The sequence below is a fragment of the Anabaenopsis sp. FSS-46 genome, assembly GCF_029891665.1.
Lineage (GTDB): Bacteria > Cyanobacteriota > Cyanobacteriia > Cyanobacteriales > Nostocaceae > Anabaenopsis > Anabaenopsis arnoldii.
In genome coordinates this window covers 1-57,671 of record NZ_JANQDG010000090.1, presented here as the reverse complement: position 1 = coordinate 57,671, position 57,671 = coordinate 1, and the positions used below count along the sequence as shown (strand labels likewise).

Sequence of the window (57,671 nt, the reverse complement as noted above, 5' to 3'; positions counted from 1 at the left end):
CACGTGTTGTTTATTTAAGCCTAGCGAGAAATTTCGGTCATCAAATTGCTGTTACAGCAGGGTTGAATTTTGTGCGCGGAGAGGTAACAGTGATTCTCGATGCTGATTTACAAGATCCGCCAGAATTGATTACGGAAATGGTAGAATTATGGAAACAAGGATATCATATAGTTTATGCTCAGAGGATAAAACGTTCTCAAGAAAGCTGGTTAAAACGTTTGACAGCCTATGCTTTTTATAGAATTCTCCAGCGGCTTGCAGATGTGACTATTCCTACAGATGCAGGAGATTTTTGCTTGTTAGATCGCCAAGTTGTCAATGTTCTCAATAAGATACCGGAACGCAATCGTTACATTCGAGGTTTGCGCTCTTGGGTGGGATTTAATCAAACAGCAATCAGATTTGAACGTGATCCGCGTTTTGCAGGTGATCCTAAATATACATTCGGCAAGTCCTTTGCACTGGCAATTAATGGTATAGTTTCTTTCTCTAAAGTACCATTGAGAATATCAACCTATTTAGGATTATTAGCTGCTTTCGTTTCATTGCTCATGTGTTTACTAGTTTTGTACTGGCGAATTTTTATCCCTAATTCTCCTTTAACTGGGGTAACTATTATTCTCATGGCCGTATTCTTCCTGGGAGCGGTTCAACTAATTAGTATTGGGATTCTGGGTGAGTATATCGGACGTATTTATGAAGAGGTTAAACAAAGACCGCTTTATGTTTTGTCGGAAGTTGCTGGTTTTGAAGAGGAATCTGAGCTAGATAACTATTAATTATTTTTTGCTATACCCACAGGTGATAAATTGGCCATCGCCCGTAAATTTTGACAACGAATTAATTCATTAAAATCTAAACTACCATTTTTCTGCATACCAGCGATCGCCTCAATGGCAGATAATAAATGCTCCGCTGCTTCAGTTTCTGAGTAACCCCAATGTTGGTCGATCGCTATAGCTGCTAAATCGGCGTTTAACTCTAATTCCGAAGATTTGTTACCCCGCCAAATCCGCAGCAGCGCCATGGCGCTTAATCCCGTAGCAACTCCCACACCCAGTGCGATCATCGATCTGGTAGGGTGCTTTATTGAACACACTTTTTTGATTTCAAGCCTAACCACTGCTAGGTCAACTATAATAGCCAGTAGACAATTCTTAAACCAAAGCCAAAATTATGACAGTTCGACAACCCCGTTACAGCAAAGAAGAATTTGCTCGACGTGGCGATGAGATTTATGAGTCTCAGGTGCGCCAACAGGTTGAGGAAGGTAATCATGGGAAAATTGTAGCGATCGACCTCGAAACCGGAGGCTTTGAGGTTGATGTGAGCGAAATTGCTGCTTGTGATCGCCTTGAAGCCCGTTACCCAGATGCTCAAATCTGGATTGTCCGCATTGGTTCTCGCTATGTTCGTAGATTCGGGGGGCGCACGAAGAAACAGCATGATTACCGGAATTGTTAATACGGAATTTGAGCCGATTATTCCACTTTCAGTTTGTGGCTCCGATGGCAGAATTTACACACAAGATGCGATCATCGATACAGGTTTTAATGGTTGGCTTTCACTACCGCCAGACCTGATCAATCAGCTAAATCTGAAATGGAAAAGACGAGGACGTGCTATTCTTGGTGATGGTAGCGAATGCGTTTTTAATGTTTACGAAGCAGAGGTAGTCTGGGATGGAGTTCTTCTAACAATTCCGATTGATGAGGCTGATTCAGAACCACTTGTCGGGATGTCACTGATGGAAGGCTATCAGCTAACGGTGCAAGTATTTGAGAACGGTCGTGTCGAACTCAGCAAAGTAAACACGGTTGGGTAGCCCTGCTGTTGATAGGAATCTATAAAATCTAAACTACCATTTTTTTGGATACCAGAGATCGCCTCAATGGCAGATAATAAATAGTTACTAAAAATATTTGACTATATTTTTAGCTTGGTAAGGTCTAAACCTGACTCGGCTAAGTACAAGCCTTTGTACTGAGTTTCCATCAAAGATAGATTCCCCAGCTACCTTTCTTAATATATTTAGGTAACCATTTAAGTCTGCTCAATATATTTTCCCAGATTTAGACCTCAATAAACCTCTCTTCATTCTTTTACCTAAATACTCCTAATTATTTTTTGGTACACCCACAGGTGATAAATTGCCGATCGCCCGTAAATTTTGACAACGAATTAATTCATTAAAATCTAAACTACCATTTTGCATACCAGCGATCGCCTCAATGGCAGATAATAAATGCTCCGCTGCTTCAGTTTCTGAGTAACCCCGACGTTGGGCGATCGCTATAGCTGCTAAATCGGCGTTTAACTCTAATTCCGAAGATTTGTTACCCCGCCAAATCCGTAGCAGCGCCATGGCGCTTAATCCCGTAGCAACTCCCACACCCAGAACATCCCCTTGTGCTGACTCCATCACTCCCGCTACCAAACCAGCGATCGCCACACCTTGATAAATCTGGGGTTGAAACCACTTCACCTGTGTTAACCAGCTTACCTTCTGCAATATTAATAAATCCCGTTGGGGTTCCGGTAAGGAAGACCAGAAATTAAAATTGATAGATATGACTCGCTCCCGTTTCCAAGGTAGAGGAAAAGTAGCATCAATTACCTTGGGCTGCTTGGGCTTGCTGACAATTTTTACCGTCATCCGACTAGAAGCAGGTATGACATTTAGTAACCGGCGAATCTCAGCCTTTGACTCCATAACAATAATTGTTGATGACATAATTACAGTTGTTCACAGTCTCTGCTCTGGTTACCAAAATACTCTATTAGGTGACTGAGATAATATTAGTGTATTCTATGATTATGACTGTTGTACTTAAAAAATACTTAACCAGCTTAACCTTCTGAATTACCAACTACCAATTAAATGGATGCTTTTGCTCCCATCGCCCCTGAATGGACAAATCAAGCGGTTCATGCTCACCAGTTCTGCTGTCCTAGTTGTCACGCTAGTAGCCTCGAAGCGGTAAAAGTTTGGATTAATAGGCGATCGCCTGTCATCACACCAGACAATCGTCGCAAATGGCAAGAATTTTACCATTGTCAGTGTAGTTGTGTGTGGTGGGGTTGGAGTAGCGATCGACCTCCTGCGGATATACAGCACTCCTCAAGTCAATAAAGTACACAGCTTAATATGATAAATCTTGTGGGGTGGGCATCGGTGCCCTTGTCTACCTCACCCAGATAAAATGCGCCCTATAAGCGAAAACCAAAAAACCCGCACCAAGGCGGGCTTTTTAATTAACTGCTCACAACAGCTTTAGAATCTGAAGGTGGTACGCAGTGTACCTACATAGATAGTTTCGTTATTATCGTTGTTTTCAGGGTTGAGAATAACCAATACGCCGGGAGTGACGGTAATGTTGTCGCTGAAGCGCATTTTGTAGAGACCTTCTACGTGATAGGAGGTGTCGGACTCCTCTAGAGAAGTACCTGTTGCTGAAGAACCACCTGTCACTTTGGGAGGTTGACCAAAGATCAGACCCAATACGTTACCTTCTCTACCAAAGTCTTTAACAGCTAAACTGGTAGCCCAGTAGAAAATATCTGCGTCAGCATTGCTAACTTCAGATTTAGCGTTGGAGAAACCAGCCCAACCGCCTAGGGTCAGTGAGGAGCTAGGTTTGAAACTAGCTTGGAAACCATAGTGGTCAGCAGAGGTTGCAACTCGACGTCGAATTGGATCTCCGTTTGTATCCGTACCGACCTGTATGGCACCAAATGGTGTGTTAGCGATTGAACTTCCTGTACTACCAAAAAGGTTCACACCTGTATTTTGTGATAACGGATCATTTTGATAAGCACGTGCGTAGCTGAAACCAACATTTAATGCTTTGCTAGGTTTGAAAGCTACTTGACCGAATATCGTGCTACTACCATCGAAAATACCATTCTTCTCGTTAGGGTTGTTAGCATTGGATGCTACATAAGCGGCGCTTAAAGTTAGGGGACCACTGGGATTCAAGTTGACAGTTATAGCACTACCACCACCGGTGCGGTAAATGGGGCTGAAACGACCGTAACGAGAAATAGCACCGCCACCAGAACTAGCAAAGTCAGGATGGAAGTTAGGGACGTTATCATCTAAGTCAGCACCCACCGCATCGATTTTGATTCTTACGGAGTCACTCAGGTTGAAGGTGTAGTTAAGTTTATCGATGTTAAGATCATCACTAGCCTCAAAACCAAGACGGGTCATGTTAGTCCCTGTGGTGGGTCTTACAAAGTTCCCGTAATTCAACCGAGTTTGCAGCCTATCCTTACCAGTGAAGCTAGTATTGAGAGTTAAGCGTACTCTGTTAGCAAAAGCGGTATTGCTTTGTAGATCGCGATTGTTATCAGGGTTTGTGTCCCTATCCGCTTGCTTCTCACCAAAAGCCTGATACAAGCCAAAAATAGCTTCCCCAGATAACTTTGTGGTGGTAGAAAACTGATTAGCTTCTAACTCAGCAGTGCGAGCTTCCAGAGCATCTACCCGACCGCGGAGGGTTGCCAATTCAGCAGAAAATTCTTCTTGTAACCGCTGTAATGAAGCTAAATCTTGTCTTGTAATGACATCAGCGGTTGCAGTGGCGATTAGTTCGTTAACTCTGTCTAAACAAGCGTTTAAAGCCGCTGCAAATTCAAACCGAGTTAAGGTGCGGTTACCGCGGAAAGTATTGTCGGGAAAACCGGAGATACAACCGTAGCGCTCTACTAAAGATTGTAACGCGCGGTATGCCCAGTCTGTGGGGCGGACATCGGAAAATTGAGAAACAGATGTTACCTGACCGATGCTGTTAGCCTCTTGGGACAATTGCGCAACGGTTGTTTTTTGATTTAGTTCACCAGCCAGGGCTGTATTAGCAAAGAATAGAGCCGCAATTGCAGGGCTAACTTTGAGGGCGTTCCAAAGTAGTTTTGTCATGTTCTTAAGTTTCACTCACACCAAATAAACTGAGATCACAGCAAAGCTTTAGGCTTTTTCTGGTGATATTTTCATAGCTTCAGTTTTGAATATACCAAAATTTTTATAATTAACACAAGCCCATGATCATTTTTTTTGATACTCTATTTTTTATCTGATTATTTTGTGATAGAAGGATAATTCGCCGCTTGTAGCGTAGGAGTAGTTCTTGTTCCTCAAATTCCTGTAGAGTCCGGGTTATAGTCACCCGAGTAGTATTTAAGACTTCTGATATTTCCTGGTGGGTAATATTTAGGTCAATTAATCTCCCCTGTTCCACATCGCGCCCAAATTTTTGACTTAACCACAGTAGGAACCTTCCCAACCGTAAGGACATCGGTTTGAGATGTACAATACTCAATATCTCCTCTGAATCTTGAATGTGTGATAGGAAAGCACCAGTATACTGGTGCCAAAGCTCCGGGGGTACAATACTAACTTCTACGCTTGTCAAACATTCAATTTGGTAGGGTTGGATTTTAGTTAAACAATGTCCCACCAGATCACCAGTTCCCCAATAACCCAGAGCAATAAATATGCCATCTTCGTTCCAGGTTAAGGTACGAACTGCGCCGCGATCAATACGCCACAGAACATCCTTGTCAGAGGGAATTAATTCGCGGCGAGTAAATAATCTTTGTGGTAATTTTCCACTGGGGATAGAGTCATGAGATACATCAGATAACTTTGGGGTCAGACTGGTGGGATACATGATGTAAGTACTTAATATTGGGGCAACTAGAGTTAGCCTAATTAAGTAAGTTTAAGAAAAGGTAATATTTTGGTAAATTGTATGTTACTTAACAAAAGTTAAGGGTATTGTGGGGAGCGTGGTTTCGACTTCGCTCAACCACCCAAATCAGTATGTTCCCGTAAGCGCAGTCGAAGGGAACAACATCAGGGGGTATTGTGGGGAGCGTGGTTTCGACTTCGCTCAACCACCCAAATCAATATGTTTCCGTAAGCGCAGTCGAAGGGAACAATCACCCCCTAACAACTTTGTCCCGTAACAATGTATGCTACCCGGCGACCAATGTTAGTAGCATGGTCTGCCATCCGTTCTAAACAACGAATTGCCAGCGCCAGGAGTACAATCGGCTCCACTACCCCCGGCACATCTCTTTGCTGGGCTAAAGTTTGATAAACTCGATCATAAGCATGATCTACAGTATCATCTAAGCGCTTTAAATCTCGTCCCCCAACTTCATCCAAATCAGCTAAGGCTTTTAAGCTACTTGCTAGCATGGCTTGTGCATGGTGGGACATCTCCTCAATCTCTGGTAAAGAGCTATGTGGTGGGTAAGGAAAAATTTTTACGGCAATGTTAGCTAAATCCTCAGCATAATCCCCAATACGTTCTAAGTCTCGCACTAACTGCATAAAGGCACTTAAACAGCGTAAGTTTTGATCTGTAGGTGCTTGGAGTGTGATAATTGTCGTACAATCTGATTCTATTTGTCTATAAAAGCGATCAATTTTTTTATCTAATCGGGGGAGTTCCCGAGATGCTGTTAAATCTCGGGAAAATAGGGCTTGGTGGCTGAGGCGGAAGGATTGTTCTACCAAAGCTCCCATGCGTAATATATCCCGTTCCAAGCGCCTGATGGCACGTGCTAATTGGGGATTTTGCGGTTGAGAGTTGCGATCATACAAGGCAGCTTGCACACTGATTAATCTCAAAAGTGAAGATATTCTTAACTATAGTCTTGGCTTGGGTAGTTTGCCATAACTTCAGGAAGTTGAAGTTTTAACCAAGCTCCACCGGTTTCTGGATGATTCATCGCTTTAATAGAACCGCCATGGGCGACAATAATTTGTCGCACAATAGCTAAACCTAAACCATTACCCACAATTGCACCCAGAGAATTATTTTCTGGTAGTGAGGAATGAGTCCGAGCTTTATCTCCCCGGTAAAATCGCTCAAATATATGTGGTAAATCTGCTTCGGAAAAACCTAGTCCCGAATCAATGAGATTTATTTCCAAAATAGGAACTAGGCGACTGTCAGTGTCTGGTATTGATAGGATTTGGGCTTGAATTTGAATAGTGCTACCAGGAAGACTATATTTAATGCTGTTGTCCAGCAAGTTGAGAAAAACCTGATAAATACGCCCAGGGTCGGCTTTGATCCACAGATTTTCTGGGCCGCAGTAGGATATAGACAGGTGTTGCTTTTGGGTTAATGGTTCTAAGCTTTCCCACACAGATATGATCAGCGATCGCAATTCCACAACTTCCAAATGCAATTGCATAGCGGGGTTGACTTCCATTTGAGTCAGTTCTAACCAGCTTTGCACTAAGTTAATCAGCCGATCTACCTCTTGCATTAGCCGATCAACCCAACGATTCAAGGGAGGGTCTAAGCGGTTTTGTAAAGTTTCCACCACCAAACGAATGGAAGTCAAGGGGGTTCTGAGTTCGTGAGCTAGGTCAGAAAAAGAGCGATCGCGTTCCTGATTCATGTCTAGTACAGGTTGGCGATTTTCCAGAAACACCCCCACCTGTCCATTGGGTAGTGGTAAACTAGAGGCGCGCAACGCCAAGGGTTTCATCCTCGATATCCCTGATACCCCATTACTTTTAGTAGCGCTAGTACCGCGAAAAGCGGAATCAGAAGAGGGGTGAAATATCCACTCTTTTACCTGTAATGTTTGGCGATCGCGAGTTTTTTCCACTAAATGGTCAAGTTCATAAGACCGCACCAACTCCAGTAACAGCCGCACCTGTCCAGGTTGCCATGTTTGTAGATATAATATTTGTCGCGCTTGCTGATTGCACCACAGCAATTGATTTTCTTCATCTACCTGCAAATATCCTATTGGAGCAAAATCCAGCAAGTCTTGGTAGGTTTTTAGGGACTGCTGCAAATTTTGCTGCTGCTGCTTGATGGTGGTTATTTTGCGATGCAAAGGAGGTATTAGCCCCAGCACCACCTGAGAATGAGCAGAGCTTGAGGGTTCTATTAGTCCCCTTAAGTAGCGTTTCAGTTGAACCTGTTGCCAAATCCACAACCCAGCACCTACCGCTAAACCCAGAAAAAATCCCAATAAGAGCATGAGACTATAAGTTGTTAGTTACTTGATCATTAATAAAAACTAACAACTATCTCCACAGATATCAGAAAAATGCTCAAAACCCTAAATTAACAAGCACGTGTATCTGAGGTAGGAGTTTTCAACCAAAACGGTAGCCAAAGCCTCTGACAGTCACAATGTATTCTGGATGACTAGGGTCATCTTCTAGTTTTTCCCGCAACCAGCGGATATGAACATCCACAGTTTTACTGTCACCCACAAATTCAGGACCCCAAATCTGATCTAGCAATTGCTCGCGAGACCAAACACGGCGAGGATAATTCATAAACAGTTCCAGCAAGCGAAACTCTTTAGGAGATAAATTTACCTCTTCACCACGGACAAGCACACGACATTCTTGGGGATTTAAACTCACAGTCTTGTGTGTTAATACTTGTATTTGTGGCGAGGTAATTAAGCGTTGGCGACGGAGTAAAGCCCGACAGCGAGCCACTAATTCCCTCATACTAAAGGGTTTAGTCAGGTAATCATCTGCTCCTACTTCTAAGCCCAAAACCCGGTCAGTTTCGCTACCTTTAGCACTGAGAATCAAGATTGGTACTGGGTTTCCTTGATGACGCAGCAACCGACATATATCTAGACCATTAACATAAGGAAGCATGACATCAAGAATTATTAAGTCAAAAGCGGGTTCCCCTGACTTGGCTTCACAACTTTGGAAATACTCTACAGCTGATTGCCCATCCGCAGCACTTATGACGCTAAAACCTTCTTCTTCCAAGGCTAAAGCTAGCATCTCTTGGATTAACTCCTCATCTTCTACTACTAAAATACGGCTGGTTGAGCCAATTTTGCCTCTGGTAGAAGACTGGACGGATTCACTGGTATACATTGATAGCAGGAAAGTCTATTTTTTTGTATGAATTAACATTTTGCAATTAACCACCGTGGTTTGATTTCTCTACAGCAGTAATTTTTTTTGCAAAAAGTAATACAAATCACAATACATCATCAATAACTGTAATTGCAAGCTACCATCAGTATTTTTAGCAATTGACTTGATGAAATTATTTTCTTAATTATGATGATTTATTGACAATCCCACCAAGCAAAACAATAAACCTTGAAAATATAATCATGCCTCTCTCGCTGCCTCTAAGGTAGATACTTTTGTACTACAATCCAACCGGTCAAGGACACCCAAATAAAACCACCAAAGAGAATCATATTCACACCAATATGTAAAGGTCTAGCCCAAGAACGCCTAGTGTTAATTTGTGTGGCGCTCCAAGCAGACAGCAAAACTAATATTACTACTATTAACCCAGCCATCAAGTGTGATGAGTGTCCCAATGAGCCAAAGTGTCCTATAGTGCCAATAATGCCAATGGCTAGCAGTAGTAACACTAGACTAACCATAGTGATACCAATTGTATAATGCAGCGATCGCACCTCTCTACGTCCCCCCAGGAACCAGCGGAACCTGGGGAAATGCGCCAAAGTTCTTTCCCGAAACATCCAAATACCCGTAACTGCTAGGAGCAGATACCCTACCAGCGATAACCCCATCGACCAAGCGGCTATTTTCCACAACCAAATAAAAGAAGGTAAATTCATGACATTGATTGTAAATGGAAATGGAGCCAGATGGGGACCGGGAGAGTCAATCAAAAAGGTTGCTGAATTTGGCAACCCCGAAATTGGATAAAATTGTTTTTTTAATCCAGACTCAGCCAGCAATTGTTAAAGGTTTTGTTGTATTTTCAAGTTGGTTATTAATTGACTGCACCGTTGGTTGTGTCTTCATGGTGTCCATATCTATTGAGTCTGTATGAAACTCATTACTAGTAGGCTCACTCATAGCCAAGCGATCGCACGCAATTGTATCAGATAAAATTGCACTGGCCATCATTCCCGTATGAATTTCCATTTGAGCTTCTAATGGAGCTTCAAACACAAGGCGCTGTCCCGGAAAAACAACTCTTTCAAAGTACCAATTAGAAATATTGCAGATGCGAGCCACCTGGATTTTGTTTGTAGCATTAACGTAGCAACAAAGGATATGCTCAGATTGCTCAGGTGGTAGAGGATCTAATATTTGAGGCATAACTGCGGAGGAGCTTTACGCTACAATTTTACATTACACCATTTAAACTAACATTGCCTGATCCCAAGATGCTGTAACTCCGACTACCAACCGAAATTTTCTACGCTATTTCTATCTAAATATATGTTCAAGTTATGAAACCTTAATCAACTATCATAACTTTAGTAAAAAAAATATACTCCCCCAGAGTGATTTTAAATTTTCCTGGACTCGGATCACTGATTCTGACTCCCACAGGGCGGTTTGCTCCCTGAATAGCCAAACTCAATGTTATGGTAAAGATATATAACAATCTTGCTCATCAAATATATTCATGTATTTATGTCCTTTGACTCGGAGCAAATCCAACTATTCCCACAATTGTCCGCACTGTTCATCGCAGTAGCAATTGGCAACTACAAAGCCAACTAAAATAAACAAACAGTTTTCAACTGCATATCTGTCTATCGTTTTCATAAACAACTGCAAGGTGAAAGCCCAAAAACCCATGATGGAAAATCGCATTCTCTACGTTCGCCTTCCCTGTAACCCCATATTTCCCATTGGGGTAGTATATCTTTCAGATCACATTCACAAACTATTCCCCAACATTGAACAACGGATCTTTGATTTGGGAACAGTACCACCTTTAGATTACGCATCCAGCCTAGATACCTGTATCGATGAATTTAAACCCACACTCCTAGTATTTTCTTGGCGTGATATTCAAATTTATGCTCCAGTGGGTGGACGTGGGGGTAACCCACTACAAAACGCCTTTGAGTTTTATTATGCCCAGAATCCCCTGATCAAATTACGTGGAGCTTTAGGCGGTTTGCGAATCTTTATCGCTTACTATGTCGAGTTGTGGCGCAACCAAGGATTAATCAAACGTGGTTTAACACGCGCCCAAAAATATCACCCTGATGCTCGTGCCATTGTCGGCGGTGGTGCAGTCAGTGTATTTTACGAACAATTGGGTAAAACCTTACCCCCAGGGACAATTATTTCCGTAGGTGAAGGTGAAACACTCATCGCAAAACTTTTAAGCGGTAGAGAAATTCAAGATGAACGTTGCTATGTAGTGGGAGAAACTCAACCACGACCACGCCTAATTCATGAACAACCCACCCCCTTGGAAAAAACCGCCTGTAACTACGACTATATAGAAAGTATCTGGCCAGAATTTAACTATTACCTGCAAGAACAAGACTTTTATATTGGCGTACAAACCAAGCGCGGTTGTCCCCACAATTGTTGTTACTGCGTTTACACCGTCGTAGAAGGTAAACAAGTCCGCATCAACCCAGCAGCAGAAGTAGTTACCGAGATTCGCCAATTATATAATCGCGGTATTCGCAACTTCTGGTTTACTGATGCTCAATTTATCCCAGCACGTAAATTTATTGATGATGCTGTAGAACTATTACAGAAAATTGTCGATTCTGGTATGACAGATATCCACTGGGCAGCATACATCAGAGCCGACAACTTAACACCCCAGTTGTGTGACTTAATGGTCAAAACCGGGATGAACTACTTTGAAATTGGGATTACCAGTGGTTCTCAGGAACTAGTTCGCAAAATGCGTATGGGTTACAATTTACGCACCGTCTTACAAAACTGTCGCGACTTAAAAGCAGCTGGCTTTAACGAATTAGTTTCCGTCAACTATTCCTTTAACGTCATTGACGAACGTCCCGAAACCATCCGCCAAACCATCGCCTACCACCGGGAACTAGAACGAATTTTTGGCGCTGATAAAGTTGAACCAGCTATCTTTTTTATTGGACTCCAACCCCATACCCATTTAGAAGAATATGCCTTAAAAGAAGGTATCCTTAAACCAGGATATAACCCCATGAGCTTGATGCCATGGACAGCTAAAAAACTCCTCTGGAATCCTGAACCCCTTGGTTCTTTCTTTGGGGAAGTCTGCTTACAAGCTTGGAAACAAAACCCTAATGACTTCGGGCGCGAAGTTATGAACATTCTAGAGGAAAAATTGGGTTGTGCCAATTTGGAAGAAGCACTTTCTGCACCTATGGAAAAGAAAGAAAAACAGGTTCTCAGTGTATCATAGACATTTGACATCCTCTCGCCGCAGTAGTCAGAATATCACAACGTCCCTGGGGGGGTTATATAGAACCACTCTAATATGGTAACTTGTATTTAGATGATTTCCTCAGCGGGCGGGATGTCTACCCTACAAGAGTTTTAAGATTTATTATATATTACCCATCAAGCTGCAATCTGCTGTAAATTCATAGTTTAATTCAGCAACGCCCAATTCAAAATTCCGATCAAAATTCAGAATTACTTACCAATTATGACAGCCTATGTTAGAAGGTTCAATACTACAAAAGCTGGAAAAAGCACACCGCAATACTACTAGACCCCTTGCACTTGGGGTCTACTACAAAAATACTTTAGTTTCTCTGTGCCATGCTTTAGAAGACCACATCTTAAGTGAAGATAGTTCACCTTTAGTTATTACAGCCTTTCAACAAGGTAAATGGTATCTCCAAGAAGCCGAAAGATACGCAGATATGGCTCAGTGTAGCCAGCAAATTGTGATTATGGCGGCACCGGATACAGGCTTTTTAGAACATCCCACTAGCCAACTTAGTAATGTGGATCTAGTGCCATTAAATCCGCTTGATCCAGTAGCCCAGGAGTGGCACTTAATTATCCTGTCCGCAGAATACACAGCTATGGTACTTTGTCAAGAGCTATCAGAGTCTGATTATGGGGCAGATGGTAGACCAGCCTCTGATATAGAGCGGAAATTCTACGGCTTATGGACATTTGAACCAGAGTTAGTGCAAGAAACAGCCAACTTGGCGATCGCCCACATTCAAGAATACAATCCAGAACTAGCAGAAAAACTAATCAACCATCAAAAAAATATACATTGTAGTCCAGTTACGCCAAAACATTTAAGTGCAGTTGTCTCCCGCGTAGTAGATTATCTCGAGACAGGACAGAACCCACAACCACTGAGCACTGCTCCCAGTCAACAGGCCTTAGACCGTAACCTAGTTTCTAATGAAATCCAGGCATTTTTACGGATGGCGCAATTAATCGACATGGCAGATGTCCAAAATCCCATGGCCTGCGCCGAAGTGGTAGCACTTGCTGAGATCATGGGGCAGCTTTTAGAACTACCCGCATGGCAGATTAAACGATTGCGACTAGCAGGTTTTTTACACCGTATAGACCCACTACAAAAAGCGGAAAGCCTTCTCACTCCCGGTACATCTACCCGCTACCAAGAACAAGCGCCCCATTGTCCCTTAACTTGTCCCCTAGTACCAGGAGCCCAGGTATTGCGAACCATGCCCAGACTCCAGGCCATTGCCCAAATTATCACCCACCAAAGCGAATGGTGGAACGGTACAGGGGAACCAGCAAATTTAGCCGGAGATGAAATTCCCTTAGAATCGAGAATTTTAGCCCTAGTCTCCGATTTCCAGTGCCGCGTCAACAACATCAAATCATCCCCAAACACTCCCCAAGAAATATTTACCCAAGCCTTAGAGGCATGCAGACAACAACAATCAACCCGCTTTGACCCTAAACTTGTAGATGCTCTAGCTTTATTAGTTATGGGTTTACAGCAGGGTCTAGACTTACCCGTGATATCACTCAAAGTCAGCACCGGCCTATGGCTCCTTGACTCCCAATGGGATAAGTATCAACAAACCAGTACAGTACAACCTCACTGATCAAACCTCTGAGCTTCCTAATTACCAGTCATCCCCATGAATATTGAAGCCATTAAATCAGGAAAACTCAAACAAGTTCCAGGAGCTAACTTAGAAGATGAGGAACTCTCCCAACTTGACCTGAGCCGGATCAATCTCGCAGGCGCTAACTTAGTCGGTACTAATTTCATCGGTTCCAAACTTGAAGGCGGACATTTCCAGGGAGCCAACTTGATGGGCGCAAACCTGCAAAAAACTGACCTGCGGGCGAACCTCATGGGAGCGAACTTAATGCAAGCCGACTTAACCAGTGCCGACTTGCGTGGTACTAATTTACGCGGAGCCAACTTAATGGGGGCCACACTGGCTGATGTCTCCCTGGCTGGTGCTTTCTTGAGTGGTGCTAATTTAATGAATGTCAACCTACAGGGTGTTGACTTACGCAGTGCTGACTTACGGGGTACAAACCTCACCGGCGCTAATCTCAAAGGTGCTGACTTAAGTCGTGCTGATTTGCAAGGAAGTTTATTAAGTGGAGCTAACTTAGAAGAAGCTGACCTACGGGGCGCAAATTTAGCCGGGGCGAACCTCACGGGCGCCAATCTCCTCTGTGCTGAGTTGGAAGGGGCAAATTTGACCGGGGTCAAGTTAGATCAGGCTTGCTTACTGGGGACAGTCATCGCCACAGGTTGTTAAAAAAGTATTAAGCTAGGACTCGCCAACGCATCCACACCGCCAGTATCCCCATAAACACCACCCCCATCACTCCTTGTAGAGGATTATTATTTACACCCGTCACCCAATCAGGAACTTGACCAGTATATTCAATTAAATTGCCCACATTAATTATGTAATAGCCCCAAACTAAACCACCATGTAAACCAATCGCTAAACCCAATCTTCCCCCACGCCAGCGTTTAGCCCATACCTGCGTTAACCCCAGCAATACCAAAGCTGGAAATTGGGGTAATGTTTGAATAATTGCCTCCCACGGTTTAATAAAGTGCAATGCAGCAAAGGTGACAGCATTGACCCAAAGTGCCACACCTAAGCTATAGTCCCGTTCTAGTTCATCCAGTAACCAACCTCGAAATAATAACTCTTCCGCAAACCCCACACCTAAAGAGACAATTAAACCCTCTAGAATTATTCTCGGCCAGAAAACCTGCGGTTGTTGCCATACCAGCCAACCTAAAAAACCTTGTAGCCCAAACACTACCAGAATGCCAACTATACCAGTAGCTAAACCATTCAGCAAATCCACTGCATTAGTCTGGGTGATTTCCCCGCCATATTGTCTGAATATGTGGGGTTGGTGATAGACATTTTTACCCCATAGCCGCAACAGCAAAATAAATTGAGCATATAACAGCACCATTGTCAATATACTTACTAAGTTAGGATCCCTAACTAAGAAGTAAATTGGGATGGCAAAGGGTAGCCATAGGAGTAATAAGGCTGCCACAAAATAACCCAGCCTGATGGTAACAGGACTGTGGGCTAAACGAATTAGGTTGATTTTCATGGAATTTTGAGGAATAAGTCCAATATATTGTCTTATTCGTCCGGTTCAATAGTGCTACTTAAACCACGACTTTTTAATGTTTCGCAATAAAATTCCGCGTGTTCCTGAGCGCAAGTAATGACTAAAGCCAAACCGTTAGTATGGGCTTCCATCATAATGCTTACTGCTTGGGGTTGGGTCAGGCTCGGTACTGTAGTTACTAGTGTCTGTACTACATACTCCATGGAGTTGTAGTCGTCATTATGGAGCAAAACCCGGTACCGAGGGGCAAGCTTGCGGGATGTGGAACGCTTCTCAATGGTTTCTACAGACACGGCTGTTTGCTTTTAATTTCGATGATTGACAACAAAGTAGATGTTAAGTCAGTCGATAGCATTGACTTAATACTTATTTACTTATGCTATAACATCCCGATACAAACCTCAAAGATTAACCTGAACGCTTTCCACTCTGCCCAGAAATTTCTGATAATCTGAAATTAAGGTATGTTGAATATCTTGGTTTGAGATAGCCTATTCTCGCTTTTACAATCAAATAAGCCGCCACTTCGTCAATTTAACGAATATGAGCCTAGAGTTTCAACCAGGACAAATTGTATCTTTAGACCATAGTGACAAGAATTTACTTGCAGAAGTTATCCAAGTCGTGGTTGCTCGTCAGCTGTGCTGGTTACGTCCCCTGCTGTTAGCTAACTGTACACCAGAACCACCAATTATTACTGATCTGCGAGATGGTTCACATTTGCTTTGTCCTCTTAATTTGGTGCGACCAGCCCTAGATACGGAGGTCATTACCTTTTTGAGCCAGATTTTAGCTAAAGAACCCAAAAGCAACCTAGACTCAGCCGCTCAACAGCAATATTATCAATTTATTCAGCAGATATACCGAGGAATTGAGGACTAGGGGAAGGAATTTACCGTCCTCATGCCTATTCGCTGCCCGAAATTAAGCGTAACGAATACCAGCATCTCTGTATGTGGATTTAACCCTGTCACCCCAAACCTCCGTTCCATCCAATTAACCGCAGCCTCCCTGAATTCTTGTGTTCCCTGATAGGGTGGGTAGTTATGGGTGGAGGGGTCATCAATTGCTTGATGCATGGTCTGAAGAATCTGAGTAGGAGTTGGTTTATCTGGGTCGCCCAGTGCCAGATTAATGATATCAACTCCCTGAAGCCCAAGTTGTTCCCGTTTGCTGTTAAGTTCAGCAAACAAATAAGGAGGAATTTTTTCTAAACGTTTAGCGGGCTGCATGGTGGTTTGTTACTACTAATGCAAGTTATGGATGCTCATTAGCACAGTTTACGCCACACCGGTGAAATAAATACTAAATTTCCGGGAAAAACACTAGCCATGACCCGGGATTTCCCTTGTCAGCAAGCAGTAGTCAACCCCAACTAGGTACTAACTTTACCCTACCCGCATCCATTTCTGCCATTAATAACTCTAGAGCTTCATAATCTACATCAGAAATGTAACCCATTTGAGTTAGTTCTGAATTGATTTCATTTTCGATTTCGGGAGTTAATTTTTGAATATCAAGGGCTTTTTCAACCAGTTGACGGATAATGTATTTAGTTCTCATCAGTAATATACCAAGACTATATGTGATAATTCCTGTCCAAGATACTGTTGGGTATACAATGTGATTTAATTTTTCATGCTGGTGTGAACTATATCATTAGAGCATGGAATAAATAATCTGTCTTTAACCTTGGTATGCAACCCTGTCCAGCATGACAATAAATCAAGTCTTTGCATCTAAACCTGAGAGTGAGTTAATTAGTTTGAGTTACTAACCCCGTAAGCTTTGTCAGAAAAGTTACGCTTAATTTATCTTCTCTATGGCGGTCTATGTAAATTGTTTTGCAGATGGACGGCAAAAAAAGTATACAGATACACATTTTATCCTGTATTTACGACAATTTTATCAAACATCTGATGTTTGATAAAAATTCCGCAAAGTTACCGGAACATCTGGGAATACATCAGAAGCAAAAGTTGGCGCTGTACAGTTAAAGTATCAATTAGTCCCCCTACGCCTGCCCGACTCTCACCCACACCGCGATAGATAAGTTAGTAAACGCTGTTGAATATGTAAAAGTATAAATGTACCAAATAAATCTACCAATAACTGCAATTTATAATTGTAGATTGTGATTCAGCAACGGACAAAGCTGCATTTTTACAAAAATATGGCCATGAAGATTGAATAACTGCACCACACAGGCTACATTAATGCTAAATTATAGTAGATTAGCTGTAATTAAGGTAGCTAAGAAGATAGCATAGTGGTTGTTGCAGTTGAGAAATTAATCACAGCGGATATATTAAAGCCAGCGCGTTACCTTGGTAACGAGCGCTTGGCAGTACATAAACCCTGGCATAAGGCCACAATACGCTGGGCTTTAACCTACCCAGAGGTGTATGAAGTCGGCTCGTCTAACTTAGGGCATATTATTCTATATAATATACTGAATGCCCAGCCCCAGCAATTATGCGATCGCTCTTATTTACCAGGATCTGACCTGGCTGCAAAACTGAGGGCAACCAATACACCCTTGTTTGCCGTAGAATCAAAGCGACGCTTAGAAGAATTTGACATTTTAGGTTTTAGTCTCAGTTATGAACTGGGAGCAACTAATATCCTGGAAATGTTAGACCTAGCGGGAATCCCCCTCACATGGCAAGAAAGAGCCGAGGGTAACTACCCGTTAATTTTTGCCGGGGGACAGACGGCCACATCAAACCCCGAACCATACGCCGACTTCTTCGAGTTTTTCGCCCTCGGCGATGGGGAAGAATTACTACCAGAAATTGGGTTAGTGTTGGCAGAAGGGAAACAAAGCAAACTAAGTCGGGAAAATCTACTCCTAGACTTGGCTCAGATACCAGGGGTCTATGTCCCTCAATTTTACGATATGGCAACGGATGGCTCAGTACATCCTCGCCGAAAGGATGTGCCAAAACGGATTATCCGCAGGGTAGCAACCCCAATTCCAGCATATTCCATTGGTTTAGTTCCTTACATGGAAACCGTCCATGACCGTCTCACACTGGAAATTCGCCGAGGATGTACACGTGGTTGTCGCTTTTGTCAACCAGGAATGCTGACTCGTCCAGCCAGGGATGTGGAACCAGAACAGGTAGTAGCAACCATTGAAAAAGGAATGCGGGCTACTGGATACAATGAGTTTTCCTTGCTATCCCTGAGTTGTTCCGATTATTTGTCCTTACCAGCAGTAGGGATGGAAATCAAAAACCGGTTAAAAACGGAGAATATTTCCCTGACACTGCCTAGTCAACGGGTAGATAGATTTGATGAAAATATTGCCAAGATTCTGGGTGGAACCAGGCAAGGTGGACTAACTTTTGCGCCAGAAGCCGGCACACAAAGAATGCGGGATATTGTAAATAAGGGTTTAACTAATGAAGAATTATTAAGAGGCGTAAAGACAGCTTGGGAACAAGGCTGGGATAAAATTAAGTTATATTTCATGATTGGCTTGCCGGGGGAAACAGATGCCGATGTGGTAGGCATTGCGGAAACAGTCAGTTGGCTACAACGAGAATGTCGCGGTAGAGGCAGAAAACCACTAAACTTTAACCTGACAATTTCTAACTTTACACCCAAGCCCCATACGCCTTTTCAATGGCACTCAGTTTCTACTACAGAGTTCAAACGGAAACAAAACTTACTCAGACAAGAATTCCGTCGCATTAGGGGTGTTAAGGTGAATTTCACCGATGTCCGAATTTCGGCAATGGAAGACTTTGTGGGCAGAGGCGATCGCACACTAGGGAAAGTAGTCCGTCGCGCCTGGGAATTAGGAGCCGGTATGGATTCCTGGTATGAAAATTTAGATGCAGCCTTTGGTGCTTGGGAAACAGCCATCGCCGAAGCTGGTTTAGATTGGAAATATAGGCGGGTAGAAAAGGGCGAGTGGAATCTGTTTGATAGCCAGGAAGACAAAGTTGAGGGGACAAGGGGAAGGGGCGTAAATTCGGCTTTCACTCCCCCACTACCTTCGCCAGACTCCCTAAATATGCCCTTACCTTGGGATCATATAGACACAGGCATCGATAAAAAATGGCTGCAGGAAGACTTAAAACGGGCTTTAGCAGCGGCAGTAGTCCCGGATTGTTCTTTTGCAGCTTGCTCACACTGCGGTGTCTGCGGCACAGACTTCGGACATAACATTGTGATTTCACCGCCACCAATACCAGAATTTCCCGGCAATTTTGTTCCCAATACAAATAAAACCCAAAGACTGCGGGTCTGGTTTGGTAAGCAAGGGTCCATGGCTTTAGTGAGCCACCTGGATTTAATGCGCCTGTTTGATCGGGTCATCCGCAGAGCAGGTATACCCATTGCCTTTACCGGTGGATTTCATCCTAGCCCCCGGATTGCGATCGCCAGTGCTTTAGCTCTTGGGTCCACCAGCAGTGGAGAAATTGTAGATTTTGAGTTAACCCAGCCAGTGGAAGTTGAGAATTTCCGACAGCAACTAGTTCAGGAACTGCCTGGGGACATCCCCATATATAAAGTTGCTAGTATAGACTTGAAAGCCACCGCAGCTAACCAAGTCATGGAGGCTGCGGCTTATGTAATTAAGGTAGCAACCTCCAGATCAGTAACAGTAACACAATGGCAAGAATGGATTGATGCCATCAAAGCCAAAAATGAGCTATGGTGGGAGAAAACTAGCAAATCAGGGAAGAAGGAATTAGTAAATCTGCGCTCCCGGTTGTTTGAACTGGAATTAGTAGAAACTGAAACCAGTACAGCAGAGTCCACAGCTGTTCTGCATTATCTAGGAAGTTGTCGCCATGATGGTGTGGTCTTGCGTCCCGAACAAATACTGTCTATGCTAGAGATAGTATCGCTCGAAGAATTTCAATTGCTGCACATCCACCGCAACCAGCTAGTTTTAGGTGTATAATCCCTAATAAGCAATGCTTTATTTAGAGCCTCCCTCACCAGAAAATCGCCGAAAGGCACGGAAGCCACTTGGCTTTAGACAGTGGAGGAAGTGCCAACGGCTTGATTCGCAGTGACAGTTAACCATGATGGTGAAAAACCCGCAGGGTGGACAGCAGGCGAAAAATGAGTTAGTCGTGGGGTATATAAAACTTCTGATGGATTCAAAATTAATGCGGACTGCTGGGCTACCGCTAATATTTTGAGAAAAGTAGGGGTGATGCTAGGAATTGATCTTAGCGGAATCAGTAGAGGCTGTTTAAGTCAGCCTAAGAAAGTTCGTTTATGGACTCTTCAGAAATCCCCGGTTTTCTAAACAGGGGAAGCTTAATCCCCTACTAAGCAGGGAGGAAAAGCTATCTATAGCTATGGGAGCGTGTACTTAGCTAAGACTTGCGTTGAGGCTTCTGTGTAAGCATATAAAATTGTGACTTCTAGAATTGTATCCAAAGACTGGGTAATGAAGACAGCTTGCCGCTCTTCCTAGGACATAAGCGAATGGCTACGCCACACAAGCTATCAGCCGAATGCTGCTGGAGCTGCTGTAGAAGTAGTTGTGAGACTTGTCTTGTAGAAGCCACTATCCCTATAGCTAAGTGAACTAGTAACTTAAAAAATGGGCTGCCGTGGCCAACTCTTCCTCTATACTTTCTAAACAAGTGCTAAATGCCTAATCTCTAGCTACCAATGGTATAGCATCAAAAATCACCCATAGAGGGTTGCCCTGATTTTAAAATGTTAACTTTGGTTGAATAATATGCAGCCGTTGGGAAATAATCACCGCGTGTAAACGCAACTCTTTAGTCCGATGCTCCCTTTAATTTTGAGCAAAGAAGTCACAATTTTGATGATCAGCAGCGCCTTTTGGGGCTGGCAGGGGCGAAAGGCACGCGTGTTCCTCTAAGCTTCTCGTTGGCGCTGCCAATTTTTGAGGAAATTGAATGCCAAAGCAAATTATCATAGCAGAACAGCATCAAATTGCTGCTGTCTTTTCTGAAGATCAAATACAAGAACTCGTAGTCGCCACTGGTCATCACCAAATTGGTGATATCTACTTAGGTGTAGTAGAAAATGTATTACCAGGAATAGATGCGGCTTTTGTCAATATCGGAGATCCAGAGCGTAACGGATTTATTCATGTGACCGACTTGGGTCCATTGAAGCTAAAGCGTACGGCAGCAGCAATTACAGAACTATTAGCACCACAACAAAAAGTTTTGGTACAAGTGATGAAGGAGCCAACAGGGACGAAAGGTCCTAGGCTCACAGGTAACATCACATCACCAGGACGCTATGTAGTTCTCATGCCCTACGGTCGGGGGGTAAACTTATCTCGACGCATTAAAAGTGAGAGTGAGCGCAACCGCTTGCGTGCGCTAGCAATTTTGATTAAACCGGCGGGAATGGGTTTACTGGTGCGTACAGAAGCAGAAGGCAAACCAGAAGAGGCTATTATTGAAGATTTGGAACTGTTGCAAAAGCAATGGGAAGCCATTCAGCAAGAAGCACATTCTACCCGCGCCCCGGCGCTACTGAATCGGGACGATGACTTTATCCAGCGGGTACTCAGAGATATGTACGGTGCCGATGTGAATCGGATTGTGGTGGATTCCAGCACCGGCTTGAAAAGAGTAAAACAGTATTTGCAGAATTGGAGTGGAGGTCAAACACCCCAGGGCGTATTGTTCGACCATCACCGCGATCGCTCGCCAATTTTAGAATATTTCCGCATTAGTGCCGCAATTAGAGAAGCCCTCAAACCGAGAGTAGACTTACCCTCTGGCGGCTATATTATCATTGAACCAACAGAAGCATTAACAGTAGTAGATGTTAACTCTGGTTCCTTCACGAGATCCGCAACGGCGAGGGAAACAGTGTTGTGGACAAACTGTGAAGCTGCTACGGAAATCGCTCGTCAGCTACGGCTGCGAAATATTGCCGGGGTAATTGTGGTTGACTTCATTGATATGGAATCGCGGCGCGACCAATTACAAGTTTTAGAACACTTTAATAAAGCACTCAAGGCAGACAAAGCTCGTCCTCAGATTGCCCAACTCACGGAGTTAGGACTAGTAGAACTGACCCGTAAACGCCAAGGTCAAAATATTTATGAATTATTTGGTCATACTTGCCCCACTTGTGGCGGGTTGGGGCATACTGTGCGTTTGCCAGGAGATACAGAAACCCGACTGCCAACCACTGCTGAAATACCAGAGCGTTCGGATTTCGGCTCTACTCAGTCTAAGGTTTCTTTTCCTAATAACGATAGCGTGGGGAGAGTTCAAACACCAAGGATACAGGCAGTAAAGGCGCGAGGTTATGAGTCTTTTGACGAGGGGTTTGATGGATTGCGTGGCCCATCTGGGGATATTGATACTCCCATTAATCATCCTAGCTATCAAGAACCACGTGACGTAAAGCGTCGTGTTCGTAAGAACAACCATGGTAGATCTGGTCTTAATGGAGTTAATACTAACGATGATATACGTAGCCTAGACTCTCTATCGAGTCGAGGTGGAGACATCGGTGGGGTGATTCCTGGTGAAGTAGGTTTTGACAATGATTTAGATATAGACTTAGACGTTGATACCCAAAGGTCTACTCCAGAAATTCCCTCTCCCTCCTTAACTAAATCCGGTTGGCAAGAGAGAACTGGGCGGGCTACCAGGGAGAAGCTCGACCCAATTAAACCAGTGGTAGAACCACCGGAATTTAAAACTGTGGAAATGAGTCCCCAAGAACAAGATGTGTTCGCTTTGATGGGGGTTTCTCCTTTATTGAAGTTGGATGAGGAATCTCAGGGGAAAAGTCCCAAGTCAGTAATTATTAATATTATTGCACCAGGAGAGTTAGACACTAATGTTACAAAGAATCAAAATTTGATTTTTGAGTCACAGGATGAACCCAATAATCAGTTGTCGCTACCAGAAGATAAAACCCCCAATGTGCTGGATAGGCAGTATGGCTTTGAACCCCAAGAAGAAACCATAATCATAGAGAGCGTAGTTGAAACTCCAGAAGCTACTACTCATAGCTTGCCTATGGATTTGGAAGTGACACCTGCCGTTACGCCGATCGACAAAATCTCTACTGGTAACCGTCGCCGCCGCCGTCGTTCTTCTGCCCTAGAGTCTAACTCTTCTACAGGTGAGGACAATTAATTCTGTTATGCAGACAGAAGAAACAATTTCACATCCCGGATTCTTGAATTCGGGTGAGGCGGGTCTCCCTTTTTCACCTTTCTCTTGTGACTTGGTGGCGGGTATAGATGAGGTGGGGCGCGGTGCTTTGTTTGGTCCTGTGGTGGCAGCAGCTGTGATTTTGCCTGGTTGTGCCTTGCCAAAACTCATAGCTGCTGGTATTAAGGATAGTAAAAAACTTTCCAGTTCTCGGAGAATTACACTAGCAGGGCAAATTTGTGAATTGGCGACGGACTGGACTATTGGGGTTGCTTCCAGTACTGAGATTGATGAACTAAATATTTTGCAGGCAACTCTGTTAGCTATGAAGCGGGCTGTGCTGAAACTGAATGTACAGCCTCAACTATGTTTAGTTGATGGTAACCAGCTGATTAAGGATTTGTTGGTGTCTCAACAAACTATCGTTAAGGGTGACGAAACTCATGTGAGTATTGCAGCTGCTAGTATTGTCGCTAAGGTTTGGCGTGACTCGCTGCTCATCCGTTTGGCATCAAAGTATCCTTTATATAATTTGGAGAAGAATAAGGGCTATGGTAGCCAAAAGCATTTGCTGGCTCTGCAACAGTATGGTCCATCACGACTGCATCGCAAATCTTTTCGTGGTTGTCAAGTGAACGATCACTTAACTGAAGCTCAAGGCGTTGGACTTTAACCATAGAAGCTACGGCTAGTTTGCTAGTTCTTAAATAATCCCCTTGGTCTAGGTTGAGATATGTTTTATACAAGGGAGTGAGTTAATCTGGGTTGAGAATAGGGATTTCCCCCGGACTGCAATTGCCTTTGGCACTGCGCTGATTGCAATCAGCGCTAGTGTTGTCAATTAGGAGAGGTTCCATACCCTGTGATGTTGCCCAGTGGTGGTAATCGGCTAGGAGTTGATGCTGTAGGCGTTGTTTTATGGTCATCAGTATACTTTTGAGTAAACCATTACCTGTGGCTTCTAGGATGGGCTGAGGTGTGAAGCAAAATGGGGCTGGGATATCTACTTCTACTTTTAGGTCGGCTTTTCCTTGGAGGATGGTGATGTTGTTGTTTTCTTGGGGTGATAAATACCCTTGTAAATTTAATGACCAGCGCTGGTTGATGTACTCGAAGCCCAGAATTTGACTATTTACCGATCGCACCTGAATGGTTCCATGTGATTCTGCCCAAACTTTCAGGTCTACAGTGGGTTGAATACTCAGTGACATGAAGGTTAATGGACGCATTTTTAAGCGAAATACTTCTTCTGAAACTTGCTGTATGCGACTATTATCTGTGAGTGCGTTGACTAGACGTTGGGGCTGACGCAGGTAATGTCGGATAGGGATGGGTTGTGGTGGTACATTAATTCTTACTGTTTGGCAGGCGGTAAACTGGGTAGCCATGAATTAAAAGCAATAATTGTTGAATATTTCTGTTTTTAATTAAATTATAATTTTATTTTTTTCTATTCGTTGAAACATTATAGGAGCGGACTCCAATTGACTGGGAGAAAACTTGAGAAAATTGGATTGAACTCTATTTAAAAGCTGTTCACAAAAGACTATTTTTACCTATCATACAGTCATAACCTCGGCTCAACCATGCTCCATGATGGAGTCCTATTACAATAGGCCTCTAGTTTAGATAAATAATTTAGGACTAAAGTCTGTGACTATATCTATTGCTCATTTAGGACCTCCTGGCACTTATGCAGAACAAGTAACTGCTTTTTATGCTAACTGGCTGGCAAAAAAAACAGGTAATCAAGCTATGTTGTGTCCATATTCGAGCATTTCCCAATCACTCAACGCTGTTGCGTCTGGAGAAACTCTGTTAGCTGTTGTACCGGTAGAAAATTCTATTGAAGGCAGTGTAACTATGACAATGGATACACTATGGCAGTTGGATAGTTTACGAGTTCAGTTGGCTTTGGTGATGCCGATTGCTCATGCTTTAATTTCTTGTGCCGGTAGTTTAGATACTATTCAAACTGTTTATTCTCACCCACAAGCTTTAGCACAATGTCAAGGATGGTTAGGGCAGTTTCTCCCAACTGTGCAGTTAATAGCGAGTAATTCGACTACCGAATCCCTACAGCGACTGGATGGAGATTTAACCGCGGCTGCGATCGCATCCAGTAGAGCCGCCGAACTCTATAAATTGCCTATATTGGCTAGTAATATTAATGACTACCCCGACAACTGCACTCGCTTTTGGGTGGTGAGTCAATGGGTGGAAGATTTAGTGGCTATATCAGGAAGTGCTCATTACACTTCCTTGGCTTTCACTGTCCCAGCGAATTTGCCGGGAACGCTACTTAAACCACTACAGGTATTTGCTGGGTTAGGGATTAATCTTAGTCGTATTGAATCGCGACCAACGAAGCGATCGCTAGGAGAATATTTGTTTTTTATTGATTTAGAAGCAGATGTGCACGAAGAGCAAATGCGATGCGCTTTAGCGCAGTTAACTGAGCATACAGAAATCTTGAAGATTTTTGGCAGCTATAATATTCTACCTATAAAAACTGGGTTGTAATTCGTAATTCAAAAAATACGAATTACGAATTACCTATGGCTACGCCACGCCAGTTATCACATAGCCTTCCCCTGGGAAAAAGGAAATATAGCCTTTTTCAGGCTCATGAAGTACACACCAATTCCCTATTCCCTATTCCCTATTCCCTATTCCCTGTTCCCTATTCCCTGTTCCCTCAAACTAAAAAAATTTGTACCTCACGAGCATGGGAAATGCTATATTACGAATTATTGAAAGTATCTTTGAGGACGGCGCGGGCTGCTAAATGATTCCGAGTAGAAGTCAAAATTTCTGCTTCTCTTTCCAAGCGAAGTAAGGTATCTTGTGTTTCTAACAATGCTTGTTGCTCTGATGGCACACCATAGAGATTACTTGCTACCCAGTAAGAAAGTTCTGTAGGTAGGTCGGGTAATTCCTCTGGTAGTTCCATATTTTGCTCAGTTAATTTGGCTGAGAGACGAACTACATCTCGTAAGAGTTGTTCGACATCTGCGGCTAAGGGGCGTAAATCTTGAGTTGGCGGCTGATCTTCTAACCATTCTACTAACCCAACACGGTAAGGCTTTTCGCGGACGTATTCTAAAACACGGAACCTTTGCTGTCCCAAAGTTAACATTTTCATGCGGTCATCTGGCAGCCGTTGGTAATGAATGATTTCTGCACAGCAACCAATATTAGCGATTGTACCGTCAACTGGATCGACCATTAACACACCGAATCGGCGATCGCTCTCCAAAATCGTATTCATCATGATTCGGTAGCGGAATTCAAAGATGTGTAGGGGTAATGGTCTACTAGGGAATAGAACTACTTCGGGTAACGGGAACAGAGGTAGTTCGCGAACTGCAATTTTAGAAGAGGATGTCATTGTTACCTTTGTATAAAATTAATTGTGAAATTTATTCTTCTCTGCTTTCCCCGTACTTTTCTGATATTCTATCATTTGTTTCCCAGCCGATAAAAAGCCCTGAGATAAATTTCTTCAGGGCTGGGTAAATATTACAGCATTAACCTTATAGTTTTACTTCAATGTCCACACCAGAAGGTAAATCTAGCTTCATCAGGGCATCAATAGTTTTGGAAGAAGGTTGATAAATGTCAATAATCCGGCGATGGGTGCGGGTTTCAAAGTGTTCCCGGGCATCTTTATCTACGTGAGGCGATCGCAGCACACAGTAGATTTTACGTTTTGTTGGTAAAGGAATTGGGCCTATAGCTGTAGCGTTAGTTCTGTTAGCCGTGTCTACAATCTTCTCGCAAGATGTGTCCAATAAGCGACGGTCAAAAGCCTGTAAACGAATTCTAATTTTCTGCTGCTGTAGAGTTGCCATCTTTAATTTTCTAGGTTCTGATGAATGATGATGATTTTTCTGAGAATTATCGGGGATAGTGACTTTTTATGCCCACCGTGGCCAAGGCTTTGGGGTGAGACTGTCACAATTCCTTTTCTGCTGAGATTAGCCGCAGCATAGGTGATTACTTGAACAAGCAATCAAAGAAGGAAGATAAAGGAGCACCGATAGATTATCTACCAGCGCTCCTTGCTTATAGAACAAAAAGGTGTTACTTCAGAATTTTGGAGACGACACCGGCACCAATAGTGCGTCCACCTTCACGAATTGCGAAGCGCATTCCTTGCTCAATAGCAATGGGGTTGATCAATTCCACTGTCATTTTAATGCGATCGCCCGGCATCACCATTTCTGCCTCGCTACCATCATCAGAAGTGAAGGATTTGATGGTGCCGGTTACATCAGTTGTCCGTACGTAAAACTGAGGACGATAGCCGGAGAAAAATGGGGTTTTCCGTCCGCCTTCTTTCTCTGTCAAGACGTATACTTCACCTTCAAATTGAGTGTGAGGAGTAATAGAACCTGGTTTGGCAATTACCATACCGCGCTCGATGTCAGTTTTTTGGATACCGCGCAGGAGCACACCGGCGTTATCACCAGCCATACCTTCTTCGAGACTCTTCTTAAACATCTCGATCCCAGTCACCGTGGTGTTGCGAGTGTCTTTAATGCCCACTAGTTCAACCACATCACCGACCTTAACCTTACCACGCTCAATCCGACCAGTGGCCACAGTACCACGACCTGTGATCGAGAATACGTCTTCCACTGCCATCAGGAAGGGTTTATCTACAGCACGGTCGGGAGTAGGAATGTAGGAATCTACTGCTTCCATGAGGGCGTAAATTTTGTCTACCCACTCATCTTCACCCCGTTGAGTTTTGGGGTTGGCAGTCATTTTTTCCAATGCTTTGAGACCGGATCCCGATATAATGGGGATGTCGTCACCGGGGAAATCGTAGCTAGATAATAGCTCACGGACTTCTAATTCTACCAACTCTAATAGTTCTGGGTCATCTACCATGTCTTCCTTGTTCAGGAACACAACCAGACTGGGCACACCTACCTGCTTTGCGAGTAGGATGTGTTCACGGGTTTGGGGCATGGGGCCATCTGCGGCGGAAACTACGAGAATACCACCATCCATTTGAGCCGCACCAGTGATCATGTTTTTCACATAATCAGCGTGTCCTGGGCAATCTACGTGAGCATAGTGCCGATCGCCGGTTTCATACTCAACGTGAGCCGTATTGATGGTAATCCCCCGTGCCTTTTCTTCTGGGGCATTATCAATTTGATCGTAGCCTTTACCTGTAGCTTGACCCAGCGCTGCCAGAGTCATAGTAATGGCTGCTGTTAAAGTAGTTTTACCATGATCAACGTGACCAACTGTACCGATATTAACGTGGGGTTTAGTCCTTTCAAACTTTGCGCGTGCCATGAATGCTCGTTTCCTTTTTTAATTAAGCGTTCCCTTTGCTTTTCGCTATGATTGCTTCAGCCACGTTGCGAGGTACTTCTTCGTAGTGGCTAAATTCCATCGAGAAGATACCCCGACCTTGGGTCTTCGAGCGGATATCAGTAGCGTAGCCAAACATTTCTGCCAATGGGACTTTAGCAGTTACCTTGGCTAAACCATCATCAGATCCCATACCTTCAATTTGTCCACGACGAGAGTTAAGGTCGCCCATCACATCCCCAAGGAAGTTTTCGGGTACTTCAACCTCAACTTTCATCATAGGTTCTAATAGTACAGGAGAAGCCTTCAATACTGCCTCTTTCATTGCCATTGAGCCAGCAATTTTGAAAGCCATTTCTGAAGAGTCTACATCGTGGTATGACCCATCCACCAGAGTTGCTTTGACATCAATTAGTGGATATCCTGCTAATACACCGGATTCGCAGCTTTCTTTCATTCCTTGTTCTGCGGGTCCGACGTATTCTTTTGGTACGACACCACCCACAATTTTAGAAACAAATTCAAAGCCCGTACCCGGTTCGCCTGGTTCCAAATCGATCACAACGTGACCATATTGACCTTTACCACCACTTTGGCGAATGAATTTCCCTTCAATTTTGGAGACTGATTTCCGAATCGTTTCGCGGTAAGCTACCTGCGGCGCGCCGACATTCGCTTCTACTTTGAATTCACGTAACATCCTGTCTACCAGAATTTCCAGGTGTAGTTCTCCCATTCCCGCGATTACGGTTTGGTTGGTTTCTGGATCTACACTGACACGGAAAGTGGGGTCTTCTTCAGACAGAGATTGCAGAGCTTTAGAGAGCTTGTCCATGTCGTTCTTGGTTTTGGGTTCAACCGCCACCGAGATTACCGGCTCAGGAATGAATAGAGATTCCAGAATTACTGGTGATCCCTCGTCAGTTATGGTATCACCCGTCAAGGTCTCTTTTAATCCTAATGCTGCTCCCAAATCCCCAGCCCGCATTTCATCCACATCTAGGCGTTCATCTGCTTTGAGAACCACCAGACGGGAAATCCGCTCTTTCTTGTTCTTGGTAGCGTTGAGAACATAACTACCTTTCTTCAGAACACCAGAATAAACCCGAACAAAGGTGAGACGACCGTAGGGATCAGCCATAATCTTAAAGGCTAGAGCTGATAGAGGTTCTTGGTCATCAGCTCTACGCTCAACCACCTCACCTGTAGGTAATGTACCTTGGATAGCTGGTACTTCCGTTGGTGCTGGTAGATAATCTACCACTGCATCCAGCATCAACTGCACACCTTTGTTTTTAAATGCCGAGCCGCACAGTACTGGCACAATCGTACCCGCAATTGTCCCTTGACGCAGTGCACCACGAATTTCATCTTCTGTAAGTTCTTCTCCCTCGAAGTACTTACTCATCAGACTGTCATTGGTTTCTGCTACAGCTTCTACCAGCTTGGTGCGGTACTCTTCTACCTGCTCTTGCATTTCGGCGGGGATATCTGTTTCTTCGATATCTGTTCCCTCGTCGTTGTTGTAAATATAGGCACGCTGACGTACCAGATCAACGATTCCTCTCAAGTCATTTTCACTACCAATTGGTAGTTGAATGGCAATGGCATTAGTCCGCAGACGATCGCGCATTTGTTCGTGAACTCTGTAAAAGTTCGCCCCTGTGCGATCCATTTTGTTTATGAAAGCTATGCGGGGGACTTTGTAGCGGTCTGCTTGTCGCCAAACTGTTTCCGACTGCGGTTGCACGCCGCCCACAGAACAAAACACCGCGATTACACCATCCAACACCCGCATAGAACGTTCTACTTCAATTGTGAAGTCAACGTGTCCGGGAGTATCGATAATGTTAATTTGATGATCTTTCCAACTGGTACTGATAGCAGCAGCAGTGATGGTAATTCCCCGTTCACGCTCCTGCGCCATCCAGTCTGTCACGGCTGTTCCTTCATGAACCTCGCCAATTTTATGAATTATGCCAGAGTAAAACAATATTCTTTCGGTTGTCGTTGTCTTGCCCGCATCTATATGCGCCGCAATACCGATATTGCGTACTCTCTCTAGCGGGATCGTACGTGCCACAGTAGCCTCCTATTATAGTTTTTGTCTCATGATATCTTGTATATTACTCTTTGTTAAGGTTCTATACTTCTACGGAAAACCGTATTTTTTTTGTGCGTAGGCGATATACCGCTGTTATATCCACGATATACCCCTACTTTTCTTAGTAACGATAGTGTGCAAAAGCCTTGTTAGCTTCTGCCATCCGGTGTGTTTCTTCCCGTTTGCGAATTGCATTCCCGGTCTCGTTGGCAGCATCCATTAACTCATTAGCTAATTTACTTGCCATTGTGCGTCCGGGTCTAGACCTGGAAAATTTAACTAGCCAGCGCAAAGCTAGGGTTGTACCCCTGTCTGAACGTACTTCCATCGGTACTTGATAGGTGGCTCCGCCTACTCGACGCGCTTTTACTTCTACCAAAGGCGTGGCGTTGCGGACTGCTCTTTCAAAAGTTTCCAGTGGCGGAGCGCCGGTGCGATCTTCAATAGTTTTCATGGCATCATAAACCAGCCTAGCAGCCAGTGATTTCTTTCCATGACGCATCACCCGCCGGATTATCATGCTGACCAGGCGACTGTTATATACGGAATCAGGCGGAACTGGGCGCCTTTGAATAACACCACGACGAGACATACTTCACCTTTACTTCGGATTTGGCAACGAAATTATATGCTATCAGACACTAGGTATATGGGCGGGTAAAGCCGCCGTTTTAACTTTGTCTTTTTTTTCTCCACGCCAGATTAGGCGACGACATCATAAACTTTAATATTTTAGATGCAACCGCTGCAATTGCCTACGGCACTGGCGATAGGGTAGCGCGGCTTAGGGTATAGCCAATCGCTTGGCAGGATAATGGTTTAAATTACCTAATTTTCACTGCTTAATACAGGGTTTAGCAAGGCTTTGTGGCAACATAAATCACCACTATTTAGCTATCGCACCCTTTCAACCTATAGGATGATGATTCATCCTCGACGATTAATTGCGTATTTCCTATTTCTTGGTTCCTTTCGGGAGCTTGGTTCCGTACTTGGAACGCCCTTGCTTACGGTCTTTAACTCCAGCTGTATCTAATGTTCCACGGATAATGTGATATCTCACACCTGGTAAGTCTTTCACACGACCGCCACGAATCATTACTACTGAATGTTCTTGCAAGTTATGACCGATACCTGGAATATAGGCTGTGACCTCAAATCCTGATGTCAATCTTACCCTTGCTACTTTACGTAAAGCAGAGTTGGGCTTTTTCGGTGTAGTTGTATATACCCTTGTACAAACACCCCGACGTTGTGGGCATTGCTTTAGAGCTGGAGACTTAGTTTTCTGACGCGCTTTTTCGCGTTCGGTACGTATGAGTTGCTGTATTGTTGGCATGAGTTACAGCGCGTAAAGCTGCTTAGAGGTCTAACTTTTAACAAATCCTGATTATATCTTTTTTTGGGGTTCTATGTCAAACTGATATTTTTTTATTTAAACAGATATGGGCGTAATCATGGAGAAGGACATACCACAGCCACAGGTGGCTATGGACTGAGGATTGTGGAAGCGAAAACCACCACCCATTAAATCTTCTGAATAATCTAATACCAACCCATTTAAATAATTCAGGCTTTCATGATCTATGAGAACCTGAATACCGCTCACGTCAAAAACGCGATCGTTCATCGTGACATTTTGGTCAAAAGACATATCATAAAACCAACCTGAACAGCCCCCTACCTTAATTGCCAATCTGAATAAAGAATTTGGCTGCTGTTTTAACTGTAATCGCCCAATTTCACTGATTGCGGCTGGACTCAGATGAATCATGGAATTAGTTATGGCTTCCGCCAGGCTAAGTTATCGACAATAAAAAACCCCATTTTAAAATATTACAGACAGTTGAAGTCTAAAAATCACGATTATAAAAAATTTGGTTTTGATTTTTTACTGGGCTAAAATCAGCATATAGGTGACTGGGCAGTGCTACTGGTGTATGTTTTCTTAATTCGTGAATTAATATTAACATCCTGTGTATATCACTGAAAAGATTAGTCCCCGCCAAACGGGGACTAATCTCAGTCTAATCGAGACTGGGGTATGAGCAAAATACTGGGTATACTATACTTACAGCTTTTGCAGTTGTGGCAGTTTTAACCATCATTACGAGCATAGTCGTCTTGATAGCGAATAATATCATCCTCGCCTAAATATTCACCATTTTGGACTTCAATTAACACCAAAGGAATCACTCCCGGATTTTCCAGACGGTGGGATGTACATTGGGGTACATAGGTTGACTCATTGTTCCTCAGTAGCACCTCCTTATCTCCACAAAGAACCCTCGCAGTACCAGAAACAACAATCCAGTGCTCACTGCGGTGATGGTGCATTTGCAGACTGAGACGGTGTCCCGGTTTGACCTCTATGCGTTTAATTTTATATCCCCGCCCTTCCTCCAACACTGTAAAAGAACCCCAAGGGCGCAGCTCGGTTGCAGCAATCCCTTTATTAGAGATGGACACGGGTAGAGATAGATTATTAGTTTGTGTGGTTTCTGGAAATTGCGCCATAGTTACCTCAGTTGGTCTACAAACAAACCGTTATTAATCGTTGGGTGAAGCCTAAAACTGATCCTTGAGATTTGCACCTTGCTAAACATAACAAAATTAAAACAGGAGGGTGCAAAAATAAGTCCTTCAACCAAAACTTCTATACCAACTCTTCACACCACAAGAGTGGCGATGACCTGAGCTTAAAAAACATGAGTCCGACTGCATTAATCATTGCAAACCTAGAATCCCCTTAGCTTCCTACTCCCTACCTTGTTCTAAGAAAACCCCAATACCGTTGTGGACACGTGCAGCAGTATTACTCGAACGGTCGAGCAGTTGTCCTCCCAGATAAAGACCAGTAGAACTTCCACCGTCTAAATTCAGAGCGTTCACACAACCAATATTTTTCATTAATTGGGCGTGTTCGGCTAGGGTGGGGCCCAGTCCACCAGCACGATTGTGTACAGCAGCAATTATTAGTGATCCGCTTGCTGTGGTGCAAATACCACTACGAGCAGCTTTTTGTCTAATAAAGGCTGGACTGAACTTTTCCCTAGCAGCATCCAGGACAATTTGATTATTTTGTACTAATAGGGGACCGGCTCCCATAATGTGGGGATAGCGGTTAAAGTTGGGGGAATTTGTTGTGCTGGTAATGGTAACTGGTGTACCAATAGTTAATTGTGACGCCCCTAAAGAGGATGATTTACCACTAGTAGCATTGGCACGTAAGGTTAGTAGGTAGCCGTCTTGGGGAATGGTAAATTTTGTTTCACCAGCCTTACCACCTGGTAGCTGATTTGTGACTCGGTTTTGTTGGACAATAACAATGATTTCGTTATCCGTTAGGGGGGTGTAGCTAGTTCCCCATGTGTTGGTGTAACGAGCAATACCACTCTGCACATAACCACTATTTAAAAATAGAATCGGCAAGTTTTGATTATTGTCAATGATTAACGTTTCTTCTAAAGTGAGACGACCGAAGTAAAACTCCCCGGAGTCATTCCAGGCGATCGCCCCCCGATTAAGAATTGGGCCTGATAGCCACTGACCACCCCGACGAATTGCCCCCAAAGGTAATCGATTATTGCGGTTAAAATAACCAGCATTAATTGCGGCCACAGCTGAAGACTGCTCTGCCATTTGGATGAGTGGTGCTGTACCGGTTTGACTGGTGGTGTCAGTCCCAATGGGTTGTAAACGTAAGCCAGTTTGACGGGGATTAATATCTAACCAAACCACGGGAAAGCGTTCTGTACCTAAACTGACAAATTGCTGTCGCCAGCGCAATCCTGTAGCCCAGTTAATATCTCGTTGTACCAAGGCATCGGGACGAAGATCAATGACCAGGCGGTTGGGGTTTGCTAAGGTCATGATCTGGGGAGCCATGCCAAAGGGTACACTCAGACTAATAATTGTGCGATTGTTAACTACCTCTAATTTTCTCACTATTGATCTGTCCACGTTACCCCCATGAGGATTTTCTGGGGTTGGTGATGTTGATGGAGCATAGCGTTGGCTTAAAGCAGCATCAGCGATCGCATCTAGGGCCACTACCCACTCTCTATTGGGTGGTGCTGCAGATTCTGCTTCTGTTTCAGTGCTTATAGTTCCCCCTGGCGAGACTTGCCAAGGTGATGGACGATCTAAATCTAAGACAATGCGAGCTGAATGAAAGGGAGGAAGACTAACCCCTGAGAGCTTGCGTGGCGTAGCGATAGATTGTTGACTTTGACGAATATTTTTTATTTGAGCTTTTGGCGTGGCGATCGCCATAACATTACCATTAGCTTGTAACACCCAACCTACTGTTTGAGTAAAATCAGTAATATCCATATAGCGATAGCCTTGCAGCAGCCTGGTAGCTAAAACCGATGGTTCCTGGTTTGATGAGAACCATTCTATTGGTTGACTAGCAACACTGTTGCTGCTCAAAAAATCAACTCCAACGATCTGCCTTAGAGCACCGTCACTCAAAAAAGTTTTCACTCGCCCATCTGTTCCTCTCTCCTGTAACCAAGCCCCTGGTAAGGTACGACCATTGAGGATAATTTGGTTACCAGACGCTAACACCCCACCGGTGGATGTGCAGCAAGGTGTGTTTTGCGTCACCAGGCTGGTATCAATCCAGGATTCCTCAGCTCTACTAGACCATTTAGTACATAAGCAGAATATAATAATTACTACTGCTGTTGGTGCTATAGACCGCAACATCCTCGAAGGCAACCGATAGCTGGCGTGGACTAGCCATAGCCACCTTTGATTACTGCTCTTGGTGAGAGCACAATAATGTTTTTTACTATGATGTGACATTTTTACCTCAATATTATTGATAGCTTAGGTGGCTTAGGCATAGACTACTTGCAGCACAGTAAGTTTCACAGGAATCTTAAGAAATAGTGATTGAATTTTTGCATAAATGTGATAATATATAAATTGGCTATCTATCTCTTGTCAACTGAAAAAGTCATCACACCATTAAAAACACTATTACTGAGTGTTTTAACCATCACTGTATTCAGTCAAGCTGTATAAAAAACTAGTTTGGCTGCTGCAAAGCCAGTGAAAATATCTAATATTCACGGATGGTTGCTATTTGAGTGAGGTCTGTCTTCTAGCAAGATGGATCAAATCATCATCAAACAATGAAATATATACAACAACAGATATTTGGAGTAATTGTCAAATGTGTATGTTGTATAATACGCTGATTTTGGGGATGAATCAGGATTATTCCGCACTTGAAAACTAAGTTGTGTTACGGGTAAGCCAAAAAAGTTTTACTTGAACTCTAAATTTGTTTTCATCTGGGAATAGAAAGTTGAACCAAAAAATAGCTTGAGAATATCAACCAAAAGTATAAAAAAAACCGCAGGTATTTGCAAAAGGTTAAACAAGAAAAAACCGAAGTGAAAAATTTTCTCTAAATTTCGGTGATTTATATATTTTCCAGGTAAAACGATTTTTCCCACAGTCTAAGCTGGATTCTGCTAGGTCGGGACTACGTCAAAGACTAGGGTAATTGCTTACGGTACACTAGCGTAGCGTAAGGCATATTCTTCTCACAAATATTGGCAACATTTGTGACTAACCATCTCAAGAGCAGTCTATGAAAGATAAAGCGATGCATCAATCACAAACACAGAAAATTTCAGATATTCAAATCAAACCATTAGATGGACCAAGGTGGTTAGTAGAAGAACGAGATGCTTGTGGTGTAGGTTTTATTGCTCATCGCCGCAATTATGCCAGTCACGAAATTGTGACAAAAGCTTTAGATGCTTTAACCTGTTTAGAACACCGCGGTGGTTGTAGCGCTGACCAAGATTCTGGTGATGGTGCAGGAATATTGACAGCAATCCCCTGGGAGTTATTTGAAAAAGACTATTCCCGGGAAAATGTGGGGGTAGGAATGTTATTTCTACCACAAAGTAGCGAAATAGCGGCAAAAATTAGAGGTATAGTCGAGGAAATAGCGACAGCAGAAAAATTAACCGTACTGGGTTGGCGAGTAGTACCAGTGCAACCTAATTTACTGGGGATACAAGCAAGAGAAAATCAACCCCAGATAGAACAGGTTTTTCTAGGATCAGCAGATAAAAGTGGGGATGAACTAGAAAGAGAACTATATATCACCCGCCGGCGAATTTTCAAAGCTACTCAGCATATTTCCGCAGAATTCTATATTTGCTCTTTGTCCAATCGGACAATAGTCTATAAAGGCATGGTGCGCTCTGCTATCTTGGGAGAATTTTATCTCGATTTAAAGAATCCAGCCTACAAAAGCGCCTTTGCCGTTTACCATCGCCGATTTAGCACTAATACCATGCCGAAGTGGCCCCTGGCTCAACCCATGCGTTTATTGGGTCACAACGGGGAAATTAACACTTTGTTGGGTAATATTAACTGGATGATGGCCCGGGAATCTAGCCTGAATCATCCAGTATGGGGCGATCGCTCCGACGAATTTAAGCCCCTAGTTCATATCGACAACAGCGACTCAGCCACCCTAGATAACGTTCTGGAATTAATGGTACGTTCAGGACGTAGCCCCTTGGAAGCCTTAATGATTATGGTGCCAGAGGCATACCAAAATCAACCTTCTTTGCGTCAATATCCCGAAATTATCGATTTTTACGAATATTACAGCGGACTGCAAGAAGCATGGGACGGACCAGCACTGTTAGTATTTAGTGATGGTGAAAAAGTTGGCGCAACACTAGACCGTAACGGATTAAGACCCGCTCGTTATCTAATTACCAAAGATGATTACATCCTTGTCGCTTCCGAAGCTGGAGTAGTAGAAATTCCCGAAGCGAATATTCTGGAAAAAGGTAGACTCGGACCAGGACAAATGATTGCTGTGGATCTGGTCAACCATGAAATCCTCAAAAATTGGGAAATTAAACAATACATCGCCCAGCAGCATCCCTATGGAGAATGGTTAAAACAATATCGCCAAGAACTCAAACACCTAGTACATCAAACTCCCAGCAATGGGAATAGTCATTCCAGCACGCCCCAAAATATCAGTGGGGTAGCCATAGGAAGCGATGAACAAACCCTACTGCGTCATCAATTGGCCTTTGGCTATACCACAGAAGATGTAGAAATGGTAATTCAACCCATGGCCGCTGAGGGTAAAGAACCGACTTTCTGCATGGGGGATGATATTCCTTTAGCGGTGCTGTCAGAAAAACCCCACCTACTGTATGACTACTTCAAGCAGCGTTTTGCTCAAGTGACAAATCCAGCCATTGACCCCCTACGGGAGAGGTTGGTCATGTCCTTAAATGTGGAACTCGGAGAACGGGGAAACTTATTAGAAGTTAAGCCAGAACACGCCCGCAAACTCAAATTAGAATCCCCTGTGTTGATGGAGACAGAACTAGAGGCGATTCGGTTATCAGGGTTTGCAACAGCGGAATTATCCACCTTGTTTGCGATCGCCCAAGGACCAGAAGGATTAAAAGATGCTGTACAGTCTTTAAATGCACAAGCTGCGGCATCTGTCAAGGCTGGAGCAAAGATTTTGATCCTCAGCGATTGCCCAGAAGGAGATAATGGCATTAGTGCTGAATATACTTACATTCCTCCCTTACTAGCAGTGGGAGCAGTACATCATCACCTAATACAGCAAGGTCTACGAACTAAAACATCCTTGATTGTGAAAACAGCCCAGTGCTGGAGTACACATCACTTCGCCTGTTTGATTGGCTATGGAGTTGATGCGGTTTGTCCTTACACAGCTTTGGATACTGTCCGCGACTGGTGGTGGAAACCCAAAACCCAAAACTTTATGGAACGGGGTAAAATAACCAAGCTTACCCTAGAAGAAGCTTTAGGGAATTATCGCCAAGCGGTAAACTCCGGTTTACTAAAAATTCTCTCAAAAATGGGAATATCCTTACTGTCCAGTTATCAAGCGGCGCAAATTTTTGAAGCCATTGGTATCGGTGGGGATTTATTAGCATTGGGATTCTGTGGTACAACTTCCCGCATCGGTGGGTTAAGCGTCAAGGAATTAGCAGAAGAAGTGCTTTGTTTCCATCGCAAAGCCTTCCCGGAACTGACCGCTAAGAAGTTAGAAAATTTGGGTTTTGTTCAGTATTTCCCCAAGGGAGAATACCATATGAATAACCCAGAAATGGCCAAGGCGCTCCATAAAGCCGTGGATGGTAAACAATATGACCACTACGAAGTTTACAAGCAGCACCTACAAGGACGACCAGTAACAGCTTTGCGTGATTTGTTGGACTTCCAAAGCGATCGCTCCCCCATCCCTTTAGAAGAAGTAGAATCAGTCAGTGAGATTGTCAAACGCTTCTGTACTGGTGGGATGTCTTTAGGTGCATTATCAAGAGAAGCCCATGAGACTTTGGCTATAGCCATGAACCGCATTGGTGGCAAATCTAACTCTGGGGAGGGTGGGGAAGATCCAGTCCGGTATAAAGTGCTAAATGACGTAGACCCATCCGGTAAATCATCGACTTTACCTCATTTGCATGGCTTGCGCAATGGTGACACAGCTTCTAGTGCTATTAAGCAAGTAGCATCCGGACGCTTTGGGGTCACACCAGGATATTTAAGCAGCGCCCAACAAATTGAAATCAAAATCGCCCAAGGAGCAAAACCCGGGGAAGGTGGACAACTACCAGGAGCAAAAGTTAGTCCTTACATTGCTATGTTAAGGCGCTCTAAGCCCGGTGTAACCTTGATTTCACCCCCACCCCACCATGATATTTATTCCATTGAAGATTTAGCACAGCTGATTTTTGACCTGCACCAAATTAACCCCACAGCACAGGTATCTGTAAAGCTGGTGGCGGAAATTGGTATTGGGACTATTGCGGCGGGTGTAGCTAAAGCTAACGCCGATATTATTCAGATATCTGGTCATGACGGTGGTACAGGAGCATCACCACTGAGTTCTATTAAACACGCAGGTTCACCCTGGGAACTAGGGTTAACTGAGGTACATCGTGTATTAATGCAAAATGGCCTACGCGATCGCGTGATTTTGCGTGTAGACGGTGGGCTAAAATCTGGTTGGGATGTGGTCATGGGCGCTTTGATGGGCGGTGAAGAATTTGGTTTTGGTTCCATCGCCATGATTGCCGAAGGTTGTATTATGGCGCGCATCTGCCACACTAATAACTGTCCTGTGGGTGTTGCTTCTCAAAAAGAAGAACTTCGCAAGCGGTTTACAGGAATGCCAGAACATGTAGTCAATTTCTTCTATTTTATCGCTGAAGAAGTTCGCCATTTATTAGCAAGACTCGGTTACCGCTCCTTATTAGAAATTGTCGGACGGGCTGATTTGTTAACCACACGAGAGGGGGCAAAAGTTAGCAAAACCCAAGCACTCAACCTCGACTGTTTACTAAACCTCCCAGATGGTAAAAATAACCGTACCTGGTTACTACATGAAGAAGTCCACAGTAACGGTGTGGTGCTAGATGACCAATTGCTGGCTGACCCGGATATTCAAAGGGCGATCGCCCAAAATACCACTGCTACAAAAACACTGGCGGTAGTTAACACAGATAGAACAGTGGGAGCACGGTTAGCCGGTGCGATCGCTTCTCGCTATGGTGACAGTGGTTTTGAAGGACAAATTAACCTCAATTTCCAAGGTAGTGTGGGGCAAAGCTTTGGTGCTTTCAACCTCCCAGGGATGATTTTGACCTTGACAGGAGAAGCTAACGACTATGTGGGTAAGGGGATGCACGGTGGTGAAATCATCATCAAACCCCCTTCTGATGCTACCTACGCAGCATCACAAAATGTCATAGTTGGTAACACCTGCCTTTATGGTGCCACGGGTGGGGTATTATTCGCCAACGGTTTAGCCGGTGAACGCTTCGCTGTACGCAACTCCAAAGGTATGGCAGTTATTGAAGGTGCGGGAGACCACTGCTGTGAGTACATGACCGGTGGTGTGATTGTTGTCTTGGGGAAAGTAGGACGTAACGTGGGCGCAGGGATGACTGGCGGACTAGCATACTTCGTAGATGAAGACAATTCTTTCCCGGAGTTAGTCAATCCAGAAATTGTCAAAGTCCAGCGAGTGCTGACAGAAGCGGGCGCAAAACAATTGCAAGAATTAATCAGAAATCATGGCGATCGCACTGGTTCACCAAAAGCAAAAATGATTCTGCAAAACTGGTCAGAATACTTGCCTAAATTCTGGCAACTAGTACCACCTTCTGAAGCCCAGAGTCCAGAAGCAAATCCCCAAGCTATTGTGGAAAAACAGTTGAGTTCAGTTTAGGTAATCACCACAAGCTACCCAACTTTTCTCAACAGTTAAAAAACTGTAGAGACGTTAATAACTAACGTCTCTACAACTCATACAGCACCTTGCACCGAATCTGAAGTACAGATATGAATGATAAAACTTTTCTGGGGTGGCCTTACCCGCCCTTGCGTATGTCACTCAGATGAAATTTCCTGTAATTTCCATGGATTAGCCATAAGCATTATTTTTTGTTTGCGAGCAAAGTTTGATTTTTGTCTTCCATCACTAAAAGTTCTGGAATAGTCACAAAACTATAACCTTGCTCTCGAAACTTACTAATAATTTCCGGTAAAGCTTGCACAGTTTGGGAACGATTTCCACCCCCATCATGCAACAACACAATACCGCCAGGTTGTGCGTTCCGAAAAACATTATTGACCAAGTTCGGAACACTGGGTAGGGAATAGTCTAATGAATCCGACGACCACAGAACAATGGCATACTGATTATTTCTAGCATAAGCAGCTAGTCCATTGTGCATAATTCCCCCCGGCGGTCTAAACAAATTTGTTTTGACACCAGTAACTTGATAAATTATCTCCGTTGTGTGCTTAACTTCATAGGCTGCTGCATTGGGATTCATATAATGATACCAATGATGCCAAGTATGATTACCAATGGCGTGACCTTCAGCAATCACCCTCTGCACTAGAGTGGGATAATTCTTAACATTCTGTCCAACAACAAAAAATGTAGCTTTAATATTATTTTGTTTAAGAATATCCAGCACTTGTGAAGTGGTTTCCCTCCAAGGGCCATCATCAAAAGTCAGAGCAATCACTTTTTGATCTTGATTCAATTTCCCCGCCTTAATAGTTGCTCCTTGAAAGCGTGCTGGTGCACCAGAGGTAACACCCTTAGTGTTTGCTTCTTGCTCCCAACTAGTGAGCATCGCCGCCTTTAACTGCTCAATGCGCTGCTGAGTACCGACCTTGGCGGCAGGTAAATTATTTATATTTATACCTCGTCTGCCCTGAGCAATGGCTACGCCACGGGAGCTATCAGATGCATTGGGCTTGATGAATAACATTAAGCTAATGCTCAAACTAGCACTCAAGAAAAGCAATGCAATTAGTATTCCTTGCGGCCACAAAAAAGTCTTAGTTTTTGCCACTTCATAGCTCCTTTAAGGGTAGAACTATCAGTTATAGTTGTGACGGTAGTTTCATAACACACTTGGTTATAAATACTAGATACGCAGATTTTTGGTCGTATCCATAATTTTTGATAGAAACACACATACAGCACTTTTGGTGGTAAATAAAATACACATCTTGATATCATAAATCTTGTGAGGTGGGCAATAACTTACGCCACGCTACACTACCCTGTCAGTACCCGCTCTTTTGTACCTAACTCATAAGTAATTATTTTTTATACTGTAATTACTGTATAAAAAAGATAATCATAATTATCCGAAAACTGACACATACTGGAAAATTTCCCGGCTAGCATTGAAAATTTTATTCCTCTCTCATATTGCCAGATAGCAATTGCAACAAATAGCAAGTTACAATTTATTTTCTGTGATATTTAAGTAAATCTTATCCGCTCTTCAATCACGTGATATTTTGCTCTTGAGAGCATAGCCTAGCATTACCCATTTGTCATTACTATCTCTGGAAGAAAAAGTTAAATTTTCAACTGAATAATTATAGATTTTTCCCTGATACAATTTGGAACCTAAAACAATTAAGTGCATAGATTGTCCCATTAATAATGTACAAAAAGCAGTCAATTATTATACTGTTTGCGGATTTATTGGCAACAATTGCCAGCAATATCTCGGTTTTTCCATAAATGCTAATAATTAAGCATTTCCAGAGTATTATCACTTTGCTCTCTTAGTGCTGTATATTATCTATTCACAGCTTCCACACCAGAAAACTTTTCTACCACATCCGCGACTTTTCAAACTTTTACATATAAGAATTATCTATGATTATTTGCTTATTAGTTGGCGTGATCTATTTTTTGATCCAAACTTCACTCCTCTTAGCCACAGGTGAAGGATGGACAAAGTTTTGGCTTTTGGATCACATAGAAAATTTTCAGTATTGGGACGCAAGTATTTATGCACAACTAGCCGTAAATCCTGCGTGTAGTGCTTTTTATCCCTTATGGCCGAGTTTGGTGCGAGTACTGACAAAACCTGACACAGTAGAGGAAGCATTAAAGGTGATGATTGTCACCTCTGAGGTAATATTTCTAGCGTCACTACCTCTGGCTCGACTCACATTTGATCGCATCATCAAAAACACAAATGTTTCACGTTTAGTATTTATACTATATGCCCTCGGTCCAAATGCAATTTTTCATTCTATAGGTTATACCGAAAGTCTTTTTAGCCTCTTGAGCCTCCTATTTCTACTGAGCTTACACACTGCGGAGCAAAAAGAAATTTCTCCAGTGAAAACCTTGAGTTTATATGGAGCCATTTTTGTGCTTTCGGTTTTACTAAATCTCCTGCGCCCAGTTTTACTACAGTCCTGGTTTGCAATCACGTTCATACTGATAATTTTATCCATTATCCGCAGGATCTCTTCATCTAATGCCGATGATCTACCATTAACAGCAAACACCACGACCCTAAGTATCTTAATTGGCATTGGCAGTATTGTTGGCTACAGCATTTATGGATTCTTCTGTATGAACACTGCAGGAAATTTCCTCGCGCCTTTTCAAGCCCAACAGTCATGGGGAAAAACCATAGCTTTTCGTCCTTGGTTGCTGGTTTTTCCCCGCTCTTTACTGATGGATATCCACGCCCTTTATACATCTATTCTAGTTTTTGCCCTATTGGGCTACCTGTTATACGCCATCTATCGAGGTTGGAGGGAAATCGTTATTAATCTTCCATCTAAACCATGGATATACATTTTTTTATTCCATCCCCTATTGTTTATAGCTATTCTTACAGGATTAAGTTATTTTGCCAAGGGCTGGATCAAGTCTATACCCATCCACCACCCCAGACAGGTACTCAATAATTGGAGATCGTTTACTGTGCTTTACGCAATAGCATTTTCTGGCGTTCATTGCATCATTAACTTCTTAGTTAATGCTGGATACCTGTATAGCAATGCTCGTTATTACTTTGGTACACCCTATGCTTTTGTATCTATTGGTGTCATGTTAACATCATTATCTGTACCTAAGTTAAATCGGCTGATGTGGGTAATTGCCGCCGTTGGCGCGGTTTGGTTGGGATCACAATGGTTCAACTATGGTAGTGGTGGTTGGCTAGGATAAATTTGATTTCAGCCACTGAATTAGCTATCTTTTGTGCAGTGAAATATCTCCTGACAGGGTAGTAATTATGTTTTTTTTAATTAATTATATAGAATATCAACTCAAGAAGTCACCAGTATTATTTTTACTGGGTATAGCTCTCAGCGTGAGATTGTATAATATTAACTCACCAATTATAGGTATTCATTCCTGGCGACAAGCAGACACAGCAGCAATGGCAAGGAATTTCTATGAGAATGGGTTTAACTTATTTTATCCACAAATTGACTGGGGCGGTAATTCACCTGGTTATTGTGAAACGGAATTTCCAATTTATTCATTTATTGTCTCTATATTTTATAAATTTTTCGGTGTACATGAACTATTCGGCAGATTGATATCTGTTACTTTTTCTTTATTTACAATATTTTTTCTATATCAACTGATTAGAACTTACTTTAATGATGCAACAGCTTTTTGGTCTTGCTTATGGTTTAGTATTTTGCCTGTTAGTATCTATTACAGTCGAACTTTCCAACCAGAATCGATGCTTTTAATGTGTTCTGTTGGAGGTATATACTATTTCAATAAATGGTTAGAATCCCAGAAATTACATCTTTTGTGTATATCAGCATTATTCGTGTCTTTGGCTTGTCTTATTAAAGTTCTGCCAATCATATATGTAGGTTTACCATTATTATTTTTGGCTTATCATAAATTCTCTCACAAGATTTTTACTAAAATCTATCTTTGGCTATATAGTTTATTTATTATAATAACTGTTGCTTTGTGGTATTACCACGCCCATCAAATATTTTTAGAATATGGTAATACCTTTGGTTTTTGGGGTGGTTCATCCGACAGATACAAATACGATTTAATATTAAAGTCTAATTTTTGGTTACAAATAAGTTTTAGAACTATTGTAAGACAATTTGCTGTCCTTATGTTTCCTATATTTATAGCTGGCTTATTAATGAAAAGGAAAACCCAACAGGAGTACTTATTTGATATTTGGTTATTGTCAGTAGTATTAACTTGGATTTTAGCACCTACGACTAGCTTAGTACATGAATATTATCAATTACCTTTTATGTTACCTGGCGTTGTATTTATAGGAAAATTCTTTAGTAAATATTTCAACAAAAATCATCAGGGAAAAAATATCAAGAAGTTTTTAGCAATTTGTTTATCCTTATCTATACTCACTAGTTTTACTATTTATTCTATAGATTATATGTCTAAGGAAAGGGCAAATAAATCAAAAGTGTTCCAATTAGCAGAAATAGTTAAAGACAAAATACCATCTGATACATTAACAATTTTTACAACAGGTGGTGATCCTACTTTGCTCTATTTATCCCATAGAAAAGGATGGATGATCAATCCTAGAGACTTAAATGAAGAATATATTATGTCTAAAATACAGTTAGGTGCTGATTATTTAGTAGGTAGCTTTGATTTTATCCAGAGCTATAAATCTTCCTTAGATGATATGCAAAAAAACAGAATTAATACTGTTCTCAGTAAATATCCCAATATCCTACATGATGATAGTTTCTTTATTGCTCACTTAAAATAACTCATCTTAGGCAGTTAGTTTACCCTTAGAGGATGTTTGATAAGTTTTACATAGGTAATTTATATCACATCTTGACACCATTTAATTGATTAAATCCAGTCCCCTCCCCTTACAAGCGGAGGGTTAAGGTGGGGTCAAAGAATATTCGACACACTAATCATGACTTGACAAACATCCTCTTAGGATAGCAGGATAAATGTAAATACAATCCACTGTATTATAAGTTTTTCCTAAATAAGTACACATCTTCCTCCTGAAACTCTAATTTAAATTCGGGATTAGAAGTGATTTGCTTAACCAGAGAATTGGCAAAATCTTGATTACTTCCCCAACCAGGATGACGAACATTTAACAAGATATACTCAAAAATCTTGAAGTCCTGGGGAAAATTACCATCCGTAAACTTAATTATTTGTCGATGGCTTAAATGTGGGGAAATTTGTGAGGTTGTGTAAACGCCTCCTTTGGTCTTTATTTGTGATACTGCTTTATAGGTAGCTTGCAAATTGTCTACAGAACTTAAATATCTCCCACCAAAGTAAGTAAATTTTGCCAAGCAAAGAAATCCTATCAATGACCAGATAATCATCCCACGTCTATTTTGGATCCATCCCTTACCCAAAGACAGACTAGCAATTACAGCCAATATTAGAAAAGGTAAAGCTGGTAATGAATATTGGTGAACCAAGTCCTTTTGTGCGGGATAGTCTGCTAGTAGATTGAGAAAAATACAAGGAATAGCTGGTATTAATGATTTAAAACTAGCAGAAGAAAGACCCCAAATAATTGGTGACAATAATAAAACTAAATAGACTAAATTATCTATAGAAAAAAGTTTTTCTAAGATTAGCTGTGGTTGGAAAAATAAGTTTTGAGCAATCTCTAGAACTGAATTACCTAAATAACTGTAACGTCCAACTGCTGCTGCTTCTGCTCCACTAAAGGAGGGAATCACTAACTGAGTCGCTATTAAAAACCAAGCTGTTCCTAACAAAAGAGCGATCGCACCAGCAAAACGCCGTTTCTCAAAAAACAGTAACCATAGTCCCATCCCAGCAACAGTCAAAGATAACACAGCTTTACAGCTTAAAATTAAGATTACACAAACAGAAAACCAAGTTATTTTTCCCAGACGCGCTGTCAAAACTGCACTCAACAGTAAAGGTACAGCAATAACTTCCGGGTGGAAATCAAATAAGTTAGCATTAAATATCACTGGATATAACAAATACACACCAGCCATACCAATTGCTTGGCTCTCTTTTAGTCCTGCTATCATCCCTAAATGATATGTAGGTAAAGCACCTAAAGATAAAGCTAGCGCTTGGACAATAAATAACCAATAAACGCTGGGGTAGACCTTATATAACAAAGCTAAAGGATAAAAAATTACAGCACCATGATCCCCAATAATATGAAACCCTAAAAAGGAAGATATAGGGTTTTCACCTTGACTAATTAAGTAAATCGCCTGGTCGAAAATACCTAAATCAAAAGCAGTGGATTGGAATAAAAAGTGTCTTAAACTGCTAGCTGCAAATAAAACTAAAGTCCCCACCCCAATCATCCAACCAATAGCACCAGGTCGAATTAGGCTTTGTTTCCCTAGTCCCAACCAACTATTTTTCTTCATAATTAACTACCTGTTTTTCCGCTAATTAATACTTAAGACTACTTAAGCTATAGTCCCCAGTATTATCTCAAAATTTCGGTTTAAATCTCTCAGGTATAAACGATAAAAACTAAAATTCCCGACAATCTGGTACGAGAGAGTGTCAAACTAGAAGTTGTCTGTAAATTCTTAAGCAATTATGAAGGCTATTACCCTTCTGGGTTCTACCGGCTCCATCGGTACTCAAACTTTAGATATTGTCACTCAGTATCCAGACCAATTTCGGATCGTGGGATTGGCTGCTGGAAATAATGTAGAGATGTTAGCGGCTCAAATTCGCCAGTTTCGACCCAGTATAGCGGCGATTTCTGCCCAGGAGAAATTACCAGAACTGCAAGCAGCCATTAAAGACCTTGATCCCCAACCTATTTTAGTCGCCGGTACTTCTGGAGTCATCGAAGTGGCCCGTTATGGTGATGCGGAAACCGTAGTTACCGGTATTGTGGGTTGTGCTGGTTTATTACCGACTATCGCTGCTATTGAAGCTGGTAAAGATATTGCTTTAGCAAATAAAGAAACTTTAATCGCAGGGGGTCCGGTGGTTTTACCTCTGGTAGAAAAACACGGTGTCAAACTCTTACCCGCTGATTCTGAGCATTCCGCAATCTTTCAGTGTCTCCAGGGTGTCCCCAAGAATGGCTTGCGGCGAATTTTACTCACTGCTTCCGGTGGGGCTTTCCGTGATTGGGATGTAGCTAAGTTAGCAGATGTGACGGTTGCTGATGCTCTCAAGCATCCTAACTGGTCTATGGGGCGGAAAATTACCGTAGACTCGGCTACTTTAATGAATAAGGGATTAGAGGTAATTGAAGCTCATTTCCTTTTTGGCTTAGATTATCAAGATATTGATATTGTCATTCATCCCCAAAGTATTATTCACTCACTTATTGAGTTACAAGATACATCGGTTTTGGCTCAACTGGGTTGGCCGGATATGCGGTTACCGTTACTTTATGCTTTGTCTTGGCCTGAGCGCATCTACACGGACTGGGAAAGGCTAGATTTGGTTAAGGCTGGTAATTTGACTTTCCGTGAACCAGACCATCAGAAGTATCCTTGTATGCAGTTGGCTTATGCTGCTGGTAAGGCTGGGGGTTCCATGCCCGCTGTATTAAATGCTGCCAATGAGCAGGTTGTGGCTTTATTTTTAGATGAGAAAATTCAATTTTTAGATATTCCCCGATGTATCGAATTAGTCTGCGATCGCCATCAAAATCATAACTGTAGCAATCCATCTTTAAATGACATTTTGGCAGCAGATAAATGGGCTAGGCAAGAAGTTGTAACATTAGCTCACAAATTAAAATCTCCTACCAAAGTAATTCCCCTGTCCCCTACAAGTCGATAGTATCAAAATATTTAGTGAGGTCGGTTATATAGGCTAACCCTCCTCACTGGCTTTATAAATCATTGTGGCTGAGTCATAAAATTTAGATATAGTTAAGCGTAAATTCTTAAAAATTACTAATATTGATTCAAATATCACGGATTTATCACAAGAATATGGAAGATATAGGGTAGAGTCACCAGATAAGAATTAGTGTCAAAATATACGACCAAGAATATTATTAAGCTGCGTGCAACTGCTACAAGAGTATTTTCTATCCGCTTTCAGTGAGTTACCAATCCTGCAACCAAAATATAGCCAGTATTTTCAGTCCTACTGTTTTGTGCATCTTTCAAGGAAAATAATATTAAACACATACATCAATATTCACTCTCACCATTAAAAATAGGACATATTCAGTAATTAACATTTATGATTCCCATCCTCATTCTTGCTTGGATAGTCTTTGTTATCTTGTTAAAAGTTCTCAAAACTACTTTTAAGAACGCATTAACAATTGCAGCTATAGTAATTTTATTAAATGTCGGCTTTGGAATCACACCTGAAGATATTTGGCAACAGATTATGCAAATTGCTCAAACAATTTCGCCACCGCAGTAGATTATATCACCTATTAGCAACCTACCTGTATTGCGGATCATTTTTCTAACCTAGGAAGCTTCTCTAACGCATCCTTAATACTTGCAGGTAGCTGACGCATGATCTTACCTCTTTCGCGATCCAATCCTACTAATGTGACCTTAGCCGTGGTGTATAACTGCTGTCCATCTGTGGAAACAATTCCATAATCCCAGTTCATGCGGACACCGCTTACTTCAGCAATACGCGTTTTGACAATTACAGCCATTCCTAACTGAATTGCACGGTGATAACGTACTGAAAGTTCTACCACCGGTAAATCACAGCCTAATAACACTAAATCAGCAAAATCAATACCGATGGAGCGCAAACATTCCACCCTTGCTTCTTCCATCCAAGTTAAATAAGTACCATGCCAAACCACACCTCCATAATCAGTATGATGGGGTTGTACTCTTACCGGATATTCAAACCAACTCTCAAATTTGCCGTTTGATGGTACATCAATGGCACTATTTGCTGGTAATTCCCCTGGAATCGCTTCTTTTTCAGACATTTTTCAGTTTGTTAACAGTTATCAATGTTTCACATCTCACAGAATTGTCTACCGGGACTCACTGCTATGTAAACACCAATGTTTCCAAGTGCGTTAGGAGCATAGTCCATAACGCACCCTAGCAAATGAAAATAAATGTGTATCAGGTTTTTTCACTTGTGTTTACACTGTCAACCCGCAATCAGAACAAACATTTTAGTTAGTGCACATGGTCAAGCCTATCACTTTTTAGCCAGAGTTTTGTTGCCGGAACCATTTGGCGTAGATTGTTTGACAAGATTAGCCAGTTCTTGTAACTGATTAATGGCTTCTGCACCCTCTAACTTCATTAATTCACGATCATCTCGCATTTCAGTCCAAGTAATCCCATAATCGGATACTAAGAATCGAATCAAGTGATTGTCGCCTAAGCTTACCATAAATGAAGCACTATTCATCTGGTCGCCACAGGTATAACATGACGCAGGGTAACCGCGTCGTTCTAGTACAATTGCCAAGGCTTGTAGATTCATTACCAAGTCTTGAACGAATTGTTGGTGTTGATGCGCTAGTCTCAGAAACACTTTTTTCCTCCAGACACCACAGTGATTTCAGTCGTCTTTATATTTTCTTTAGCTTTTTGCATCCACTGGTATTGTAGACTAAACATTACCTTTACCAAAGTCCTGTAAGATTATTAATTAATTACCTTGTTTAGGGTAGTAAATAAATTTACAGCTTGCGGTATCAAACTATTCAATTTCAGGGATTGACTGCTCGGACGTATTTCATAAACTTCACCTCGTTAGTTATGTATGTCCGACTAAATGCCTAACTGAAACAATTCCGTTTTCAGGGTAACCCAAATTTCGTATGAGTCAACAGTATAAAATTTCCAGTGGTCATTTTGCCGGACATACAGCAATTTCTACTTGGTTGAGGTACAGTTAGATGGTCAGGATGACCAAATATTTTTAGCCTTCATATAGTACCTATCTATCACCTAATCTGCTGTATAACGCCAAAATTGTCTGAGAACAACAATTGAAACTACTGGCGTATTTTTCGTAGACAATCCTCTAGGGCATTCCACTTGAATCTAATACTCATCTAAACTATTTTCCCATGGGACGAAGCAGCAATCGGTATATGTGGGAGTAGTGCTGAATCTGTGTTTTATTATTGTCAACAATACTACCAAATACCTAACCTAAGTATCCATGGCTTATGACTGAGAATAACTGAATACAGGATAGTTATGGTGCCATTTTGTCAGTATTTTCTAATTCTTGAAGTATTACCGCCCACAGTAAGTAAAATTAGAATTTAGGAATCACCCTAATGTCCCAACCCCCGCTATACCCGATAAGTTAAGTATAGCGGTGGATATTTTAATCGACTACTTGCCACCAACCGAAAGCCGGACCGATAAAACGGATAGTTATCCAAGCTACTACCATAACACCAATACAGAACCAGGTTCCGCGAGTAGTCCAGTTCATAAACTGTTCAGATTGAGTTTTGGTGATGGGAACCCAAGGTAAGATCCGAGATTCTTGACCGTACTTCTCTGCGAGTGTAGTTTTACGACGCTTTGCTTCACCCATAATCAACAATTCTTGAATGAGGTTTTAATATGCTTGCACCAAAGTTGATAATAGCGCTTGCTATGAGGCGATCGCATGGTAATTGATAAAAGTCAATACTCACCTAGCCAGAACTCTCTTCATCAGGATGAGAAAACAGACTGGGATCAAGATAGTTAATACGTGCTAGAGGACTGAGGACAGCCAGTACTTGTGCGCCATAACTGCGGTTAACTACACGACTGTCGAGTAAAGCTACAATACCTTGACTTTCTCGGACTGGTGCGATCGCTCGTTGTAATTCATTCAAAGCCGCTGGTAATAAGAATAGACGAAACCAATCCTGATGCGATCGCTTATAGTAAGCAACCCTACCAGCTACAAGGGGACTTTCTAAAGATGGTAACGGTAAAGTAGCAATAATTAACAGATGGGGGGCTGGTAAAACCGACTGATGCGATCGCCAAAATTCCCACCCACTAATTAAAATCCCATTATCATCCAAGCAAGTCCTTTCCACCTGAACCCGTGAACCAAATTCCGAGGCCAGAATAGCACCCACTCGACCCTTTAGTGGCACATCTCCCACCAATACAACCGTCAAACCAGGGGCCGTAGCGCTCAGACAAACCAGTGTCCGCACTTTGTGAATAAATGCTCCTTGAAACTCTGGGGTATTGGGTAGAGGCAATTTATGGGGTATATACAATTGAATTGCTGCGCCTTGAGTCTCATTAGAGAACTTCAAGCAAGTTATCTCATTTAAACCCAAACGCTCACGGAACAAAGGCGCTTCAGTTTCCGGTTCCAAAGCGCTACCTACTAAGACCACTGGCTGTCTGAGCCAAATAGGCGCGATACTTTTTCCTAATTCCATGGGAGCAGAGTGTAAATAAAACACCCCTTGGCGACGCTCAAGTGTTGCCCATAATAGAGAACATCCGCCCATATTTTCTTTACTATTAAACAATTGCACACCAAAATTTTCCCATGGCTTTGTTAGTGTTTTTACATACCTTATTTGCTCATATAAATCACATAATATTTTTTGTTCTAAGGGAGAAATAAGATAGCACTCATAGGGATTAACTGGGTGCTGGAACAGAACGCGAGTTAGTTGCGCCCGTGCCGAGCGAATCACGTCCGCCTTGTCAGGACAAGCTAACATCAGTTGATCCCAATCATGGGGTGTAATATCTTGGGTCAGGTGATCCCGTACCCAATCTTCTAAATCATCCACCCCATCAATAATTGTAGGAATCCCAGCAGGAAAAACATCAGCAGATGCAAACTGCCCCTTTAACCAAGCCTGGGGAGATATCAGCAGTACTCCAGGAAAATCAGATCCCGGCCAAACTTCACCTGTCCTAATCGGTTTATTAGCTGGTAGCCACTGCTGTAGACGGGGAATTTCCACCTGTAGTAACCGCTGCTGTACTGCTTCGGGGGCGACAATAATTACCGGACCGTACCACATCAAAGCCGATGCCACAAAACTAGTGCGATACCGACCTTGATAGCCAGAAACGGCCCCAACTTGAATTAAGGCGCTACGTCCTAGGCGCAAGGCACGCGCTACCAACCTTGCCATCGTTAAATGATGGGGCCAGGAAGGAAACCCCGACTGCGATCGCAGGAAGTTATGTAGTGACAAATGAACTTCAGCCTCAATCACAAGCTTTTAATCCCATACAAAGTGATTTCTAATTTCCGTCGCCCCATTTCCATTATCTTGTAATTAGTCCTTAGCGACTACTCAAGACCCATCACCCATCATCCATTACCCTCAATTATGCCAACTTACACAGGAATATCCAGCGAAGCCTTCAGACATCCACTTGATCGCCAAGCCGAGAAAGCTTTACGAAATTTGCCAGGATTTGATTTAATCGCTCGTAAATTTGTAGAATTGTTCTACGAACGCCCCCAATTAGTCTATCTGATGGGTAACACCATCCAAGTAAGCACGCGTCAATACCCCACTATTTACCATATGTTCCGGGAATGTGTCCGCGATTTGGACGTTTACCCAGAACCTGCGTTGTTTGTCGTACAGAATCCCCAAGCTAATAGCTATGCCCTGGGGCAGGAAAATCCCTACGTAGTCATCAACACAGGAACCTTAGACTTACTTGATCCCTCCGAGATTAGGGCAGTCTTAGCCCATGAACTAGGTCATATTAAATGTGGTCATACTATTCTAATTCAAATGGCCATGTGGGCTATGAGTGCCGCTTCTGCCCTAGGGGAATTAACCTTCGGTCTTGGCAATTTCGTCTCTCAAGCTTTGATTTATGCCTTTTTTGAATGGCGACGTAAAGCCGAGTTAACCGCAGACCGGGCTGCTTTGTTAGTCATAGATGACTTAAACACTGTTATGTCATCCATGATGAAAGTTTCCGGCGGTAGTATTAAATATGCTCATGAATGTAGCTTAGAAGAATTTGTTAAACAGTCAGAAAATTATCATTTACTAGATGAAAATAGACTGAATCAGGTTTATAAGTTCTTGCTGTATAATGGCTTTCAAGGCACGATGTTGAGCCATCCTTTCCCAGTCGAACGATTACGGTATTTGCAAGAGTGGTCTGTATCTGAACAATATCAACAAATTCGCGCAGGAAATTATCAGCGATCGCCTGCATCAGGGGAAGTAGATGTTACCTCCGAAACTTCCTCACAGGAAGCCGAAATTTTGCGACAACAAATTGAAGAATTGCAACAACAAATTAACAAAATGAAAAAATATGACTAGCCAAATCATCACTAATTTTTAGCAAAATTCAACCACTCAGACTTGAAAATTCCTTAAATCTTCAGAATGAAGATGATACCTACCCCATAACTTAGTCTCATAGCCATTAGATATTGATTTGTTTAACTTTGGCAATGCATCTAAATAAGAATTTTTTTAATATGGCAGTTCAGCTGATCAAACGACTATCAATACTCGCCACTATTTGCGCCTTTGTAATCTTAATTCCGGGAATTGCCTTGGCCCAAACCCTCCCAAACAAGTCTATCCCTAGTATCATTATTGCCCAAATCACTAAAAATACTGATTCTAGCTTATTTTGGGATACTAACATCTCTCCCACACACTCCATGAACACACCACAGCAGCAACAACAAGTCCAGGCTGTACGTCAGAGAAGAAATAAAGACATAGTGGCAATATTAAATACCTCCCAGCGAGCAAAACTGGCTGAAAATATGCGATCTGGTGACGACATCAATCAGGGTTTAAAAAAGCTGAATTTACCACCAGAACAAAAAGACCTGATAAATACGATCCTAGAGTTGGCAGACCTGAAGATGCAGGCCATTTCCTCTCGGTATTCACTATAAATATCTATGACTGTGAACTTTTCCAGCATCTATAATATATGTTGCCCTATTTAGTCCCTTACCATGTCCGAAGAAGATATCCGTGCCGCCAGGCTGGAAAAAGTCAACCAACTCAAGCAGCTAGGAGCTAACCCCTACGCCTATCGTTGGGAGTCCACCCATCACACAGCAGAATTACAAGAAAAATTTGCCGACTTACCCAATGGTGAAGAAGTTCATTTAGATGTTGCCGTTGCTGGCCGTATTATGGCGCGTCGGGTTTTCGGTAAACTAGCTTTCTTCACCCTACAAGATGAAACTGGCGCTATTCAACTTTATCTCGAAAAAAATCGTATCCAAGAATGGATGGCAGATGTTGATGGCGAAGCTTTCACCCATCTCAAACAACTTACAGATGCAGGTGACATTCTGGGAGCCAGAGGTACTATTAAACGGACTGAAAAGGGCGAATTATCTGTCTACGTCAAAGAATATAGCATCCTGACCAAATCCCTGTTACCGCTCCCCGACAAGTGGCATGGTTTAACCGATGTTGCTAAACGCTACCGTCAGCGCTATGTAGATTTAATTGTCAACCCCGAAGTGCGGCAAACTTTCCGCCGTCGCGCCCAAATTACTGCCGGAATTCGCCGCTACCTAGAAGAACGGGATTTTCTGGAAATTGAAACTCCGGTTTTACAAAGTGAGGCTGGCGGTGCTGATGCGCGTCCCTTTATCACTTACCACAACACCTTAGAAATGGAGTTGTATCTGCGAATCGCTACCGAACTTCATTTAAAGCGGTTGATTGTCGGTGGTTTTGAAAAGGTATTTGAATTAGGGCGCATTTTTCGCAATGAGGGAGTATCAACCCGTCACAATCCTGAATTTACTTCCATTGAGGTTTACCAAGCCTACGCGGATTACCATGATATGATGGCCCTCACAGAGGGAATTATTACCACCGTAGCCCAAGAAGTTCTCGGAACATTACAAATTACTTACCAAGGGACACAGATAGATTTATCACCACCTTGGCGACGGGTGACCATGCATGATTTAGTCAGAGAACATACAGGCTTAGATTTCAATTCTTTTTCTACATTGGAAGAAGCAAAAGCTGCAAGTAAAAATGCTGCGCTTCAAGGTATAGAAGATGCACCAACAATCGGCAAACTTTTAAACGAAGCCTTTGAACAAAAAATAGAAGAAAAATTAATTCAGCCTACCTTTGTCATAGATTATCCAGTGGAAATTTCACCCCTAGCTAAACCCCATCGTTCTCAGCCGGGTTTGGTAGAACGATTTGAATTATTTATCGTGGGGCGTGAAACTGCTAACAGCTTCTCAGAACTCACAGACCCAATAGACCAAAGAGAACGTTTAGAAGCTCAAGCAGCCTTAAAAGCAGCTGGTGATTTAGAAGCCCAAGGTGTAGATGAAGATTTTCTCACAGCTTTAGAATATGGAATGCCCCCTACGGGTGGTTTAGGCATTGGTATTGATAGGTTAGTCATGTTACTAACTGATTGTGCCAGTATACGCGATGCGATCGCCTTTCCCCTACTTAAGCCAGAATCAGCTAAATCAGGAACGGACTAGAACAACTGGTAATATCTCCACCTATGTAGGCATCTTTTTGATCTGTGTTCATCTGTGGATAATTAATTTAGTTCAACTGGCTTACGCCAGGCTACGCTATCGGTGATCAACCACAGAGCCACAGAGAACACAGAGAAAATGATGTTTTGCCTAATTCCTGATTAATTTGCTACTTCCGCTATTTCAATAACCCGCCCCTCATAGTCCTTTACCAAAAAATTCAGGGGCTTTTGGTTGCGAATCTTCAACTTTAAACCGCGCATTTCCACCCGCAATAGAATCATATCCAAGCAATCCCGGTCAAAACAAACATGACGCTGCTGATTCTTACTACCCAAACTAGCCCCCCTAATGACATGTAACTGAGTATTTTTCTTCATCTGATACCACAGCCCCTCATTAGCATTGTTCATAGCCTTGTTAGACCAGCTCGGAGTAGTAGACATATACAATGGGTCAATACCAGTTGTACCGAGAGTTTGTTCGTAGTTGTAGTAATAGTGTAAAGGTACTTCCGCGGCGGGCAAATCTAGCAGACCTTCATAAAACTGTCGAGCAATTTCCAAGTCAGACACCATAATTGTGTGTACTTTTGGCGCACTAGTGAGAAACATCCACATAGCGCCCGCATAAGCAGCCAGTAACATCACCATAATGCCTTGGGTAGAAAATAAGCTATCCAAAGGCAGAGAAGACAAAAAAGAGCCTAAAGTCAGAGGGGTGAACAAGAAAGGCATCACGTTAGCTACTATAACCATGAATAAACCAAAGATTATATAAGGGAGCGGCTTGTATTATTCTCGCTGAGAACTAAATTTAAGTCTACAATAATTTAATAAATTTATAGTCATTTATGTACATTTGTAGTATAATATAATTATGAATGTACGATCATTAAATGAATGAAACTATCTGATTATGCAAAAAAGGTAGGGATAAGTTATAGAACTGCGTGGCGTTGGTACAAATCCGGCGTAATCACAGGTTATCAATAACCTA

At 42.5% G+C, this 57,671-nt stretch carries 49 protein-coding genes and 1 pseudogene (1 of these 50 running past the window's edge); 20 read left to right on the top strand and 30 right to left on the bottom strand.

Features of this window, described 5'->3' with window-relative positions:
* Positions 1 to 779: the 3' portion of a glycosyltransferase family 2 protein gene (locus NWP21_RS10705; RefSeq protein ID WP_280792681.1), read on the top strand. Its footprint begins 181 nt before the window's first position; the window shows 779 of its 960 coding nt (coding positions 182-960); its start codon lies off the left edge, out of view; it ends in the stop codon at positions 777 to 779.
* On the opposite strand, the gene NWP21_RS10700 is transcribed toward NWP21_RS10705, so the two are convergent.
* Positions 776 to 1,069 (bottom strand): DUF3318 domain-containing protein, encoded by a 294-nt coding sequence (locus NWP21_RS10700; protein WP_348519770.1) that lies wholly within the window; start codon positions 1,067 to 1,069, stop codon positions 776 to 778. The genes NWP21_RS10705 and NWP21_RS10700 overlap by 4 nt on opposite strands.
* Positions 1,070 to 1,176: 107 nt before the next feature.
* Between NWP21_RS10700 and NWP21_RS10695 the strand changes: the two genes are divergently transcribed.
* Positions 1,177 to 1,464 carry a hypothetical protein gene (locus NWP21_RS10695; RefSeq protein ID WP_280792680.1) on the top strand — a complete coding sequence of 96 codons (288 nt, stop codon included), beginning with the start codon at positions 1,177 to 1,179 and terminating at the stop codon, positions 1,462 to 1,464.
* Positions 1,445 to 1,825 (top strand): clan AA aspartic protease, encoded by a 381-nt coding sequence (locus NWP21_RS10690; protein WP_280792679.1) that lies wholly within the window; start codon positions 1,445 to 1,447, stop codon positions 1,823 to 1,825. The genes NWP21_RS10695 and NWP21_RS10690 overlap by 20 nt, the downstream gene beginning before the upstream one ends.
* A 291-nt stretch (positions 1,826 to 2,116) precedes the next feature.
* Here the strand turns inward: NWP21_RS10690 and NWP21_RS10685 are convergent, their stop codons facing one another.
* Complete coding sequence (locus tag NWP21_RS10685; RefSeq protein ID WP_280792684.1) at positions 2,117 to 2,713, bottom strand: DUF3318 domain-containing protein; 597 nt, start codon at positions 2,711 to 2,713, stop codon at positions 2,117 to 2,119.
* A 168-nt stretch (positions 2,714 to 2,881) separates the two neighbouring features.
* Here NWP21_RS10685 and NWP21_RS10680 point away from each other — a divergent pair, with 168 nt between their 5' ends.
* Positions 2,882 to 3,133 (top strand): hypothetical protein, encoded by a 252-nt coding sequence (locus tag NWP21_RS10680; protein ID WP_280792678.1) that lies wholly within the window; start codon positions 2,882 to 2,884, stop codon positions 3,131 to 3,133.
* 141 nt (positions 3,134 to 3,274) lie between these two features.
* Here the strand turns inward: NWP21_RS10680 and NWP21_RS10675 are convergent, their stop codons facing one another.
* The 7 genes from NWP21_RS10675 to NWP21_RS10645 form a co-directional block, all read right to left on the bottom strand.
* The gene (locus tag NWP21_RS10675; protein ID WP_280792677.1) at positions 3,275 to 4,921 is read right to left on the bottom strand and encodes an iron uptake porin; all 1,647 of its coding nucleotides are present in this window, start codon (positions 4,919 to 4,921) and stop codon (positions 3,275 to 3,277) included.
* A gap of 109 nt (positions 4,922 to 5,030) precedes the next feature.
* Positions 5,031 to 5,672, bottom strand: coding sequence for a Crp/Fnr family transcriptional regulator (locus NWP21_RS10670; RefSeq protein ID WP_280792676.1), 642 nt, complete (start codon positions 5,670 to 5,672; stop codon positions 5,031 to 5,033).
* Positions 5,673 to 5,950: 278 nt separating this feature from the next.
* Complete coding sequence (gene phoU, locus NWP21_RS10665; RefSeq protein ID WP_271734032.1) at positions 5,951 to 6,625, bottom strand: phosphate signaling complex protein PhoU; 675 nt, start codon at positions 6,623 to 6,625, stop codon at positions 5,951 to 5,953.
* Between the two features lie 29 nt (positions 6,626 to 6,654).
* Complete coding sequence (locus NWP21_RS10660) at positions 6,655 to 8,016, bottom strand: PAS domain-containing sensor histidine kinase (RefSeq protein WP_280792675.1); 1,362 nt, start codon at positions 8,014 to 8,016, stop codon at positions 6,655 to 6,657.
* Positions 8,017 to 8,134: 118 nt separating this feature from the next.
* Positions 8,135 to 8,887: a response regulator transcription factor gene (locus NWP21_RS10655; RefSeq protein WP_280792674.1), complete on the bottom strand. Its 753-nt coding sequence runs from the start codon at positions 8,885 to 8,887 to the stop codon at positions 8,135 to 8,137.
* Positions 8,888 to 9,150: 263 nt separating this feature from the next.
* Complete coding sequence (locus NWP21_RS10650) at positions 9,151 to 9,612, bottom strand: DUF4079 domain-containing protein (RefSeq protein WP_280792673.1); 462 nt, start codon at positions 9,610 to 9,612, stop codon at positions 9,151 to 9,153.
* Between the two features lie 112 nt (positions 9,613 to 9,724).
* On the bottom strand, positions 9,725 to 10,102 hold the full coding sequence (locus tag NWP21_RS10645) for a DUF1830 domain-containing protein (protein ID WP_271734028.1): 378 nt from the start codon (positions 10,100 to 10,102) through the stop codon (positions 9,725 to 9,727).
* A 487-nt stretch (positions 10,103 to 10,589) separates the two neighbouring features.
* On the opposite strand from NWP21_RS10645, the gene NWP21_RS10640 reads away from it, so the two are divergent.
* The 3 genes from NWP21_RS10640 to NWP21_RS10630 all read left to right on the top strand — a co-directional run bounded on the left by NWP21_RS10640 (position 10,590) and on the right by NWP21_RS10630 (position 14,484).
* A complete protein-coding gene (locus NWP21_RS10640) occupies positions 10,590 to 12,164 on the top strand; it encodes a photosystem II high light acclimation radical SAM protein (protein WP_280792683.1) in 1,575 nt (524 codons plus the stop codon).
* Between the two features lie 256 nt (positions 12,165 to 12,420).
* The gene (locus NWP21_RS10635) at positions 12,421 to 13,809 is read left to right on the top strand and encodes a DICT sensory domain-containing protein (protein ID WP_280792672.1); all 1,389 of its coding nucleotides are present in this window, start codon (positions 12,421 to 12,423) and stop codon (positions 13,807 to 13,809) included.
* A gap of 36 nt (positions 13,810 to 13,845) precedes the next feature.
* Entirely contained in the window at positions 13,846 to 14,484 is a 639-nt protein-coding gene (locus NWP21_RS10630) for a pentapeptide repeat-containing protein (protein WP_280792671.1), read from the top strand.
* Between the two features lie 7 nt (positions 14,485 to 14,491).
* Here NWP21_RS10630 and NWP21_RS10625 read toward each other — a convergent pair whose 3' ends face one another.
* Positions 14,492 to 15,313 carry a type II CAAX endopeptidase family protein gene (locus NWP21_RS10625; protein WP_280792670.1) on the bottom strand — a complete coding sequence of 274 codons (822 nt, stop codon included), beginning with the start codon at positions 15,311 to 15,313 and terminating at the stop codon, positions 14,492 to 14,494.
* Between the two features lie 32 nt (positions 15,314 to 15,345).
* Complete coding sequence (gene clpS, locus NWP21_RS10620; RefSeq protein ID WP_280792669.1) at positions 15,346 to 15,627, bottom strand: ATP-dependent Clp protease adapter ClpS; 282 nt, start codon at positions 15,625 to 15,627, stop codon at positions 15,346 to 15,348.
* A gap of 250 nt (positions 15,628 to 15,877) precedes the next feature.
* On the opposite strand from clpS, the gene NWP21_RS10615 reads away from it, so the two are divergent.
* Entirely contained in the window at positions 15,878 to 16,216 is a 339-nt protein-coding gene (locus tag NWP21_RS10615; RefSeq protein ID WP_280792668.1) for a hypothetical protein, read from the top strand.
* A 65-nt stretch (positions 16,217 to 16,281) separates the two neighbouring features.
* Here NWP21_RS10615 and NWP21_RS10610 read toward each other — a convergent pair.
* Both NWP21_RS10610 and NWP21_RS10605 read right to left on the bottom strand, forming a co-directional pair.
* A pseudogene (locus tag NWP21_RS10610) lies at positions 16,282 to 16,566 on the bottom strand (aminotransferase class I/II-fold pyridoxal phosphate-dependent enzyme); the annotation flags it as partial.
* A 133-nt stretch (positions 16,567 to 16,699) separates the two neighbouring features.
* On the bottom strand, positions 16,700 to 16,897 hold the full coding sequence (locus NWP21_RS10605) for a hypothetical protein (protein WP_271733716.1): 198 nt from the start codon (positions 16,895 to 16,897) through the stop codon (positions 16,700 to 16,702).
* Between the two features lie 706 nt (positions 16,898 to 17,603).
* Between NWP21_RS10605 and NWP21_RS10600 the strand changes: the two genes are divergently transcribed.
* The 3 genes from NWP21_RS10600 to NWP21_RS10590 all read left to right on the top strand — a co-directional run bounded on the left by NWP21_RS10600 (position 17,604) and on the right by NWP21_RS10590 (position 24,145).
* On the top strand, positions 17,604 to 20,255 hold the full coding sequence (locus NWP21_RS10600; RefSeq protein WP_280792667.1) for a TIGR03960 family B12-binding radical SAM protein: 2,652 nt from the start codon (positions 17,604 to 17,606) through the stop codon (positions 20,253 to 20,255).
* A 979-nt stretch (positions 20,256 to 21,234) separates the two neighbouring features.
* Complete coding sequence (locus NWP21_RS10595; RefSeq protein WP_280792666.1) at positions 21,235 to 23,454, top strand: Rne/Rng family ribonuclease; 2,220 nt, start codon at positions 21,235 to 21,237, stop codon at positions 23,452 to 23,454.
* A 7-nt stretch (positions 23,455 to 23,461) separates the two neighbouring features.
* Positions 23,462 to 24,145 (top strand): ribonuclease HII, encoded by a 684-nt coding sequence (locus tag NWP21_RS10590; RefSeq protein ID WP_280792665.1) that lies wholly within the window; start codon positions 23,462 to 23,464, stop codon positions 24,143 to 24,145.
* 82 nt (positions 24,146 to 24,227) lie between these two features.
* On the opposite strand, the gene NWP21_RS10585 is transcribed toward NWP21_RS10590, so the two are convergent.
* Positions 24,228 to 24,860: a DUF1997 domain-containing protein gene (locus NWP21_RS10585; protein WP_280792664.1), complete on the bottom strand. Its 633-nt coding sequence runs from the start codon at positions 24,858 to 24,860 to the stop codon at positions 24,228 to 24,230.
* A 265-nt stretch (positions 24,861 to 25,125) separates the two neighbouring features.
* Here NWP21_RS10585 and pheA point away from each other — a divergent pair, with 265 nt between their 5' ends.
* Positions 25,126 to 25,995 carry a prephenate dehydratase gene (gene pheA, locus NWP21_RS10580; protein WP_271733711.1) on the top strand — a complete coding sequence of 290 codons (870 nt, stop codon included), beginning with the start codon at positions 25,126 to 25,128 and terminating at the stop codon, positions 25,993 to 25,995.
* 220 nt (positions 25,996 to 26,215) lie between these two features.
* On the opposite strand, the gene NWP21_RS10575 is transcribed toward pheA, so the two are convergent.
* The 9 genes from NWP21_RS10575 to NWP21_RS10535 all read right to left on the bottom strand — a co-directional run bounded on the left by NWP21_RS10575 (position 26,216) and on the right by NWP21_RS10535 (position 35,722).
* Positions 26,216 to 26,863, bottom strand: coding sequence for an LON peptidase substrate-binding domain-containing protein (locus tag NWP21_RS10575; protein WP_271733710.1), 648 nt, complete (start codon positions 26,861 to 26,863; stop codon positions 26,216 to 26,218).
* A gap of 145 nt (positions 26,864 to 27,008) precedes the next feature.
* Positions 27,009 to 27,326: a 30S ribosomal protein S10 gene (rpsJ, locus tag NWP21_RS10570; protein WP_006196404.1), complete on the bottom strand. Its 318-nt coding sequence runs from the start codon at positions 27,324 to 27,326 to the stop codon at positions 27,009 to 27,011.
* 232 nt (positions 27,327 to 27,558) lie between these two features.
* On the bottom strand, positions 27,559 to 28,788 hold the full coding sequence (gene tuf / locus NWP21_RS10565) for an elongation factor Tu (protein ID WP_280792663.1): 1,230 nt from the start codon (positions 28,786 to 28,788) through the stop codon (positions 27,559 to 27,561).
* A 22-nt stretch (positions 28,789 to 28,810) separates the two neighbouring features.
* Positions 28,811 to 30,889: an elongation factor G gene (gene fusA / locus NWP21_RS10560; protein ID WP_280792662.1), complete on the bottom strand. Its 2,079-nt coding sequence runs from the start codon at positions 30,887 to 30,889 to the stop codon at positions 28,811 to 28,813.
* Positions 30,890 to 31,031: 142 nt separating this feature from the next.
* Positions 31,032 to 31,502: a 30S ribosomal protein S7 gene (gene rpsG, locus NWP21_RS10555; protein ID WP_271733706.1), complete on the bottom strand. Its 471-nt coding sequence runs from the start codon at positions 31,500 to 31,502 to the stop codon at positions 31,032 to 31,034.
* A 363-nt stretch (positions 31,503 to 31,865) separates the two neighbouring features.
* The gene (rpsL, locus tag NWP21_RS10550) at positions 31,866 to 32,249 is read right to left on the bottom strand and encodes a 30S ribosomal protein S12 (protein ID WP_271733705.1); all 384 of its coding nucleotides are present in this window, start codon (positions 32,247 to 32,249) and stop codon (positions 31,866 to 31,868) included.
* A gap of 96 nt (positions 32,250 to 32,345) precedes the next feature.
* Positions 32,346 to 32,684 (bottom strand): iron-sulfur cluster assembly accessory protein, encoded by a 339-nt coding sequence (locus tag NWP21_RS10545; RefSeq protein ID WP_280792661.1) that lies wholly within the window; start codon positions 32,682 to 32,684, stop codon positions 32,346 to 32,348.
* A gap of 323 nt (positions 32,685 to 33,007) precedes the next feature.
* A complete protein-coding gene (locus tag NWP21_RS10540; RefSeq protein ID WP_271733703.1) occupies positions 33,008 to 33,427 on the bottom strand; it encodes a phosphomannose isomerase type II C-terminal cupin domain in 420 nt (139 codons plus the stop codon).
* Positions 33,428 to 33,667: 240 nt separating this feature from the next.
* Positions 33,668 to 35,722 carry a phosphodiester glycosidase family protein gene (locus tag NWP21_RS10535; protein WP_280792660.1) on the bottom strand — a complete coding sequence of 685 codons (2,055 nt, stop codon included), beginning with the start codon at positions 35,720 to 35,722 and terminating at the stop codon, positions 33,668 to 33,670.
* 796 nt (positions 35,723 to 36,518) lie between these two features.
* Between NWP21_RS10535 and gltB the strand changes: the two genes are divergently transcribed.
* Positions 36,519 to 41,183: a glutamate synthase large subunit gene (gene gltB / locus NWP21_RS10530; RefSeq protein WP_280792659.1), complete on the top strand. Its 4,665-nt coding sequence runs from the start codon at positions 36,519 to 36,521 to the stop codon at positions 41,181 to 41,183.
* Positions 41,184 to 41,391: 208 nt separating this feature from the next.
* Here gltB and NWP21_RS10525 read toward each other — a convergent pair whose 3' ends face one another.
* Complete coding sequence (locus NWP21_RS10525) at positions 41,392 to 42,324, bottom strand: polysaccharide deacetylase family protein (protein ID WP_280792658.1); 933 nt, start codon at positions 42,322 to 42,324, stop codon at positions 41,392 to 41,394.
* A gap of 824 nt (positions 42,325 to 43,148) precedes the next feature.
* Here NWP21_RS10525 and NWP21_RS10520 point away from each other — a divergent pair.
* Complete coding sequence (locus NWP21_RS10520) at positions 43,149 to 44,462, top strand: hypothetical protein (RefSeq protein WP_280792657.1); 1,314 nt, start codon at positions 43,149 to 43,151, stop codon at positions 44,460 to 44,462.
* 67 nt (positions 44,463 to 44,529) lie between these two features.
* Entirely contained in the window at positions 44,530 to 46,023 is a 1,494-nt protein-coding gene (locus NWP21_RS10515; protein WP_280792656.1) for a glycosyltransferase family 39 protein, read from the top strand.
* 217 nt (positions 46,024 to 46,240) lie between these two features.
* Here the strand turns inward: NWP21_RS10515 and NWP21_RS10510 are convergent, their stop codons facing one another.
* Entirely contained in the window at positions 46,241 to 47,656 is a 1,416-nt protein-coding gene (locus NWP21_RS10510) for a DUF2079 domain-containing protein (RefSeq protein WP_280792655.1), read from the bottom strand.
* 178 nt (positions 47,657 to 47,834) lie between these two features.
* Here NWP21_RS10510 and NWP21_RS10505 point away from each other — a divergent pair, with 178 nt between their 5' ends.
* Positions 47,835 to 49,043: a 1-deoxy-D-xylulose-5-phosphate reductoisomerase gene (locus NWP21_RS10505; protein WP_280792654.1), complete on the top strand. Its 1,209-nt coding sequence runs from the start codon at positions 47,835 to 47,837 to the stop codon at positions 49,041 to 49,043.
* Between the two features lie 411 nt (positions 49,044 to 49,454).
* Positions 49,455 to 49,643 carry a hypothetical protein gene (locus NWP21_RS10500; protein WP_271764080.1) on the top strand — a complete coding sequence of 63 codons (189 nt, stop codon included), beginning with the start codon at positions 49,455 to 49,457 and terminating at the stop codon, positions 49,641 to 49,643.
* A gap of 37 nt (positions 49,644 to 49,680) precedes the next feature.
* Here the strand turns inward: NWP21_RS10500 and NWP21_RS10495 are convergent, their stop codons facing one another.
* The 4 genes from NWP21_RS10495 to NWP21_RS10480 form a co-directional block, all read right to left on the bottom strand.
* Positions 49,681 to 50,178 carry a thioesterase family protein gene (locus NWP21_RS10495; RefSeq protein WP_280792653.1) on the bottom strand — a complete coding sequence of 166 codons (498 nt, stop codon included), beginning with the start codon at positions 50,176 to 50,178 and terminating at the stop codon, positions 49,681 to 49,683.
* Between the two features lie 221 nt (positions 50,179 to 50,399).
* Entirely contained in the window at positions 50,400 to 50,741 is a 342-nt protein-coding gene (locus tag NWP21_RS10490; RefSeq protein WP_271733692.1) for a DUF1815 family protein, read from the bottom strand.
* A gap of 807 nt (positions 50,742 to 51,548) precedes the next feature.
* The gene (locus NWP21_RS10485) at positions 51,549 to 51,764 is read right to left on the bottom strand and encodes a DUF2839 domain-containing protein (RefSeq protein ID WP_271733691.1); all 216 of its coding nucleotides are present in this window, start codon (positions 51,762 to 51,764) and stop codon (positions 51,549 to 51,551) included.
* 103 nt (positions 51,765 to 51,867) lie between these two features.
* On the bottom strand, positions 51,868 to 53,418 hold the full coding sequence (locus tag NWP21_RS10480) for an ATP-dependent DNA helicase (RefSeq protein WP_280792652.1): 1,551 nt from the start codon (positions 53,416 to 53,418) through the stop codon (positions 51,868 to 51,870).
* Positions 53,419 to 53,535: 117 nt separating this feature from the next.
* Here NWP21_RS10480 and NWP21_RS10475 point away from each other — a divergent pair, with 117 nt between their 5' ends.
* From NWP21_RS10475 to lysS, 3 genes are all read left to right on the top strand, one after another.
* Positions 53,536 to 54,498 (top strand): M48 family metallopeptidase, encoded by a 963-nt coding sequence (locus NWP21_RS10475; RefSeq protein WP_280792651.1) that lies wholly within the window; start codon positions 53,536 to 53,538, stop codon positions 54,496 to 54,498.
* A 161-nt stretch (positions 54,499 to 54,659) separates the two neighbouring features.
* On the top strand, positions 54,660 to 55,091 hold the full coding sequence (locus tag NWP21_RS10470) for a hypothetical protein (protein ID WP_280792650.1): 432 nt from the start codon (positions 54,660 to 54,662) through the stop codon (positions 55,089 to 55,091).
* Between the two features lie 63 nt (positions 55,092 to 55,154).
* On the top strand, positions 55,155 to 56,672 hold the full coding sequence (gene lysS / locus NWP21_RS10465) for a lysine--tRNA ligase (RefSeq protein WP_280792649.1): 1,518 nt from the start codon (positions 55,155 to 55,157) through the stop codon (positions 56,670 to 56,672).
* Positions 56,673 to 56,833: 161 nt separating this feature from the next.
* Here lysS and NWP21_RS10460 read toward each other — a convergent pair whose 3' ends face one another.
* Positions 56,834 to 57,430 carry a glyoxalase-like domain protein gene (locus NWP21_RS10460; RefSeq protein ID WP_271733686.1) on the bottom strand — a complete coding sequence of 199 codons (597 nt, stop codon included), beginning with the start codon at positions 57,428 to 57,430 and terminating at the stop codon, positions 56,834 to 56,836.
* Positions 57,431 to 57,671: the final 241 nt, after the last annotated feature.

Bases quoted from the DNA above. Each gene is read 5' to 3' on its own strand.
- NWP21_RS10700 (WP_348519770.1), bottom strand. From the start codon at position 1,069: ATGATCGCACTGGGTGTGGGAGTTGCTACGGGATTAAGCGCCATGGCG.
- NWP21_RS10695 (WP_280792680.1), top strand. From the start codon at position 1,177: ATGACAGTTCGACAACCCCGTTACAGCAAAGAAGAATTTGCTCGACGT.
- NWP21_RS10690 (WP_280792679.1), top strand. From the start codon at position 1,445: ATGATTACCGGAATTGTTAATACGGAATTTGAGCCGATTATTCCACTT.
- NWP21_RS10685 (WP_280792684.1), bottom strand. From the start codon at position 2,713: ATGGAGTCAAAGGCTGAGATTCGCCGGTTACTAAATGTCATACCTGCT.
- NWP21_RS10680 (WP_280792678.1), top strand. From the start codon at position 2,882: ATGGATGCTTTTGCTCCCATCGCCCCTGAATGGACAAATCAAGCGGTT.
- NWP21_RS10675 (WP_280792677.1), bottom strand. From the start codon at position 4,921: ATGACAAAACTACTTTGGAACGCCCTCAAAGTTAGCCCTGCAATTGCG.
- NWP21_RS10670 (WP_280792676.1), bottom strand. From the start codon at position 5,672: ATGTATCCCACCAGTCTGACCCCAAAGTTATCTGATGTATCTCATGAC.
- NWP21_RS10660 (WP_280792675.1), bottom strand. From the start codon at position 8,016: ATGCTCTTATTGGGATTTTTTCTGGGTTTAGCGGTAGGTGCTGGGTTG.
- NWP21_RS10655 (WP_280792674.1), bottom strand. From the start codon at position 8,887: ATGTATACCAGTGAATCCGTCCAGTCTTCTACCAGAGGCAAAATTGGC.
- NWP21_RS10650 (WP_280792673.1), bottom strand. From the start codon at position 9,612: ATGAATTTACCTTCTTTTATTTGGTTGTGGAAAATAGCCGCTTGGTCG.
- NWP21_RS10645 (WP_271734028.1), bottom strand. From the start codon at position 10,102: ATGCCTCAAATATTAGATCCTCTACCACCTGAGCAATCTGAGCATATC.
- NWP21_RS10640 (WP_280792683.1), top strand. From the start codon at position 10,590: ATGATGGAAAATCGCATTCTCTACGTTCGCCTTCCCTGTAACCCCATA.
- NWP21_RS10635 (WP_280792672.1), top strand. From the start codon at position 12,421: ATGTTAGAAGGTTCAATACTACAAAAGCTGGAAAAAGCACACCGCAAT.
- NWP21_RS10630 (WP_280792671.1), top strand. From the start codon at position 13,846: ATGAATATTGAAGCCATTAAATCAGGAAAACTCAAACAAGTTCCAGGA.
- NWP21_RS10625 (WP_280792670.1), bottom strand. From the start codon at position 15,313: ATGAAAATCAACCTAATTCGTTTAGCCCACAGTCCTGTTACCATCAGG.
- NWP21_RS10615 (WP_280792668.1), top strand. From the start codon at position 15,878: ATGAGCCTAGAGTTTCAACCAGGACAAATTGTATCTTTAGACCATAGT.
- NWP21_RS10605 (WP_271733716.1), bottom strand. From the start codon at position 16,897: ATGAGAACTAAATACATTATCCGTCAACTGGTTGAAAAAGCCCTTGAT.
- NWP21_RS10595 (WP_280792666.1), top strand. From the start codon at position 21,235: ATGCCAAAGCAAATTATCATAGCAGAACAGCATCAAATTGCTGCTGTC.
- NWP21_RS10590 (WP_280792665.1), top strand. From the start codon at position 23,462: ATGCAGACAGAAGAAACAATTTCACATCCCGGATTCTTGAATTCGGGT.
- NWP21_RS10585 (WP_280792664.1), bottom strand. From the start codon at position 24,860: ATGGCTACCCAGTTTACCGCCTGCCAAACAGTAAGAATTAATGTACCA.
- NWP21_RS10575 (WP_271733710.1), bottom strand. From the start codon at position 26,863: ATGACATCCTCTTCTAAAATTGCAGTTCGCGAACTACCTCTGTTCCCG.
- rpsJ (WP_006196404.1), bottom strand. From the start codon at position 27,326: ATGGCAACTCTACAGCAGCAGAAAATTAGAATTCGTTTACAGGCTTTT.
- tuf (WP_280792663.1), bottom strand. From the start codon at position 28,788: ATGGCACGCGCAAAGTTTGAAAGGACTAAACCCCACGTTAATATCGGT.
- rpsG (WP_271733706.1), bottom strand. From the start codon at position 31,502: ATGTCTCGTCGTGGTGTTATTCAAAGGCGCCCAGTTCCGCCTGATTCC.
- rpsL (WP_271733705.1), bottom strand. From the start codon at position 32,249: ATGCCAACAATACAGCAACTCATACGTACCGAACGCGAAAAAGCGCGT.
- NWP21_RS10545 (WP_280792661.1), bottom strand. From the start codon at position 32,684: ATGATTCATCTGAGTCCAGCCGCAATCAGTGAAATTGGGCGATTACAG.
- NWP21_RS10540 (WP_271733703.1), bottom strand. From the start codon at position 33,427: ATGGCGCAATTTCCAGAAACCACACAAACTAATAATCTATCTCTACCC.
- NWP21_RS10535 (WP_280792660.1), bottom strand. From the start codon at position 35,722: ATGTCACATCATAGTAAAAAACATTATTGTGCTCTCACCAAGAGCAGT.
- gltB (WP_280792659.1), top strand. From the start codon at position 36,519: ATGAAAGATAAAGCGATGCATCAATCACAAACACAGAAAATTTCAGAT.
- NWP21_RS10520 (WP_280792657.1), top strand. From the start codon at position 43,149: ATGATTATTTGCTTATTAGTTGGCGTGATCTATTTTTTGATCCAAACT.
- NWP21_RS10515 (WP_280792656.1), top strand. From the start codon at position 44,530: ATGTTTTTTTTAATTAATTATATAGAATATCAACTCAAGAAGTCACCA.
- NWP21_RS10510 (WP_280792655.1), bottom strand. From the start codon at position 47,656: ATGAAGAAAAATAGTTGGTTGGGACTAGGGAAACAAAGCCTAATTCGA.
- NWP21_RS10505 (WP_280792654.1), top strand. From the start codon at position 47,835: ATGAAGGCTATTACCCTTCTGGGTTCTACCGGCTCCATCGGTACTCAA.
- NWP21_RS10500 (WP_271764080.1), top strand. From the start codon at position 49,455: ATGATTCCCATCCTCATTCTTGCTTGGATAGTCTTTGTTATCTTGTTA.
- NWP21_RS10495 (WP_280792653.1), bottom strand. From the start codon at position 50,178: ATGTCTGAAAAAGAAGCGATTCCAGGGGAATTACCAGCAAATAGTGCC.
- NWP21_RS10485 (WP_271733691.1), bottom strand. From the start codon at position 51,764: ATGGGTGAAGCAAAGCGTCGTAAAACTACACTCGCAGAGAAGTACGGT.
- NWP21_RS10475 (WP_280792651.1), top strand. From the start codon at position 53,536: ATGCCAACTTACACAGGAATATCCAGCGAAGCCTTCAGACATCCACTT.
- NWP21_RS10470 (WP_280792650.1), top strand. From the start codon at position 54,660: ATGGCAGTTCAGCTGATCAAACGACTATCAATACTCGCCACTATTTGC.
- lysS (WP_280792649.1), top strand. From the start codon at position 55,155: ATGTCCGAAGAAGATATCCGTGCCGCCAGGCTGGAAAAAGTCAACCAA.
- NWP21_RS10460 (WP_271733686.1), bottom strand. From the start codon at position 57,430: ATGGTTATAGTAGCTAACGTGATGCCTTTCTTGTTCACCCCTCTGACT.